Origin of the sequence: Streptococcus iniae, from assembly GCF_030732225.1 — a bacterium.
Classification (GTDB): Bacteria; Bacillota; Bacilli; order Lactobacillales; family Streptococcaceae; genus Streptococcus; species Streptococcus iniae.
Window position 1 is genome coordinate 2,028,014 of the sequence record NZ_CP132230.1, and the last position, 57,671, is coordinate 2,085,684.

Sequence of the window (57,671 nt, forward strand, 5' to 3'; positions counted from 1 at the left end):
GGGAAGTGGTGTTAATTGTCGCCAAAGTTTTTGATAAGAAGGCTTGTTCTTTATCATTTATCAAGTTTTCCTTCATTTTTGACGCCTTAAAGCCATCAACATTCTCATAAATGCCTTCTAGGCTGCCAAATTCATGAAGCAATTTTAAACCTGTTTTTTCACCAATCTTAGTAACACCAGGAATATTATCTGATTTGTCTCCCATAAGAGCTTTTAAATCAATAAATTGTGCTGGCGTTAAGCCCATTTTTTCCATCAAATAGGCGGGTGTGAACTCTTCAAATTCGGCTACGCCTTTTTTAGAAATTTCAACAACCGTATTTTCATCTGTTAGCTGGATCAAATCCTTATCACCGCTGACAATGGTAACGTCAAAGGGCACTTCTGTGCGTTCAGCCATCTTATCCAAAGTTCCGATAATGTCATCAGCTTCATAATTATCTAAGTCATAAAAGGGAACTCCAAGAGCCGTTAGCATTTCTCGGATGTAAGGGAATTGCTCCCGAAATTCCTCAGGAGTTTTAGCACGACCAGCCTTGTAATCAGCAAACATTTCTGTACGAAAAGTTGTTTTGCCTGCATCAAATGCCACTAAGATATGAGTGGGATCAACACGTTTCATCATATGGTCAAGCATCAAATGAAAACCATAGATGGCATTGGTGTGGAGACCTGCTTGATTTTTAAAGCGGTCAATTTGATTGTAAAGTGCAAAAAAAGCACGAAAAGCTACTGAAGAGCCATCAATTAATAATAATCTGTTCTTTTTATCCATAGCCCTATTATAGCACAAGCTATCAGCCTTTTAGGCTAGAAAGAATCTTTAATTACCGATAAAAAACCTTCTAAAGCCAAATAGCTTTAGAAGGTTTGGTTAAACATAGACTTAATGAGTCCATTTAGCAACTTTGTCTTGATTTTCTTTAATCCATTTTTTAGCAGCTGCTTCTGGTGTCATTCCTTTATTGATATCAAGCATGACTTTTTCCATATCTTCTTTCGTCCAGTTAAACTTATCAATGATTTTGTATAGTTCAGGTTTATCTTTTTTCAAGCCTTTACGTGCAATGGTATTGATATTTTCTGACGAACCATAGGATTTTTTGGGATCCTCAAGGTATTTCAAATCATACTTAGCAAACATCCAGTGAGGAGACCAGCCGGTAATGACAATCTCTTCTTTTTTCTTGATGGCCTGATCAAGGGCTGTTGTCATAGCACCTGTTGAAGCAGATGTCACTTCCCAATCCGACAAATTAGCGTAATCTTTTTGGGATTGCTTGGCGGCAGACATAATCCCTGCACCAGGCTCAATCCCTGTAATTTTTTGTTGTGCTTCTTTGCTTAAATCTTCAATGCTATTAACAGTTGTCATATAGCTTGGAACAACCAAACCTAATTTTGTTCCTTTTAAATTAGGTCCTAAATCATCAAGTTTAGATTTGTATTTTTCATATTGCTTACCATGGGTAACTGGCAACCATGCACTGGTTGAAAAATCAGCATTCCCATTAGCAACTGTTTGCCACATGATGGCATTGTCAAGGGGCGTCATTTCAACATCAAAGCCTTCTTGTTTTAAAACTTGGGCAATAACATGTGTTGAAGAGACTTCTGAATCCCACTGTACATAAGCAATTTTAACTTTTTCACCTTTTCCTGCACCAGACGAAGTCATTGTCACAATGGTTTTACCAAGAGCAGCAAAAATGATAATGATAAGCGTCGCTATACCAACCCATTTGGTCACTTTACCAGATTTAACTTTATCCTCAGCTGGAGTGTTAAAAATTTGTGTAATACGATCCAAAATAATAGCTAAAATAACCAAGGCTAAGCCCGATACAAAACCTGATCCGATATCAGCATGTTGCAGTGCAGACAAGACTTCACGTCCAAGACCAGGTGCACCGATCATTGACCCTGTTACAACCATAGATAAGGCTAGCATCATGGTTTGGTTAACACCAGCCATAATCGTATTTTTAGCCAGTGGCAATTCTACTTTAAAGAGTTTTTGTTTAGCCGTTGACCCAAAAGCATCAGAAGCTTCTACCAATTCTGTTGAAATCTCACGAATACCTAGATTGGTGAAACGAACAGTTGGAGGTAAGGCAAAGATTACAGAGGCAAAAACCCCAGGAACCATACCAATTCCAAAGAAAGCAACTGCTGGAATCAAGTAAACAAAAGCAGGCATGGTTTGCATAAAGTCCAAGATTGGATTTACAATCTGACGCACTTTAGCATTTTTAGCCATCCAAATTCCTAAAGGAATACCAATCACAATCGAAATCAGACTGGCTACTAAAACTAAGGTAAAAGTGTTTATTAATTGCTCCCAAAGACCTTGATTATAAATAAACAAGAGACCTAAGAAAGTAAAGACGGGTAAGGGCCATTTTCTCTTTGCTAAGAAAAAGATAGCTAGCGTCACTAATGCAATAAAAAGTAGTGGTGGAATAAAAAGCAAGGTGCTCGTCATCCAATCCATTAAGAAACTTCCGATGGTTTGCATGACATCAAACAAACCTGCAAAAGTTTTAGTTAGCCATTCCGTTATTTCCTCAACCAGCTTGGCTACTGGCAATTTATGTTGTAGTATATTCTCCAAAATCATATCTCCCTTTCGTTCCTATTACACTTGTTCTTTTTCCAGTGTATCTGCACTTGTTTGATCATCTTCTTGAATGTTAGCCAAAGCTTCAATAACACGTCCTCGGATAATAACCCCAAGTAAACGGTTATTTGCATCTGTTACTGCAATTGGTGTTGATGAATCATAGATTAGTGGCAAGATATCTGTAATAATAGTATCTTCTGTTACTGTGATAACATCACGGTCAATAACTTCTGAAAGTGCCAGCCCTTTTTTACGCGCCTCAATAGCAGCATCAGCTGTTAGGGTTCCAACTAATTGACGGCGACGATTTGTAGCCATTAACATGGACACTTCTTCTGTATGCATTCTATTTAATGCCACCTGTGGCCCATCAATTTCAACAGTTGTTGTAATGGGTTTAATCATAATATTTTGAGCTGTTAAGACCTTAGATCTGTCTACATCTTCAACGAACTCACGAACAAAGTCATTAGCAGGGTTGGTTAAAATTTCCTCTCCTGTGCCAATTTGCATGATTTGCCCATCTTTCATAAGAGCAATACGGTCACCAATTCTAAGAGCTTCATTTAAGTCATGACTGATAAAGATAATGGTTTGCCCCATGGTGCTTTGCAACTCAATCAATTCATCTTGCATTTCACGTCTAATCAAGGGGTCAAGTGCTGAGAAGGCCTCATCCATTAATAGAATTTTAGGACCATTAGCCAGTGCACGCGCCAAACCTACGCGTTGTTGCATCCCACCTGATAATTGGTTAGGGTATTGATCTTTAAAACTAAGTAGACCAGCATTATCCAAAGCTTTTTCAGCTAATGTTTGACGTTCAGCTTTTGGCACTCCACGCAACTCCAAACCAAATTCCGTATTTTCTAAAATGGTTTTATGTGGAAACAAGGCGAAACTTTGAAAAACCATGTTGATGTCATGACGACGGACATGACGCAAATTTTCCGTACTCATTTTAGAAATATCCTCACCAGCTAATTCAATACTTCCTGATGATGGTTCAATTAAACGGTTGAGCATTCGAACAAGTGTTGATTTACCACTTCCTGAAAGCCCCATAATAACGAAGATTTCTCCTTCTTTAACATCAAAATTAGCATCGTAGACACCAACTGTTGAGCCGGTTTTTTTCAATATCTCCGTTTTACTTTTTCCTTGCTTAACCATTTCTAGCGCAGCCTTTTGTTTTTTTCCAAAGACTTTTGTTAAGTGTTTAACTTCTAAAATATTTCCCATTATAAACCTTCCTTTTAACATGTTTTCGTATAAATAACTTGTGTCTTATCTGATTTTTAAAAACAGAACATTTTCATAATATCACGTGTGGTCACTTTTGTCAAAAAATAAACCTTTCAAAAACCCTTATTTTACAAGGAAATCGTTTACAGTTAAAGGAATTGAATACTCTAATTATTCTGACAAAATAAAAAAATCTACAAAGTGACCTCACAAAAAACCAACAGCAAAGGCTGTTGTTTTCTAATATTTATAAACCATCAAATGACTTGGTAAAACTTTTACGTTTAAAGGTAATTTTGGACCTGGATCTCCATCTAGATTACTTTCTAATTGACCACCCTCGACAGAAATGGTGACTTCTTTAACCTTTTGATAAGTAACAGCATCATTATTAGACATATTTTTACTTAAAAGTTTAGGTAGAGCCGTCATCGTTTCAATAGCTGACTTATCTTTTGTAAAGACTAAGTGAAGGTAACCGTCATTAACGCTTGCATCTGGGGTAATCCGATCAAAACCACCTATCGAATTTGTTAAAGCAAGCAATACCAATGAACTGATGAAGCTTGCTTCTTGCCCATCACTTGTAATAGTGAAGGTGTAGCTTTTGTTCTTCAGAATATTTTTAAGGCCCGATAAAAAATATGCCAGAGGTCCTAAGACTGTTTTTTCCTTATCATCAACATTATTGATGGATTCAGGAATACTACCAATAGCTAAAATATTAGTAAAGTAACGATCATTAACCTTTGCAATATCTAAAGTTTGTGTTTTGGTGAAATCTAATGCCTCAACTGCTTCTTCTGGATCCAAAGGCATTTGCAAAGCTCTAGCTAAGTCATTGACTGTTCCCAAGGGAAAAAAACCGAAAGTCGGACGATAGCTCTCTTCAGCTAATCCACTAACCCCTTCATTAACAGTTCCATCACCACCCATGACAAAAACACTTTCATAAGAAGCCCTTGCTGCAGTTTGAGCAAAGCGCTTCGCATCTCCTTCTTTTTCAGTATAGCGGACATCAACCTGATCAAAATAAGTAGCTAATTTTGATTTTGCAATCTTTTCAAAGGCTTTGGCCTTTTCACCACCCGAAGCAGGATTGACAATTAACATGACTTTTTTCATTTTATTTCCCCCTATATCTCTTTTTTATATTTTAACATAGCTTAGTGTCAATGAGCTTTTTTGAAACGCAAAGGGGCTGGGCAAAAAGTCGAAATCTCATTGATTTTTTCAAATTTCCGAAATAAGAAACCGCATGAAATCAACGTTTGTAAACGAAAGATTTCATGCGGTTTTGTTTATATTAGGCTTTTTGCCCAGCCCCTTAAAATAGAATATCTTATAGAAGTGCTTTGAATTGAATGTTTGAATCTTCTAAGAAGCAATCATCAAACCCACGTGGGTGATGGTATTCAATTCTGTCTTTGTCCATTGGGTAAGTGTATTGTCCACCAACTTCCCAAATGAAAGGATGGAAATCATATTGCAAACGTTCTTTGCGCATTTTCCATAGTTCAAGAATTTCATCTGTTGATGCCATAAAGTTTGACCAGATATCATAGTGAACAGGGATAATAACTTTGGCACGGAGATTTTCTGCCATTCTAAGCAAGTCAACCGATGTCATTTTATCTTGAATACCAAGTGGGTTTTCACCATAGTTATTCAATGCAACATCAATCTTAAAGTCACGACCATGTTTTGCAAAGTAGTTTGAGAAATGTGAATCTGCGCCATGATAGATTGTTCCACCAGGAGTTTCAAACACATAGTTAACAGCCTTGCGAGCCATTTCGTCATCTGTAACAGCAAGTCCAGCTAATTCACCGCCTTTAGCATCTGCACCCTCAACAGGTAAGGTTACAAGACACGTGCGGTCAAAAGATTCAACAGCTGTAACTTTCATGTCTTTAATTTCAAAGCTATCACCTGGTTTAACGATCATGATGCGTTCTTCAGGAACACCCCATTTTTTCCAGATTTCACCACATTCATAGGGTCCAACAAATTTAACATGGTCCAATTTAGGGTTATTAATAATAGCTGCCGCAGTGTTAATATCGATATGGTCACTATGGAAATGAGAAACTAAGTAGTAGTCTAGCTCATTGATTGCAAAAGGATCAATAACCATTGGTTGCACACGTAGGTTTGGTTGTAACTTACGCACACCAGCCATGTTAGCCATTTGGTGACCACGAACCATGTCTTTAACTTTTTTAGTTGATTTTCCACGGTTTGACCATAAATCCATTACAATATTTGCACCACCTGGTGTTTTAACCCAAATACCACAGTTGCCTAACCACCACATTGAAAAGTTATTTTCAGGAACAACTGCTTCTTCAATTTCTTCATTCAACCATGTGCCCCATTCTGGGAATGTGCTTAAAATCCATGATTCACGAGTAATGTCTTGTACTTTTGCCATTAATAGCTTCCTCCAATTATTATATCTACATTAAGTATAAGCTTCCTAAGGAACTTTAAAAAGACCAAGTCTCACACATCCTTGTGTTCAAAAATAGACGGTTACTTTTAACCAACCGTCACTGCTTTGTTTGATAAACTTCTTTAGCCCATTCGTATTTGGCTATCGCCTTTTTACGCTGAATATCATGACTTACTATAGGTAGGGGATAGTCTCTTTCAGGCTTAAAACCAAGGTCATCTTGTAAGTCAAGTGGTAACTTCCACGGCTCGTAAAGCCATTTGAGGGGTAATGCTTCTAGTTGAGGGACATAAGTTTTTATAAAATGCCCCTTGGGATCAAACCGTTTGGCCTGAGTGGTTGGGTTAAAAATGCGAAAATAAGGCACAGCATCAGTTCCTGTAGAAGCCGCCCATTGCCATCCCCCTATATTACTGGCACTATCATAATCCATTAAAGCTTCTTGAAAATACTCTTCTCCCCAACGCCAATCAATCAAAAGGTCTTTGACTAAAAATGATGCAACAATCATCCTTAAGCGATTATGCATCCAACCGGTTTGACTAAGTTGTCGCATGGCTGCATCCACCATCGGATAGCCAGTCGTTCCTGCCTTCCATTGTTCAAATAGTGCTTGATCATTCTCCCACTCAATTGCAGCAAATTGAGCTTGAAGCGGCTCTTGTTTTTGATGCGGATGGTTAACATAAATCATGTGGTAAAATTCCCGCCACACTAATTCTTTGATAAAAACAGCTTTGCCTTTACTTGCTTTAGCCTTACTAATAGCTGCATAAACTGTTCGAATATTGATTTCCCCAGTACGCAAATAAACAGAGAGTCTACTTGTGCCATCATATTCTGGGTAATCACGGCTGACATCATAAGCCTCTAACCCTTCTTCAATAAATAAATGGAGCTGCTCCAATGCAGCCTCTTCTCCAGGTTTATGATAAGGCAGTGGCCTAAACAATGTGTTAAGTTTACTGTCAACTGTTTTAGCATTAGGAACAAACAACCAATCCACTTGAGAATAATCTATGACAATCGGTGTCTCTTTAGGGAGTTGCAGCCATTTTTTATAATAAGGTGTGAATACTTTATAAGGTAAACTGGCTTGATTTATGACTTCTTGACTACCATGTAAGTAATGATCTTGATAAGCATGAATAGCAATCCCTTTCTCCCTAAAAAAATGAGCTGCCTCTTGATCACGCTTTCTACCAAAACCAGCATCATCATAATTAAAATAGACATCTGTCCAGTCTGGTAATGCTTGTTGCAAGTGTTCAAAACAGTACTGTAACTCACCAAAGATTACATGCAAAAAAATCCCCTTTTCGTCTAAAGTTCGTCTGAAATGTTGCAAACTTTGGATAAACGCAGACTGACTAACAGTCGCAACATCACGCAACTGCTTTGGATTCAAATGAAAAACTGCCAATAAGGGGCCTCCACTATCAATCGCGTGTTTTAAAGCTTTATTATCCTGAATTCTTAAATCACGGCGAAACCATATCACTGCAACCATGTTACTCTCCTTCACTCCTTAAGATTAATCTTGCCATTTTATTCTACCAGATTTTACCCCAAAAAACGAAAAAACCCCCAGCGTATCTTCTTACAATTAGAAGGGCCGAGGCTACTTATTATGAGTTTATGAATCAATGTGTTGGCTGTCCATAATGTCTTGAACCATTTCATGTCGAATGAGTTTTTCAATGCGTTGCCGCAATAAATACCGATCTGAATCATCAGAAACATATTGGGAAAGAGACTTGTCTAACTCATCTGAAAAATACAATTGTTCAGAAATCTTACCACGCCTTGAAAAACGAATCAAACTGACAATATTTTCATCCGTTAAGATAGGATTGACCACCAATGTTGCAAAGGGACTGTCTAAATCATCACTGGTTGTAATAACAAAGTCAATAGCCAGTAAATCCCTGACGCTTTGGAACTGTTCATTTGTGAAAACAGCTTCAATATGGCTATTAACCAAGTATTGTTGGCACTGCTTGTGCAATAATTTCTGAATACCAATTCCATCATCTGAGACAATAACCAGTTTGGTCTTTTCTGGCTCTGACGAGCTATTGCGGAGCTCTCCACCAAGGTGAATGGTCAAATAAGCGACATCGTCCTCAGACAAGGTAATTCCCCAGGCTTCCTCTAAAATAGGAGCACAAGTTTGTGTCATCTCAAAGAGACTATCATATTTAACTTTAATATGCTCCGTCAATGGGTTGACAGATGAAATGCCATAGGTTTTACGGTAAATCAATGCTTTACAATGGGTTATTAACTGCCTAATCAATTCACATTTGTGACTAAAATGGAGGTCAAATTGATCTTCTAGAGCATTCAGAAAATGCTTGAGACTAACACGCATATGGTCATAGTCTGCACTTTCCACATGGTTGTCCCTATCTTTTCGAAACGATAACATCAACATAGCCACCAAACTCATCTCAATGTCATCTAAGTGCAATTTAAACTGCTTGTAAAGCTCTTTTGCCAAATCCTTAGCAATAAAATACTCTTTACGTTTCCAGATGAGGTTAAAGTCTTGCTTTAAAGCTTCTTGGATTTCATTACTAAATTGCATGTTTCGATAACTCAGTAAAATAAAGGGCAAAATTTGAATCATAAACTGACTATCTTGACTGTTCATTCGTTTGCCCAAATTGGCCTGAGAAATCGGTAAATAATCATTTAAAAACTGCAAAACATCCTTAGAGAAATAAGTTGTGGAGGCGAGGGTTTTTGATAATTTGTGGTCAAAATAATCAATAAAAGTGCTATTGCCACCATGGTAAATATCATCTAGCAGTTTATAAAGAAATTGGATGTATGATAAAGGATGGCAATCAAAATAATAGCCCCTTGATTTTGTTGAGTGTAGGTGAATGGAATATTCTTTGCTAGCTAAAATCAAGCGTAATTCATTTAGATCATTAAGAACAGTGTTTCTAGAAACATCATTCATTTGCATTAGCTTATCAATAGTCACCCGATGCGTAGAGACTGCAATATAGATAGCAGACAACTTCATTCTCTCATCACTTTTCATGACATAATTGTAGTCATCAACATCTTCTAGCAGAACACGGCAAGCCGCTTTTTGCTCATCTGTTAAGTGAATACCTATTCGTGGTAGTGATTCTATTTTGGCAAGACCAGCTGGCAAAGATTCATTTATTTTATCCAAGTGATAATAAACCTTGCGGCGAGATTGTCCCAAATTCTGAGAAATCCCCATCACTGTTTCCGCTTTATCCAACTTTATCAAATATGAGAGCAAGTCATAACTTTTTTTATCTAAAAGCATTGCATTTATTCTCTCCTTTACATGGTTTGTCCATCTATTTTATCATGTTAAACAGCCTGATGACAAACTTTTTTAGGAAGTCTATTAAATTGTTTGCATTATTTATCTTTCTATCATCTTTCGTCTGTGATTTCCGCAATATCCATCAAAAGAGAAGCAGTATCTGTCGGATATTCTAAAGCTAAATAAGAGAGATTAGTAAATTCAGACAAGAGATGTTTAACCTTTATTTCCCCCTTAAAGAGTCCCTCACTAAGACCTGGTAAATGATTGCTCATCTCATAATTTTTACAGTGGAGGTAATCCGTACTTTCTTTCATAAGGCTGACTGCTTCTGTTAGAGACTCGCCTACAAAAATCCAGTTTGCCGTATCAAATACAAAGCTAATTGGCAGTCTTGCTTCTTTGATTCGTGTCATAAAATGATGGCAATTTTTCAAACTAGCCCCGATAGGATCTTGATTGTTTTCAACTTTGATTGGTAAAGTCTTATCCATCAACTGCCTTAATTGTTCAAGCTGATGAAAGCTGACTTTGGAGGCATCTCCTATGTTTAATTTGATAAAAGGTGCCCCTAAGACTATAGCTTCTTGCAACAATTGCTCAAGCTCTGGGTTCAACTGATGATGACACAAAAGATCTTCATTGACACTATAAAAGAGGGTGAGTTTAAGGGCATCTGCCATCTCTTTCATAGCCTTTAATTCTTCTTCACCATTGTGTAAAAATTCACGCCGAACTTCAAAACACCTTAAACCAATTTGAGCAATCTTCTTAAGCAAATCAAGCTGACTGACCCCTTGGTCTAATTCTTTTTTAAAAACAATACTATTAATAATGATTTTGTCTGGATTAACCATCACCTTTTTCCCCTTTTAGATTTTCTAAAGCTCGTAACCCTTTCCAAACAGGCTCCATTGCCACTAACACTTCTTGGTAAACATGGTACTTAGCACAATAGATCTTGTGCTCTGAAAGATTGGGTGTAAACCTTTCTTTTACCCTAACCATTTGTGCAACAGCTTCTTCTAAACTCAAGCCTTGAGTTGCTTGCAAGGCAATGATTGCCCCTCCTAAACCTCCTAATTCTGTTCCTTCAACAATCTCGATTGGAATGTTTAAAACATCTGCAAACAGCTGCATCCAAGCTTTTGAATTGCTAGCTCCACCAGATAAACGGATTTTATCAGGAACCCGCCCTCTTCCTGCTATTAATTGGTCAATATGTTGCTTATGAGCAAAACTGATTCCCTCATAAACAGCTCGAAGCATTTCTGACTTACTAGATGTGCTTATTAAGCCAAAAAAGCAAGCTTTGGCATCTGCTGAGGCATTACTACCATATAAAAATGGGAAAAAGAGCAGGTTTTGATAAGCAGCATCCGTCTCCTTTAAAAAGACCTCCAAGGTGTCGTAGATGCTTTCCTTACCTTCTTTTTTGACATTTTGCATTTCCTCAGACATTAACAATTTTAATATAATGTCGAGATTTCCAGCAGAAGTTGGACTGCTTGCTTCCACTAAAAAAGATTTGTCCAGAAAGTATGAATTCATCTGCCCACTCATTTGACTGGCTGCTTTTTTACTTGGGTAGGTGTTAATATTCCAAGTACCAGAAATGACACTAAAAGTCTTATCATCTAAAACTCCTGAACCAATTGCACAAGCATCAATATCAAAGAGACCTGCTACAACTGGTGTCCCTACAGCAAGTCCAGTTGCTTCAGCCGCCTGGGGTGTGACGCCTCCAACAAGCTCTCTACAATCCACTAATTCTGGAAGTGACGCTTTCATTTCCTCAATGCCAAAAAAACTTAGGAGGTCAGAGTCATATGTTCCCGTCTGAAAATTAATCCAATGATTCCCCGAAGCATCTCCGTATTCTTGATTGATTTTTCCTGTTAATTTGAAGCGCACATAATCTTTAGCAGATAAAACAAAACCAATTTCTTGGTAAATCGAGGGTTGATTGTCCTTTAACCACCTGAGCAATACTGGACTTTGAACGGCAAAAACATGTTGTTGCGTTAAGGGCCAAATCTGATCAATAGAGGCTTCAAACTGCTTAGCCAAGGTACTGGCACGAGCATCTGTTGATAAAATTCCATTAACAAATTCTTTGCCTTTTTTATCAAGCAAGTAAAGGCCTTTTCCATGACCAATACAAGAAACGGCTGCAATGTCCTTGGCGTCAATACGTGTCTTTGAAAGCACCTCTTTAATAGAAGAGCTTATAGCCTGCCATGTTTTTAATAAATCCACTTCACGGTAGCCTGATTGCTTCTCAATTCTTAAGGTTTCAAAGGAAGATACTCCCATTTGCTTCCCATAGGCATCAACTATTATTGCCTTGGTATTTGTTCCTCCATAATCAATGCTTAAAAAATATGTCATCATTTTTCCTAACTTTCTAACAAAACAAGGTACAAGATGCATCACAACTTGTACCTACTTTTTTAATAAAGATGTAAGTCTTTGGTTACAGAATCGCAGGCATTTGCATTTGCTGCCACAGCTTCTGGTTTAAAGTAGACACGTTCTGCATTATGATAAAGAACGTCTTCTAGCTCTTCTTTTGTAAAAATATCAACATGTTCTAACCAGCTCGCCAATTCTTCATAGGTGTTAAAGGTTGAAGACCACGGAGAATCAGTGCCCCAGATAATACGTTTTGCTCCTAAAACTTCTTTGGCAATGCGTACATTTTTCTCTGATTTAGGAAATGGGAATACATCTGGGCTATCAATATCTTGAATAGCTGAGATATCTGTATAAATATTGTCTAAATCTTTCCACATGTTCAATTCTGCACGTAGTCTATTTGGTGTGTCAGCATGTGGGAATGATAAATGGCAGACCACAAAATCTAAGCTTGTGTAGAGACGAGCCAATTGGGCAATAGCATCTGGCTGGTGACTAATTTGATCCCAGTTACCATAATCAACAGTCACGACAAAGCCTGGATAATCCAATAGGTAAGTCAAAATTCTGCTAATATGAGGATCTGCATCTAAGCGAAATGGTGTTTTTTGCCCACGGTAACCATGAATACCACCACCTTGACTAATTTCAAATTTAATAGCTCTAAAGCCTAATTCTTCAACATGGCGCTGCACAATTGTCATTGCATTTTCAGCAAATGGGTCAACTGAGAAAGCTCCTGTAAAACGTTCTGGGTATTTTTTAATGGCAAGATAGGTGTAATAATTCTGATAACCATTCAAATGGCCTTGTAAAATAACAGCTTTTTCCACATCATTAGCATCCATATAGCTCAAAAAAGCTTCTGCTGTAAAGTCTTTATCCCCAAAACCATCTGGAATCAGTTTAATCAAATCACCATCATCCCAAATAGCATAACCATTACCAATGGCGTTCAAGCGTCCTTTTCCATTAAATCCAGCAATTGTGTCTACAATATGAGCATGTCCATCAATTTTTTTCATCTGATTTATCCTCCAAAAAGATGAGATTAGTCTTCACTAATAAATATTTTTTCATTTGACCCTTCAAAACCACTATTTTTATCAGCCATAACTCGCAAATAGTGGTAAATGGCTTCGCGTTTTGTACGTAAGAAAAATAGTGATACCAAGTAAATAGCAACTGTTATCCCAATATAAAGGGGATTACCGGAAATCCAAGCAAAAAAGACAAGTGCTGTTAGGGGATGAGCAAGAAGATTAAAGCTCATAACGAGGGTAATACCTGCTGGCAAGGCTGTTCCAAATTGTTTCACAGCATCGGTATAAATGGGACCAAGAGCACTAGCAGCATAAAGTCCCAAAGAGAACCAAACAATACCACTTAAAATAGCTTTTAAAATATTACCTCTTGTGACAGCAATCATTGCTTCAATCATAAAGGGAATGGCAATTAAGTCAACCACTGGAAGAGCTTCATTGCCTGGTAACAGTAAGGAAATCACAACCATAATTGGAACTAAGATCAATCCTGCAATAATAGTAGCAGGCTCACCAAAGCCAACACCATCATCCACTGCAATAAACCAACGTTTTTTAGCTGAAAGACCTGTAGCTTCTTGATTTTCTTTTTTCTTATTGCGTTCAACAGCTTCTGCCAAGGGAGCAAAGGCCTGAGCAAAAACACCTGTAATAAGCGGGAAAATAGTCATAACTGCAGCTAAAGCTACTGAAAAGGTTAAAATACCTCCCCAAGTTTCAATGGATAAGAGATTTTTAACACTTCCTAAGACACCAATAATCAGACCAAGAATAAAGCCTAAGGTCATTGGTTCCCCAAAGATTCCCAATTTTGTTTTAAGAGACTCAGGATTTAATTTGACCTTATTAACACCCAACAAATTCCAAAGGGGATCTAAAACAAGAGCAGGAATTAAGGTTTCAATGTTATGAATAGAATTGATCGTAGCATTTTTAACACCATAATAGTCAGACCAACGATCAGCTAGGACTTCTGACATAACAAGTGAATAAAGAAGAACAAACACCATGAAAGCAAAGGATAGGACAAAGTTTCCAGTTGCTGCATAAGCCATGGTTCCCCAAATCATATAACCAAAGTTATTCCAAAGGTTAGATGGAACAAAAACCCGTGTGATTCCCGTCAAGAATAAGATTAATTCAATCACAAGACCAAAAACAAAGAAGGAAAGCCCAATTTCAGAAGAAAATGCTGTTAGGGAGCCTGCTTGCCAACCAATATCAACGATTGGTAGGTTCAAACCTGTCGTTTCAACCATTTGCTGAATGTATTTGGTTACCATGGGTGCAAAAGCTGAAATAATCCAACCAAATCCTGTTAAGCCAACACCTGCACGTAAAGCACTGAAGAAGGCCTTTTTGGGGTTTACTTTTAAACAAAGACTAACAATAAATATCATTGCTGGAACGACCGTTGCCGCACCAAAAACATCAAAGAACTTGTGTAAAGCTTCTAGCATATCATCACCTTTATATTTTATTAAGCGCTTACAATTACATGTAAGGAAAATCTTCTTCAAAAAGATTTTCTAGAGTATTATATTATGGGTTAACCACGTTAATTGGATTACCGTCAAAGAAGGAGATGATATTTTCAGCTGCTTCTTCTGCTAATACACGACGCCCCTCAATGGTACCTGTACCAGCATGAGGTGTCATGATAACATTATCCAATGCTCTTAATTCTGCTGCAACACTTGGCTCAAATTCAAAAACATCCAAACCAGCACCAGCAATGTCACCACTTGTTAAAGCTTCAATTAAGTCTTTCTCAGAGACAATTGGCCCACGCGCTGCATTGATCAGGTAGCTTCTGTTTTTCATTTTTTGGAAAGCTTCCTTATTAAACTTGTGAATCGTTGAGGGTAGAGCTGGAGCATGAATCGTAATCACATCTGACTGTGATAACAAGTCTTCAAAACTTAAATAAGTGGCTCCCAGCTCTTCTTCTTTTTCTTGACTTAAACGATAGGCATCATTATAGACAATTGTCATTCCAAGGGCCTTAGCATAGTTTGCGACGGTTAAACCAATACGACCCATTCCATAAATCCCCAAAGTTGCACCTTCTAAAGTAAGCCCTTGGTACTTTTGTTCACTGGGATCAATCCATGACCCTTGACGAACAACCTTGTCATAAAAAGCCAGGCGTTTCGTTGTGGCTAATAATAAGGCTAAAGTCATTTCTGCTGTTGGTACTCGAACCGCTTGAGGGGAGTTAGCCACTGTAATCCCTTTTTCTTTGGCATAAGCAATATCAACATGGTCATAACCAACCGCATTCAAAGAAATGATTTCCAAATGCTCAGCAGCATCAAGCACATCACGATCACCACGTTGTCCCATCAAAAGCCACGCATCATAATCCCCAATATGTTCTAAAACATAGTCTCGGGAAAAGGGTTCATTTTCTGAATAGGTTACATCGTACATTTCCATCAGTTTTGTCAAACCTTCTTTGGGAACAATCCCTGTCACAAGAACCTTTTTCTTGCCCATAAAAACCTCCTTATGTAAATAATATGAAATTAACTAAGTTGATAAAGGGCCACCTCGCCCCTTGCATTATTAGCTGAAAAGAGATAGGACTTCCCATCTTTTTCAAATGCCAAGGCATTACTTGCACCTGACATTTCATCAATCAATACTGACTCAATATGTCCTTGATGAGCGTAAAACAAGCGTAACTGTGCCTTGCCAGCTCTGAAGCCAAAAACAAATACCGCCTGTCCCATTAAGTTCCCAGCCCAAAGGGCATGCCCAAAAGGTGTTGGACTTGGGTAAGAATAAAGTTCTTGAGTAAAATCTTGAGATAAAAGGCGTAGCCTATCACCATGAAAGCCTTGAATAATAATATTTTCTGCTTGACCATCTTGATTGATATCAAGACAAACAATATCACTTGTTTCTTCGTTGAATAGGCATTCTAAGGTCCAATCACCACTATCAGAAAAATCAGGATAAGTTAACTTAACCACACCCTCAACAGCTGTAATCAGTGAGTAACCTTTATCATGCTGAGCATAATAGCCATGATTTTTTGTCAGACGAATTGGTAGCTCTCTAAGCTCTTTTAAAACAAGCTCTTTTCTATCAAAGTTTCCAACAATCACTTTGCCTTTATCTGACCAATCCTCGATTTCCCGTTTTGAGTTTGCAATCGTACAGCCGATAAACAGTAACTGGCCATTTTCTGATGCCATAACATCAAAACGGTGCAAATATGGAAAGTTGGCAATTTTTTCAATCTGCCAACCATCTTGAGCAAACTTGCCATAAACGATGTGACAAGCAGCTGCGTCAAACCCTGGATAAAACTTCTGTGTGGCTAAAAAATCCATTGTTCCAGGAATCTGTACAATTGACATACTGCCGCCAACATCTTGCCAGACGACTTGTTTTTTGAGACCATTATTGAGGTTGTAAGCATAACAAGCCCCTTCAACCTCTGAAGCCACTAACAAAAAATCATGCTGGTCAGCTTGGAGACGACAAAGACAGTAACAAGCCTCTAAGTCATCTGATAAGATTTTTTTTATTTGCATGTTTTTCTCCTTCTCGTCGTCGGTGAAACGGTTAACTAAACAGGTAAAAAAATATTAGAGAAGATCCTGTTTTGCAAGCAACCTTGCATTAAAAACAGCGTTTATGTTAAACGGTTAACCAACAACACACTCATTATACATCAGTTTCCATCTTTTGGCAAGCGTTTACAAAAAACTTTTTTCAAAATAGTAAAAAACTGACCCCATGGCCAGTTTTTAAAAGGATTTCCTTATAACCAGTTGGTTGACAACCTCTATTAATTGAGGTTTGTGAGGGCCTTCTGTGTCTTTCAACTTGTGAATTAAATGCTTGGCAGCAATACAACCAATCCTATATGAATCCTGCTTAATACAAGAAACGGTTGGGTTCAAAACTTCCATCCAGTCTAAATCTTCATAAGACCCCAAACCAAAATCAGCGGGATAATGATAAGAGCTTTGGTTGACTATTTTCATAAATGCCAAAAGGGTCGGCCCATTCATCATGAGAAAGGCTGGTTTTTCTTCTGCTTTTTCAATAATCTCTTTGATGCGGGTTACACTGCTTGGATCTGTGATATCAATGAGTTTTTCCTTATTAGCAGATACGACTTCTTTAAAGCCCTGATAACGCAATTCACGAGTCGAAATACCTGTAATAGGGTAGGTGACAAAATAGATATCTTGGTATCCAGCTTCTTGCATTTGACCTAAAAAATCACGTGTGGATTGTTTGTTATCAGATACAACTGTGTCAAAAATGAGATTTTCAGCCTGTCTATCCACCATAACAAGTTTTGTAGGGTCTAGTTTAAAGACAAAAGGATTGTTCGGATCAACTGAATCTAAGATGATTCCAGAAACATTTTGCTGCTGCAAACGGTGTAAATTTTCCAATTCAATTTGCAGGTCATTATCTGAGTTAGTGAAGTTAACCGAATAACCAAATTCTTTACAGGTATCATGAATTCCTTTCATGACTGATGAGATGAATGGGTTGGTGATATCAGCAATGACAACTCCAATGGTCTGTGTGTCTCGAGTAACAAGGCTCTGAGCAATTTTATTGGGTTGATAACCAGTAACCTCAATAGCTTGTTTAATTTTGTCTTTGGTCTCTAAAGACATCTTCTTATAATTACCATTAAGATAATAGGATACCGTCGCTTTTGAAACACCTACTAATTTTGCGATATCACTGATGGTTACCTTATCAAACATTTCCTACTCCTAGATTATACTGTCATCTCTTACGCGTATTATATCATTATTACTCCTATTTTTAAATACCAGTTACCTATAGAACTAAGAGCCCATTGCTCTTGTAAGGCAACTAAAAAGAGACAAGGGCATTTGTCTCTTTAGTGTTTATTAATGCTTGTCACCTTTTTGGCCATAATAAGCATTTGGTCCATGTTTTCTAAGATAGTGTTTGTCCATAATATAACTTGGTGCTGGTTCCACACGTGGGTTAATTTGCTCTGTGAAGCGATTCATTTTAGCAACTTCCTCCAAGACTACCGAATGGTAAACGGCTTGTTCTGGTGTTTTTCCCCAAGTAAATGGTCCATGGTTACGCACAACAATACCTGGCACGGCTATTGGATCTAAACCACGTTTGGTAAATTCTTCAATAATGACTGTACCCGTTTCTTTTTCATAAGCACTGTCAACTTCATCTTTTGTTAGCGAACGTGCGCAAGGCACTGGCCCATAGAAGTAATCTGCATGGGTTGTTCCATAAAATGGAATATCACGGCCTGCTTGCGCCCAACCAACTGCTTCTGTTGAGTGGGTATGTACAATACCACCAACTTCTGACCAGGCTTTATATAATTGAACATGGGTTGCTAGATCTGATGATGGGTTCAAATCTCCCTCAACAACATTGCCGTCAAGGTCTGTAACAACCATATTTTCAGGTGTCAACTGGTCATAGTCAACACCAGAAGGTTTAATCACAATCACACCAAGGTCACGGCAAATTTCTGAGACATTTCCCCAAGTGAATTTGACTAGTCCATGTTCTGGAAGTGATTTGTTTGCTGCACACACACGTTCACGCATTTCTTGTAATTTTTTTGCCATTATGCTAACCCCGCTTCTTCAATTAATGGGTATAAGAACTCTTGAGCCTCTTTGATAACTGCTCGCGTTTCTTCAACGGTTTCGCAGTTTTCTGACCACATTTCAATGAGGAAGGGCCCATTATAGTTTGTTTTCTTGATGACATCAAACATGTGTTTCCAATCAACACACCCTTGTCCAAAAGGCACATCACGAAACTGCCCTTTTGAGCTTTCTGTCACAGCATAGGTGTCTTTTAAGTGTAGGGCTGCAATTGAGCGATGCCCTAAATAAAACTCACTCCAAAGGTCATTATGCCAAGCCGACACATTACCTGTATCTGGATAAACAAAGAGATATGGAGAATCAATTTCTTTTTCAATGGCTAAATATTTTTCAATGGAATTAATGAAGGGATCATCCATTATTTCAATTGATAACATGACTTGAGCTTCTTCTGCCCAATCACATGATTTGCGTAAATTTTTGATAAAGCGTGCGCGGGTTTCTGGTGATTTTTCTTCATAATAGACATCATAACCCGCTAATTGAATAGTTCTAACACCTAAGTCTTGAGCCAATTCAATACATTTTTTCATTAACTCTAATGATTTTGCTTCAATTTCTGGATCATTTGAGCCTAATGGATAGCGGCGATGCCCAGAAAAACAGATTGTTGGAATGCGAACACCAGTCTCATAGACAGCTTTCACAATAGCCAAACGTTCTTCTTTTGTCCATTCCAGACGTGAAAGACGCAAATCTGATTCATCAACAGACATTTCAACAAAATCAAAACCAAGTTCTTTTGCAAAGCGCAAGCGTTCTAACCAAGTAAAATGCTTGGGCGTTGCTTTTTCATAAATACCAATAGGACGAGCCATATCGTTACCCCCAAATACGTTTAATTTCGTCTTTGAATGCACGAGCGGCGCTTGCAGGATCTTCTGCCTCAGTTATACCACGACCAGCAATAAATGTAAAGACATCAACACCTTCAAACAATTTCAAAGTATCCACATCAAGTCCACCTGTTACAGATACACGAAAGCCCATGTCAATTAATTTTTTAACTTTTGTAAGGTCTTTTTCACCCCAAGTTTCACCTGCAAGTAGGGCGTCACGAGATTGATGGTAAATAGCTTGTGAGATACCTGCATCTAGCCATAATTGAGCTTGTTCATAAGTCCAATCACCATAAAGTTCAATTTGGATTTCACCTTTGTCACCACGAACTTCTTTGATGGCTTTAAGAGCTGCTTCCATTGTTGGGATTGTAGCGCAACAAATACAAGTCATCCAGTCGGCACCGCGGCTTGCATTGTTTTTAGCAACAGTTCCACCTGCATCTGCACATTTGGTATCAGCAACAATGATTTTTTCTGGGAAAAGGCTGCGAAGAACCTCTACTAACTCACTACCAACTTGGAGTAGACACACTGTTCCTGCTTCAATAACATCAACTTCATGTCCTACAGATACAGCTGCTTTAATGGCACCTTGCATATCAGAGTGGTCTAGGGCTACTTGTAAATTTGGGATGTGTTTTGTCATCGTATTTCCTTTCTTCTTATCACGATTATTATATCTAATGAATTAAGCTTCTCTTTTTTATTAACTTTCTAAATCTAAACCTTCTAAATAAGGACTATCTTTGGACTCGTCAACCATTGCTAAAACGTCTTCCTTAGTTTGGCATGCTGCTAAACGTTCAATAGCATTTTCTAATTCAAACAAAGCAATGATTTGAGGAATTGCCACAGAAGCATGAATAGCAGAACTTGTTGCTGCCAATGCGAGTAAGACTTGGGCTTGTTTACCATCTGAGAAGGTTACTGGCTCTTTCAAAGTGATTAATGAAAAGGCATCTTTTTGAACACCTGCTTCAGGACGTGCATGAGGCATTGCCATACCAGGCATCAAAATATAATATGGGCCATATTCTTCTGTCGATTCAATAATAGCGTCGTAATATTCTTCCTTAACAGCTCCACTTTCAATCAATGGATCAACAGATAATTTAACGGCTTCTTGCCAAGTTGTTGCTGATAATCCGAGACGAATTGAATCATTATCGATAAATGCTTGTTTTAAATTCATAAGTTTCCTTTCCTATCAATGCACCGAAATGCCTCTTTTTGCTAAAGAGAAAGAGTTGGGAAAATGTTCACAACTCCTCTGTCTATTAGCAAAAACATTTTATAATACTTCTTGTAATTTAGCTTTGATTTCATTGTCATCCATCAAGTTATCAAGTCCAACAAGATGACCTTTTGTACGACCATCTAATTCGTGAATCAAATGGTTTGAAGCGACAACAATGTCGTAACCTGAAGCAAGACCTTTGGCCTCACCAACTGAACAAGAAGCTGATTGAATGTCTGTCACTCCAAGTTGACGAAGTGCATTTTCAACTTTCATTTTGATAACCATAGATGAACCCATGCCGTTTCCGCATGCTGTAAGAACTTTAACCATTTCATTCTCCTTCTAATCTTTCTTTGATAGATCAATCAATACACCATTGATTTTTTGATGTCATTACTGCTAAGTGTTTCTGATAAGTTAGTGAGCCAAAAGACTAGTCCAATACCCACTAACACAATCAGAATGTCAATTTCTTAATTATTGAGCCTCACCACGATAGTAAGCTTCTTTATCTTTAGCTTTTGCATATTGCAATTGAGGAATGGCTAAGAAGAAGAGACATACTAGAGCATATCCTGCAATACCTAGGTATTTGAAGGCGTAACCAAATGCTAACCACGGGAATTCAAAGTCGATGTTTCCATGGTAACCACCTGCAAGTCCTAGAAGACCTACAGCCACAGCTCCAAGCGCTACTTGAATAACACCTGATAGGAATGACAAGATAACTGCTGCTTTCCAACCACCACGTTTATCAGCAAAAACTGCGATAGCAGCATTATCAAAGAATACTGGAACGAATCCTGTGATGATTAGGATTGGGTTTTTAAAGACAACCAACAATGCGATGGTTACCAATTGCCCGATAAGACCAAATGCAAACCCTGAAAGTACACCGTTTGATGAACCAAATCCGTATGAAGCGGCAACGTCAACAGCTGGGAATGATCCAGGAAGTAATTTGTTTGAGATACCTTGGAAGGCATTTGTTAATTCTGCAACAAACATTCTAACACCTTGCATCAAGATGAAGAGATAAACTGAGAATGTTAGTGATGTTTGAAGAATGTACATGAAGAAGGCTTGTTTTACTGGGACATATGCTCCAGGACCGATTAATTTCACGTTAGACATGATTTCTGGACCAAGGAGAGCAAGAATACCACCAAAGAAAACTAACATTAATGTTGCGGATGCAACAACAGTATCGTGGAAGATGCTTAAGAATGTTGGTAATTTTAAGTTGTCAAGATTTTCTTCTTTTTTACCAAAGAATGGAGCTACTTTGTCAACAAACCAGATGGCAAATTGTTGTTGGTGACCAATAGCAAATCCGCCACCACCTGTTAAGCGTTGTGTTGCTTCAACAGTCATGTTTGAACTTACTGCCCAATATAGACCACAGATAATACCTACTGCCCAAGCGCCATAAGCATTTTGGAATTGAGGAATTAAAAGAAGTACAAATACTGAGATGGTTGCTGCTTGTTGCACCATGATATGCCCTGTAATGAAAAGTGTACGAACCTTTGTAACTTTACGAAGAGCTACAAGAAGTAAGTTTACTCCAAAACCAATTAATAGTGCTGTTGTTGCAACACTAATGAATCCCATACCTTCTAATTTAGCATTTGCTGCTGCAAGCCCAAAGTAAGGGTCAATAACAGCTGCTTCTAATTTGAATTTTGCAGCTAATGCAACAAGAATAGGACGGAAAGTATTAACAAGCCCACCTGCTCCGACGTTCAAAATCAGATACCCAACGGTTGCTTTTATAAAGCCTGCAAAAACTTCGTGTATCGGTTTATTAAGTAACAAATACCCAATAAGTACCAATAGACCTACGAAGAAGGCTGGATTCTGCAAAATGTTTTGTGAGAACCAGTTTAGGGGAGCTAGGAACATATCCATGACGACTACCTCTTTTCAAAGTTTTAATAATGTGTTTCTTTATAAATTTATTATATTTTGTGTAAGCGTTTTAAAAAAGACCAAGTATCACACATTTAAGTGTTCAAAATTAGACTTGATTCCATTTTTCTAACAACCACACAAAAAAGACCCTGGCCCTATTGGCTCACAGTCTCTTCATTTTTTTATAAATAACGGGTCTTCATAAGATTGCTAACCAAGGCTTTTAGATTAGACAAAGTAGTCTTGTTATCAAGAGCCTCCTTGAGGCTTAAACACTTGCGTTGAATAGCAAAAGTAGCTAAAAATTCCTCACTGACGTTTGAGTCATCCTCCACAGACCCACAAAGGGCTATGGTTGGACACTGGTATTTTTGTCCCATACGACTGATAGCCACAGGCACCTTACCCGCTTTACTTTGGCCATCAAGTTTCCCTTCTCCCGTTAGGATTAAATCAGCGTCAGCCATTTCTTTCTCCAAGCCCAATAGGGCTGCTATGGTGTCAAAACCCGGTAAAATCTCACCACCCAAAATAGCAATGGCTCCGCCCATTCCACCAGCAGCACCAGATCCAGCAACCTTCTGTAAGTTTAACCCCCTACAAGTTTTCACACGCTCAACAAAAGCCTGAGCTTCTTGGTCCATTGTTTCTATCTGTTTCGGGCTTCCACCTTTTTGAGGCCCGAAAATCTTGGCAAAGCCTGTTGAGCCAGCATAGGGATTTGTAACATCAGCTAAAGCATGTATCTTAGTTTTCTTCAGAATACCAGGCTCAGTCAGTTGACAAGTGGTCACATCAAAAGACAAACTCTCTAAAAATCCACGACCACCATCTGAACTGCCACTTCCTCCAAGACCAATAAATAGTTCTTGACACCCCTTATCAATAGCATCAAGGCATAAGGCACCCAGTCCAAAACTAGTGGCCTGACTAAAAGACTCCTGACTAGGGGTGATTTTATCAATACCAATAACTTTAGCCGATTCAATAAAAGCCCTGTCCCCCATTTTAAGGTAGGGTGCCATTATCGCACGCCCCATTAAATCAGTTGTTGAAACCTTCTCAATCTTAGCTTGACACTTATCAGCCAAGGCTTCCATAGTGCCTTCACCACCGTCAGCAATAGAAAAGGTCTCGACATCTGCATTTGGCAGAACCTCTAAAACAGCTTCTTTGGCTGCTAAATTCAACTGTTTTGAAGGAGCTGCCCCCTTAAAAGAATCAATTGCAATAATGATTTTCATACTTGTCATCCCACTTATTCTTGCCTAGCAAAAAAACACCGAAGTGTTTTTCTACTATAAATTGTCACATTTCTTATTTAACAACGATATTAACCAGTTTATTTGGAACAACAATGACTTTAACAATGTCTTTGCCTGCAATTTCAGCTTGCACTTTGTCGTGTGATAGGGCAATTCTTTCAAGTTCTTCTTTGGCTAGATCTTTAGCAACGACTAATTTAGCTTTGACTTTTCCTTTGATTTGAACAACAATTTCAACATCATTTTCCACTAGTTTTGCCTCATCCCAAACTGGCCAAGCCACATGTGAGATGGATTCTTGTGAGTCTGTAAGGATTTGCCATAATTCCTCACCCAAGTGTGGTGCAAATGGGGCAATTAATTGGACAAAGCCTTTGGCATAGTCTGCAAAAAGGCGGTCTTCCTTATTAGCTGCATTCACAAAGACCATGAGTTGTGCAATGGCTGTGTTGAACTTCATGGCTTCCACTTGTTCAGTAACAGCTTTAACCGTTTCATGGTAAACCTTATCTAAAGCACCACTATTTTCCGTAACAATTGTTTTACTTGTGATCAGACGGTAAACACGGTCTAGGAATTTACGAGAGCCCTCAAGGCCTTCTTCTGACCAAGCAATGGAAGCATCAAGTGGTCCCATGAACATTTCATAAACACGAAGGGTATCTGCACCGTAGGCTTCAACCACATCATCTGGATTAACAACATTCTTAAGGGATTTAGACATTTTAGCTGGTGCTTGTTCTAGCTCTTCACCAGTTTCCATATGGAAGAAGCTGCCGTCACGTTTTTCAACCTTATCAGTCGCAACAAGAGCCCCACGGCCATCACGATAGCTTGTCCCTAAAATCATTCCTTGGTTAAAGAGTTTTTGGAAGGGTTCTTTGGTTGGCACAACGCCCAAATCATAAAGGACTTTATGCCAGAAACGCGCGTAAAGCAAATGAAGAACAGCATGTTCTGCTCCGCCGACATAAATATCCACTGGCAACCATTGTTTCAGCAGTTCTGGATCTGCTAAAGCGTGATCGTTATGTGGGTCGATGTAACGAAGGTAGTACCAACTTGATCCTGCCCATTGTGGCATCGTGTTGGTTTCACGACGCCCCTTAACACCATCTTCACGGACAACTTCTAACCAGTCTGTTAAATTGGCAAGTGGTGATTCACCTGTCCCTGAAGGACGGATGTCTTTCGTTACTGGTAATACAAGTGGCAAGTCACCTTCAGGAACGGCTGTAGAAGTGCCATCCTCCCAGTGAATAATTGGAATTGGTTCTCCCCAATAACGTTGACGAGAAAAGAGCCAATCACGAAGTCTGTAGGTGATTTTTTCTTGACCAACACCATTTTCTTCTAGCCAAGCAATCATCTTAGCCATGGCTTGCGCCTTATCAAGGCCATTTAAGAATTCAGAATTGATGTGAACACCATCCTCAGTATATGGTGCTTCATCAACATTGCCACCTTCAAGAACAGCAATGATATCTAAGTTAAATTGTTTTGCAAAGTCCCAGTCACGGTCATCGTGAGCTGGCACAGCCATAATAGCCCCTGTTCCATAACTTGCAAGGACATAATCTGCAATCCAGATTGGCATTTCTTTACCATTAACTGGGTTGATGGCATAACTGCCTGTCCAAACACCTGTTTTTTCTTTTGCTAGGTCTGTACGAGCCAAATCTGATTTCAAGCTGGCTTGGCGTTTGTATTCTGCGACCGCTTCTGCTTGCTCTTTACTTGTAATAGCATCGACAAGCGCATGCTCAGGGGCAAGAACAGCATATGTTGCACCAAACAAAGTGTCAGGACGAGTGGTAAAGACAGTGAATTCTTGGTCAGAATCTTTGATTTTGAACGTCACATTGGCACCACTTGATTTTCCAATCCAGTTACGTTGCATGTCTTTAATAGATTCTGGCCAGTCCACTTCTTCTAAATCTTCTAAAAGACGTTCTGCATAGGCTGTGATTTTAAGCATCCATTGGCGCATAGGTTTACGAACTACTGGATAGCCGCCACGTTCTGAAGTCCCATCTGGCAAGACTTCTTCGTTGGCAATAGCTGTTCCAAGTTCTTCAACCCAGTTAACTGGAACTTCTGCTTCATAGGCTAAGCCTTTTTCATAGAGTTTTGTGAAAATCCATTGGGTCCATTTGTAGTAGTTAGGATCAGTCGTGTTGACTTCGCGGTCCCAGTCATATGAGAAGCCAAGAGCATTAATTTGACGTTTGAAGTTAGCGATGTTTTCTGCTGTGAAATCTGCAGGATCATTTCCTGTGTCCATTGCATATTGTTCAGCTGGAAGTCCAAAGGCATCCCATCCCATTGGATGAAGGACATTGTAGCCTTGTGCACGTTTGAAACGACTCAAAATATCAGTAGCTGTGTAGCCTTCTGGGTGTCCTACGTGTAGACCAGCTCCTGAAGGGTATGGAAACATGTCTAAGGCATAAAATTTAGGTTTACTGGTATCCATGCCAGTTTTAAAGGTATGTTTATCAGCCCAAAATGCTTGCCATTTGGGTTCAATGTCTTTGTGATTGTAAAATGTCATGTGAATTCTCCCATGTAAAAATGTCTAGTATCTTTTATTATAGCATGAAAACACACATTTGGGTAATGCGCTTTAGTTATTATCACTAGACAAATAGTAGGCAAAAATCTCCCCGCTAATTCAGTGAGGAGACCTTTCTTATTTGGTTGTTGTGTCATCTTCTTGTTTAACAATTTGGATGTACTTGTAAATGCTAACTTCTGACATTCGAAACGCTTCTGCTACTTTTGACACTGCGTCTTTTAGGTCAAAAAATCCCTTTTCATAAAGCGAGCGAACAATGGCAATTTTTTCACCACGGGTCAGATTATACTTGCGCAAATCCTTCCCTTGGGTTTCTCTGACAATGGCTGCTTCAATCAAGTTGTCAGCGGTAGAATAAAAGTTTTCAACAATGCCTTCATTGCTATTTGAATGATCCGAATCATGTGGATAGATCGCTTCGTTAATGGTTTCCAAACTAGACTCAAAAAGATGTTTTAAGCTCACCAATTTAGACCTGTCAGAATTAATACAAATCATCCCCAAGAGATTATTAGCATCATCTTTAATGAAAAAACTAGATGAGTACAAGTCACTTCCTTGGATGGTTTTAGTCCTGTAGTTCACTAGGTAGTCTTTTTCCTGATAAACTTTATTTTTGAGCACTTCAAAAACAAAATCTGTTGCAGGTGCACCAATTTCACGTCCTGATAAATTATTTTGGATATAAACTACCGAATGATCTAAACCTTCACTAAAATCCTGTAAAACAATTTCCGAATCTTTCCCTAAAACTTTAGCTAAAAAGTCCATCAAAGGAATATAAGACTTTAATTTTGAATGCATACTTACCTCCAATATAGTTGTATCATATCCCTCTCTAAATCACAATTGTTTATGCTCTAAAAGTAGCCATTTTTTTCGTTTTGAAGTAAAAACATGACCCTTAACACACCAAGTCAACAAATGCTCTGGCATACATTGCTGTTGCCTTTAGCAAATCCTCTACGACAATATGTTCATTTGCCTGATGCATGGTGTCAACAGCTTCTGGAAAAAGTGCTCCAAAAGCCACTCCTTCTGGCATAAGACGGGCATATGTTGCACCACCAATAACCCGTTCATAAGCTGGTAATTTTGTTTGCTCATGATAAATCTTAAGAAGGCTTTGAACCATAGGATGTTCTTCACTAACATAATGCGGCTTTTGTTTTTCCTCGATAAACACATTACAAAGACTAGTCGAGTAGCCTTTTACAAGCAAATCTCTTGCCACTGAAACATCAAAGCCTTTTGGATAACGGAGGTTAATTCTAATGTGTGCGACGTCTTGTGCTTTATAGGAAATGATCCCCGGGTTTAATGTCATCTGTCCCATTTGGGGATCACTGTAGGCAAGACCAAACCCTTGTCCAAAATAATCTAAATGCAAGTCTTTCCCTAACACAGTGAGAAATTCCTGAGCATAGGGTCCCCAAAAACTATAACCTGAAAGAAAGGCTGCTAAATAGGTTGCGGCATTGTGTCCTGCTTCTGGTTTTGAGCCATGGGCCGACTTGCCTTTAAGTTGAAGAATTAGTTTGTTTTGAGACCACGAAACCTGACCTTGCAAGAAGTCATAAGATGCCACAAAATCCTCAAAAGACCTAGCAATAGCAGCTAAACCTTGTCCTGAAATCTCAGCTTCAGCCCTGTCTGCAACCATATTTTCACGCTGCCCTGCTTCAAAACTTTCTAAGGTCACTGCAGCTTTTTCATCTTTTTGACACTGCCACTCAAAGACCACACTACCATTTCCTTTTTCACCATTGACAATCGGGAAATAAGCATCTGGAACAAAGCCAATTTTAGGAATTGGGCAAATGCTTTGGTAGTAATTCAAGCATTTCCAATCACTTTCTTCATCCGTCCCAACAATCAGACGCACTTTCTTTTTGGGAATAAAGCCTTTTTCTTTTAAAAGTTTCATGGCAAAAAAGGCTGCAACCAATGGTCCTTTATCATCTAAAGCCCCTCTAGCAAAGAGTTTTCCGTCTCTATATGTTGGTGTAAATGGGTCTGATTCCCAGCCATCACCGACAGGAACAACATCTAGATGCCCCATGACTCCAAATAAGTCTTCACCTTGCCCCCAATCCAGATGTGCAACAATATTCCCAAAAGATTCTTGGGCAAAACCTGCCTCTTCTGACATCTTTAAAAACTCATCTAAAGCCTGTTTAGGCCCTGGTCCTACTGGACACTCCTTACTGGCTAAGTGATCTTCTCTGACGGATGGAATTACTAGCAGGCGCTCAACATCTGCTAACAAGTCTTCTTTTCGTAGCAAAACTTCTTGATACCAATTTTCTGTCATATGTCCTTCAATTCTAAGTGGATTTTTTCTGTTTTTGATTACCTAATCCACACGATAATCTAAAGAGAAAAGCCCAGAGTCCTGCACTAACAGCAAGCATCTGGACTAGTCTTTAAAATGCTAAAGCTTGTTCAAAATCAGCCAATAAATCTTCACTATTTTCAATACCACATGACAAGCGTAGCAGACCATCAACAACTCCTTGTTCAAGACGTTCTTCTGGTGATAAGCAGGCATGTGACATGGTTGCAGGGTGAGAAATAATAGACTCTACCCCTCCCAAACTAACGGCTAAAATCGGTAATTTAATACGATGGGTAAAGGTCATTAAGTCTTCTTTAGAAGCAAGTTCAAAAGAAAGGACTGCCCCACCATTTGCTGCTTGTTGCATATGAACAGCATGATTTTTATGCGATGCCAAGCCAGGGTAATGCACCTTCTTGATTTTAGGGTGTTGCTCTAAAAATTCGGCTAAAATACCAGCATTTTTCACAGCTTCTTTCATTCGAATTCCCATGGTTTTCATGCCACGCAAAATCAACCAAGCATCCTCTACACCTAAAATGGCCCCAAAATTCTTTTGATACAATTTTAATTGCCCATAAATAGCTTCATGATTAGTAGCTACTAAACCTGCCACAACATCACTATGGCCGTTGATAAATTTAGTAACACTTTCAACCACAATATCAACACCCAAGGATAGGGTATCTTGATAAAGTGTTGTCATAAAGGTATTATCAGCCACTGTTAATAGGTTATTTTCTTTAGCCAATGCCACTAAAGCTTTAATGTCACAAACTTTTAAGAGTGGATTTGAAGGGGTTTCCAAATAAATCATTTTAGTGTTGGGACGAATAGCTCTCTTAACAGCTTCTATATCAGCCATATCCACAAAGCTTGTTGCAATGTCATAGTTTGGTAAGACAGCATTTGCAAATTGACAAGTCCCACCATAAACTTCAATTGGCAAAATCACATGGTCTCCTGTTTTAAGTAACATCAAGACATTTGAAATTGCTGCCATACCTGATGCATAGGCCAAAGCAAATTGAGCTTTTTCTAAACAAGCTAAGCCACCTTCTAAAGCATCTGTGGTTGGATTAGAAAAACGTGTGTAAAGGTATTTTTGATCCTCACAGTAAAGCTCTGAATTATTAAAGGTTGAGGTTTGGTAAATAGGTACCGAAGCTGCACCAGTGTATTCATCAATGACTGTGTAGCCATGAAGAAGCATGGTATTTTCTTTCATGCTTACACCTCCGCGATAGCTTCAATCTCAACAAGAGCTCCCATTGGTAATTTGCCCACTTCAAAAGCTGTTCTAGCTGGGAACCCTTCTGTGAAGAAGCCTTGGTAAACAGCATTAAAGGCAGCAAAATCTGCAATGTCGGCAAGATAGACTGTGGTTTTAACAACTGCCTGCATGGAAGAGCCATTGTCTTCTAAAATGTGTTTGATATTTGTTAAGGATTGGTTAACTTGCCATTCAATAGAATCTGGCTGATCAATTTTACCAGTTTCTGCATTAATAGGTAATTGACCTGATGTAAAGATAAGGTTACCTACTTTACTTGCTGCTGAATAGCTTCCTACTGCTGCTGGAGTCTTGTCACTTGTTAATCGTTGAATCATAATTGTCTTCTTTCTAATTTTTTGTCATTTCTATTATATGCTAATAGATGATTTTTGTGAACGTTTCCATACCATTAATACCAAAGGTAAAATCACATAACCAATAACCATAGCTACAATAGCAAAGGTATTAGGCACTACTTGGCCATTGTCAAGTGTGAGGGTAAATTGTTGTGCCCAGCTAAATTTATAAAGCAATACCACTGTTAAAACTAAAGCAATGCTTGGAATAACAACATCTACAAAAACATTTTTTCTAACATTTTGAAGAGCTTCCCCTTTTTCTTTACCAAAGTAGAAAGTCATCACCGCAAGTGGGACAATGATAAATTGAATAAAGCGTGAAATAGAACTTAAAACAATAATGCTTGTCATGTTAAAACGAAATGCCATTGGTAACAAAATAGCAATGCCAATTGTGGTAAAGAATGCAACCATCGGAAAGCCTTTATCTGTACGTTTAGCAAAATATTCTGGAATTTGTCCTTGTAAAGCCATAGCTTCTAGAACACGTGGCGTGTGGAATGATGCTGCTACATTAATACCAAACATCGAAATCAATGCCCCTAGGATAATTAGGTTACTGATGATTGGATTGGTAAAGACGTCAGCTAAGGCAACCACTTGACTAGAAGCAACAATAGCCCCTGGATTAATCATCATGGCAATTCCAACAATACCAATATAAATGGCTGCGATAATGGCAATGGCTAGTGGAATAGCACGAGGGAGATTTTTCTCAGGCTCTTCCATATCTTCTGAACCACTCGCAACACTTTCAAAGCCTGTAAAGGCATAAAAGGCTGCAATAACTGCCATTACCCAAGCAGACATGTCAAGATTAGAACCAACAGGATTTCCCATAGCATCTTTCAAGGTATGGATGGTTGAAAACTGGTTAACATGCCCAAAGATAACAATCCCACAACCAACAACAATGGTCATAATCAAAGCACCAAGTTTCCCTAATGTGGATAAGTTATTGATCAGTTCAAAGAGACGCGTTCCCATCAAGTTAATCACCAGAAGAATCCCCATCAAACACATAAAACCAATGGTAATGTTTGATATTTTTGTACTATCCAAGTGCATAATGTTCAAGACGGTTTTCACAACACCTGTTCCCATAACACCCCAGGCAATACTAGCTGCAATGTAGCGTGTGATCCCAACATAGAATCCAAGGTTATCACCAAAAGCGGCTTTAGTATAAGCGTAAGCTGCCCCACCCTTAGAGACGTATTTGGCTGCTGCTGCAAACGTAATGGCCAAGACTGCCGCAAAAATCGCCGCAAAAGCATAGACAAGCAGTGCTTTATCACCTGACATGGCAACCACCGACCCCGGAGATAAGAAAATTCCTGTTCCGATAATGGAATTAATGGTCAGCAAAACAATAGAATAAAAACCTAATTTCTTTTTCATGAGCTACTCCCTCTTTTAACTTACTTTTTCCGTTTGATGATGGCAATCAGTATTTTGTTTCCTTTTGGCTTGTGCAATTAATGCTTTAAACAATTGGTTCATTTCTGGCATGCTCTTATGTAGCATTTCGGGATGCCACTGGACACCAACCATAAAAGGATAAGAATGATGTTCAAGCGCTTCGACAACGCCATCCATAGCTCGCGCTGCCACAGTAAATGCTTCTGGCACATCTTTTACAATTTGGTGGTGGAAAGAATTCACCATCAGCTTGTCTTTTTTGAAAATACTATGAAGTAAGGTGCCTGCTTCTAACTCCACAGAATGGGTCGCTAAATCCGGCTGATGTTCCTGCCAATGTTTTAACAAGGGTTTATTGGTGTAGGATAAATCCTGCCATAAGGTCCCACCATGATAGACTGTAATGATTTGGTAGCCACGACAAATACCAAGTATCGGAATCTTTTTCTTTTTAGCCCTTTCAATCAAAGCAAAATCAAATTGATCGCGTGCTGGGAAGGTATCACCAAGTTTCTGACTTGGCTCTTCACCATAATTTAAAGGGGACACATCATGACCACCTGACAAGACCAGCCCATCAATAGTATCCAAGTAACCATCCAAAACCTGTTCATCACTTGAAATAGGCAGAATCATCGGAATACCACCATTTAACGAAATGGACGAGACATAGTCTTCATTGACGTAAGACCTGTGATAACCTGGAAACATCCCACCAGAATCAACAATAACGCTGGCAGAAATTCCTATAATGGGAATTTTAATATCACTCATAGCGAGCTCCTTTTATAGAATATTATTTTATTTATAAAATTTTATAAGCTTATTATACACTTTTTGGAAGGGTTTGCAATAGTTTTTTATATTTTTTATAAAATTTTATATAAATGTGCTTGCTAAAGCCAAAAAAATCCCACCTTCCAAAAGGAAGATAGGATTCTTATTTATAGTCTTAAATTGGAAAATAGTGTCCGGCTAGGTAAATATTAGTTTTCTTTACGTTTTCTGTCTACTGCCATCAAGCTTGCGCCTGCAACGATAGCCATAGCTGATGCTGTAAAGAATGGGTTATAGGAATCACCAGTTGATGGAAGTTGGTTTTTAACTTCTTTCTTAGCTTCTGGAGTTGCCATTGCTTTTTTAGCTTCTGCAACAGCTGGTTTAGAAGTAGCAGGTGCTTTTTCATCTTTCTTAGGAGCAGCTGGTTTTTCGTCAGCTTTAGGTGCTTCTTCTTTTGGTGCTTCTGGAGCAACTTCTGGTGTTTCAGGGGTTACTTCTGGTGTTACCTCTGGTGTTTCAGGCGTCACTTCTGGTGCCATTTCAGGAAGTTTTTCTGATTTCAAGAATTCAGTCAAACCTTCTGTAGCAGCAATCTTCAAGTTTTCTTCAAGTGTAGGCACAGTTGAAGCCATGAAGTCTTTAATCCCTTGAACAGATTTAGCAGACTCTACAATTTTCTTGATAAGACGGTTAGCGCCTAAACGATCAAGAGTAGCTAAAGCTTCTTTACGAACAGTTTCAAGCTCTTCATTAACAGGAGCTTCACCTGGTTTTTCGTCCTTAAGGAAGTCCGTTAAACCTTCTGTTGCTTCTGCAATAATATTTTTACGTTCTTTGTCAACTTTAATATCTTCAAGTTCTTTTTCAGTTTGCTTCTTAACTGCCTCAATTTCTTCAATTGATTTTGCAACTTCAACTCTAGCAATTGCTGTATAAAGACTTGCCTCATTTTCTGGAACATTTTTATCAAGTAGTTTAGTAAACTCTTCTTTTGCTTTTTCTTTTGCAACATTTAATGCAGCTAATACTTCTTTTTCTTTTGAGTCACTTAAAAGCTTCGCTCTCATTTCTAAACGAGTTGCTTTGTTTTCATTTTTACGAGCTGCTGCTGCTGCTTCTTGCATTTTTGCTTCTTCAAGCAAGCGCGTTCTCATTTCTGCACGGTCTTCTTTGGTTTCTGTAACTACATCATCCGCTGATACGCTTGCGCTTCCGATGATAAAGGCAGCTGATACTGATGCCAGTCCGTAAGCTGATTTACGCAAGAAATATTTCATTTTTTTTTCTTTTTCCATGTTTAACCTCTTATTTTCTTATTAAAATTAACACCATTTTTTAATTATCTAAAACGATAACCTTAATTACATTATAGTTATATTTTATCTTTAAGTCAATATGTGCTAATGTTATTATTTTATTTTCATTATATTGCAGTTCTATTTCAAATAATTATTAAAAAGACAGACAAAAAGCCACTAAACTCAAGGAATGAGCTCAGTGGCTTAGTTTTCTTATATTAAAAATGAGAAAGTTTTATGAGAGTTCTGCGATTTGGTAAAGTTCTACTTCTGCCACTGTTTCTGAACCAAACATGTTAAGCATTAATTTAACTTTATTATTTTCAATTTCGACAACGCGTCCCTCTTGACCCATAAAGGCACCGTCAATAATTTGAACAAGGTCACCTTCTTTAATATTAGTGTCAAAGACATCAATGGTTTGCCCCATTGATAACAAGATGGCACGAATTTCCTCTTCAAGTAATGGTGTTGGTTTTGAACGGTTTCCGTGAGAACCAACAAATCCTGTAACGTTTGGGGTGTTACGCACCACAAACCAAGCTTCATCAGTCATTACCATTTCAACCAAGACATAACCTGGGAAGCGGTTTTCTTCAATTTCTTTGCTTTGGCCGTTTTTTTCAACATTTACGGTTTGCGTTGGAATTTCAACACGCAAAATATTGTCTAGCATATCGTAGGTTTGTGCACGAAGCAAGAGGTTTTCTTTTACTTTATTTTCATATCCTGAGTAAGTTTGTAAAACAAACCACCCTTTATCAAAAGAATCTAACATTATATTTCCTTTCATCAGAAAAAAGCCTCTAGCGGCCTTTAGTATCTTTTCGTCACTTTCATTATAATAGAAGAAGACTTCTCTGTCAACGAATTCCCTCTTTCTGACACCATAAAAAGGCCAAGTCATTACACTTAGCCTTTTAGTATTTGTCTTAAAAATGATTAATTAAACTTAAAATTCCTTTTGACAAGACTTGGTCAAAGATATAGATAATGATCGTAAAGAAAGCCGTATACTCAAGTACAGAGATAAAATCTTTCCATCGTTGTTTTCTATTTGGCCAAGTTGTATCTTTTAAAACTTTAAAAATACCACCAATAAATCCCATCAATCTCTCCTCTAACGTGTCTCTTTATGTAAGGTATATTTCTTACAGTGTTTACAAAACTTATTTACTTCTAGTCGTGTTGGTTTTGGCGTGCTACTTACTGAAATAGAGTAGTTTCGGCTGCCACAATCCACACACGCTAGGCTTGCTTTTTTCTGTGCCATAACGCCTCCGTAGAGAATATTCTAACATGATTTGAACATTTGCGCAAGCTATCTGATATAGTCTACTATTCCTTGCCAGAGTTTTTGCGCTTTCTCTCTTAGGCCTGACTTATCAACGGCGTCTGAGATAGACTTAGAAGCTTCCTCGGCCGATTTTCGCAAACCGTCGATAATGTTCTGAGAATCTCTGGCTGTGTCAGTTGATGTCTCGTTAACGCCATAAACAGCTGAAATCCCATTAACTGCGTAAGCATTATCCACCTTAAAGGAAGTCCCTTTGGTGTAAGGCAAAATATAGGAGGCTTGACTGCTAAAAATGGCTGACGCTGTTCCAGCACTTGATCCTGTCAGGTAATGATTTTCATCAGTTTTATTAAAGCCAATCCACTGGCTAATGACCACGTCTGGCGTGTAACCAATAACCCATTGATCTCCTGATAAATCAGGGTTAAAATCCGTTTCTGTTGTCCCTGTTTTACCAGCCAAGGTGTAACCATAAACATTGGCATTAACTGCTGAACCATTAGAGAAAGTCCCAAGCATCATGCTGGTCATCTTATCAGCAACAGACTGGCTGATTACCCGTTTGGATTGGTCTGAGTGAGCCTTGACCACCTTACCACTTGCTGTTTCAATTTTGGTGATAAAATGAGCTGTATGCATCACTCCATTATTAGCAAAGGCTGAATAGGCCTGTGCCATCTCAAGCGGATTTGTCGTTACACTACCGCCAAGGGCTATACCAAGCTCTTTATTTGCAGCATCCATATTAAGACCAAAGCTCTTTCCATAGCTAACTGCCTTACCAATACCTAACTCCTTAACCGTTGCGACAGCAGGAATATTATAGGAATTGGCTAAGGCTTGATACATAGGAACGTCTTCTGATTCGTAGCCCCCATAGTTGTGAGGTTGGTAGCCCCCAAAATCTTGGAAAGTGTTTGGTAAGAGTTTATCAATAGACCAACCCGAAGCAACAGCCGGAGCATATACAATCAAAGGCTTAATCGTTGAGGCGGGACTTCGTTTAGACTGAGTCGCGTAGTTGAAACTTCTAAAGGTTACATTTTCAGTACTATTTACCCGGCCAACTAAGCCTCGAACCCCTCCAGTCTTAGGATCAAGAGCAACACTAGCGCCCTGAGCACTGGTACCATCAACTTCTGAAACTGGAAACAGACTTGGTGTGTTGAAGGTCGTCTGCATACCTGTTTGATAATTCTGGTCTAATTCAGTGTAAATCTTGTAGCCATTATTAACAATATCCTTTTCAGAGATGCCATAACTTGAGATTGCCTCATTAATAACAGCATCAAAATAAGAAGGGTATTTATAATCGTTGGATTTGCCCTTGTAGGTATCGGCTAATCGGTTGCCCATTCCAACCGTCTTGGCCTGATTGGCTTGATTCTGAGTGATTTTACCAGTCTCAAGCATAACAGATAAGACTGTATCTCTTCTGTTTGTCGCATTTTCAATAGAATATAGGGGATTATAAATCTCAGGCCCTTTTAGCATACCAGCAAGCGTTGCTGCTTCATCAAGCGTGAGATTAGCTGCGCTTGTCCCAAAATATTTCTGACTGGCGTCTTCAACGCCCCAAACCCCATTACCAAAGTAAGAATTATTAAGGTACATGGCCAAAATTTCTTTCTTGCTGTATTTTTTGGTTAATTCCAAGGCTAGAAAGAACTCACGCGCCTTACGCTTAATGGTCTGGTCTTGCGACAGATAAGCATTCTTGGCTAATTGCTGTGTAATGGTAGAACCACCACCAAAACGGCCACCTGTTAAGACAGCTAAGATGAAACGTTTGAGATTTATCCCTTTATTTTCATAGAAACTTCTATCTTCAGTTGCAATAACAGCATTTTCCAAGTCATCAGAAATAGCATCCAACTCAACATAGGTCCCTTTTTGGCCAGACAAACTTCCAGCATATGCTGCTTTTTTGTCGTAAATCACGGTAGTTGCCTTCAAAGCATTTTGCAGGTCAGAAACCTTAGCAGTTTTAGATAGGTAAAAGAGATAAGACCCTACCATTAAGACAAAACATCCAATTAAAATGAAAAGGATTTTACCAATATGGTAACGCCGCCAAAATCGTCTGATGGGATGCTGTGGTGACGGCAGAAAAGAAGCCAACTTCCTTAACCATTTGGGCTTCTTGCTTTTATCATCATAAAGGGCAGACTGACTCCGTTGAAAAGACGACTGACCAGATGAAGAAGGCCCATCACTGAAACCTTCTCCCTTGTCCTGATCTTGTTGACTTTGCAGTTTTTCCAGTTCTGCTTTTTTTTGAGCTTGTTTTTCCCTATATTGCTTTGGGAAAAACTTTTTTTGCAATAATTCTAAAAATGTCATAGGGATAGGATACCACTATGGGAAAACCTTAGCCTAGTCAAAGGTAACGGCCTTAGAATAAGCAATCGCATCCACTTGAAACAGTAGACCTTCTGCTCCGCCTTGATGTGCAAATTCCGTTTGAATGGATTTGCGGGCAGGGTATTTCCCATTAAATCTTTCTTTTATAACTTTTTCCAGTGTTGGAATATTCCACACATCTCTAAATAAACAATCCATTTTAACAACTGCATCTAAAGTGAGACCAACCAAGCCTAGTCGTCTTTCCATCTCATCAAATGCAGCGTTGATTTGTTCTTCAATTGGCTGACCAATTGCTCCGGCACAATAATTTAAAAAGAAGTAATCACCAGCTTCAACAAGACCTGTGTGTGCCCATTCTTCATTAACGTCATAACGCCTAATACTTTTCATTTATCTTCCCTCTAAATCTCTAAACTTGTCAACATATTATAACAATTTTTTAGGCAAAGCCCTACTAAAAAACATTTTCTAACACCATCTCATAACTGTTCAGAAAACAGCTCTATACCAAGCACAGCCATTTCCTCTGAAAAATGATATAATAATTGTATTACAAAAAGAAGATATTTCTTTAGAAAGTAGATGACAATATGAATAAATTTAACGCCTTTAAAGAAACCTTATCTGTCGAAAGCCTTAAAGCTATCTATGATGAAACTCGTCTCGAAGTGGCTAGCGATGAAAAAGAAGGTACTGAAGCTTTCTCAGCAACGCTTGCAACTCAGATGGCACTTAACCTTATTGAAAGATACCACGATTGGCTCAATGAAGATCAAAAATAAGCCCAACGGTTTTGAGGTTTCCTTTACAAGCCCCTACCCTCAAACCACTGTTAAAGAATTGCTTGAGGAATATCTCTTAATCCCACGCAAAATTCGGCATTTTTTGCGCACCAAAAAGCATCTACGCATCAACAATGAGCTGGTTAACTGGCAAAGTCCGGTTAAGACCGGAGATAACATTAGCCTCTTTTTTGACCAAGACGACTACCCTCTTAAGGACATCCCCAAAGGAGATGCTGCTCTTGTTGACTGTCTCTACGAGGATGACCATCTTATTGTGGTTAACAAAGTTGAAGGCATGAAAAGTCACGGCAATGCTCCTGGTGAGATAGCCTTATTGAATCACGTGTCTGCTTATATTGGACAAACTGCCTATATCATTCATCGCCTTGATATGGAAACAAGTGGTGCTATTGTCTTTGCTAAAAACCCATTTATTTTACCCATTATGAATCAACTTTTAGAAAAAAGACAGATTCATCGGGAATATTGGGCTTTGGTTGATGGGCATTTGGAGCAAAAAGACCTTACTTATCGGCAAGCTATCGGCAGACATCGGTCTGACCGTAGAAAACGGGTGGTAGACCTAAAAAATGGACAAAGGGCAATAACGCATGTTAGCCGTCTGAAATCTTATGCAAACAAGCAGACATTGATTAATTGTCAGCTAGATACAGGGCGTACCCATCAAATTAGGGTTCATCTCTCTTATAATGGGCACCCTATTGTAGGGGATCCTCTTTACCATAAATTTAGCAGCTCACGCCTTATGCTTCACGCCCATCGTCTCAGCTTCACCCACCCCTTAACCCTCAAAAAAATGAGTCTTGAGGCGACTTCACAAACATTTGAAAATGGACTTCCTTAGAAGCCCATTTCAGATTGAAGAAAAAGTCCATTTTGGGCAATTTTCTTCAATCTGTTTTCTTTTACTTGAAATTAAAAAAACACATGGAACCACTGTTATAACAGTATTTCTATGAGTTTGAATTATGTGGTAGTCAACCTTTAAACTAACAATTTTTCTATCAATAAGAGGGTTTGTCTACGTTCTGAAATGGACTTCCTTAGAAGCCCATTTTCTTATTGTTTTTTCATGCTAAATCCGGAAGCAGGTTTGTTAAAATCAAAGTCTGATTGACTACCTGTCTGCCAAATAACTGGGGTTAAACTATTACCATCAAGGTGAACACCTTGGGTATATTTAACGCCGCTACCGCCAACTCCACCACCAATAATCATGATTGAACCTGACACTTCTTGCTCAAAGAACAATTGGTAATTGTGATTGCCTCTATCTTCAAACTTGACGACTTTAGCGGTCATGGTTTCATCTTTACGCTTAGGGTCTTTGTAATCTGTCTTGCGAGTGACAGTGCCATCTTCTGAGATTGTAAGGGTATAGATGGTATTATCCTTATCCAATACCCAAGTTCCTACACTGCCTTCTGGAACAAGAGCAGGTGGTTTGACCTGATTAGTTTCACCAGTCACCGTAATATTTTTAGTTCCAGATTGGCTAACAAGATAATGGTTCCCTGATTTCTTAAGGGTCACTTTACCATTCAGGTCTTGTGTGATATTTCCAGCTGTTTTTTTATCAGGATCTGTTTCAGCGCTATAACCAAAAACATAAGTTGCCGAGAAGTCCAGAAGGTAACTTTCCTTACCAACTTGCGTCATATTATTAAGGACAATATTTGGAATAGCAAGACTTGAAGCCCTTCTTGAATCTGTTTCTAGTTTGGCCTTGATACTGTCTTTCAAGCCCTTGTAAAAGACATTGTCAACCCCATTTTCAAACACATCATTAAGCGTTGCAGGGTCCTTTCGACTACTTGTATAGGCCATCAGCTGATTAAAAGCAGCAATGAGGTATTCCCCAGCTTTTTGCTGTTCGAGTAAGTTGTCAACATTAAGCTCAACATTAGCCCCTTCTGCAACTTTTGATAGACGAGCCTTTTTGGACAGGAGGTCACCATCCATAAATTTCTTTTTAACATATACCTGCGAAGCATCCGTTATTGGGTAATCAACAACCTTGTATTCCCCTTCTCTTAACGTTCCTACACGGCTGTCGTCAAAATAGAGTTCCCCGTCTTTGAGGTTACTAGTCACAGTAAAATTCTTAAAAGTAACTGTTAAATCAATCACCTTACTCTGACCATCATATTTTCTACTAACTTCAATCTTACGGTCTTTATACATACCATCTAAACTTGCAGTATAATCCGAAATAGGGAGACGTTTAAGATCAGTTGTAAACTGTTCAGAAGTGCTAACAGTAACCTTCTTGCGATTCAATAAAATATCCACATCTGGCACATTGGTTTTAATGGTTAAGGCCATTGGCTTAACTGCAATACGATAGTCTGGGAAAATAAAAAATTTGCGTCCCACCGATTTGACATAGACATCATCATTAGCTGTTGCTTTTTTCAATTCTGTTGCTAATTCTTCACGCTGTGATTTGTCTAAAATATCGAAATTAGTGTACCTAGCTTCGTCATTTGTTATTTGTTCATTATTATCAGACCAAACAAGGTAGCCTTTTATATTTTCAAATGGTGTTGCTTTTTGGCTACTACGAGCTTTGACATAGCGATTAACCAAGCTAGCCTTAGAACAATAAATACCTGTAAAGACCAAGCTAATGATAAGTAATGCCGCACAAAAACCGCCTGCTCTTTTAACCCACTTTTGATGAAAAAAAGTTCTCATTTTCAACCTCTTTCTTGCAATTCTTTTATTTATTATATCAAATAATAGGCCTTTATTGCTTGTTTTTTGACATGAGTTAGGGAGAATTTTTACCCAAGAGGCCAGAAATTCTTCTAAAATTTAGATAATTTACAATATGAGAATGCATTGGAAATCACTTGAATTCAACTCATAACTATCCTATAATATTATTGGAAGCGCTAACACTATTAGGAGGTTCTTAAATGAACAAGAAACAATTTGCCTTAGGCACGATCACCCTCTTAGGAGCACTCGGCATCCAACAGACAGCTTTGGCTTGCACTGGTTTTATTATCGGAAAAAACTTAACTGCTGATGGAACTGCACTTTACGGTCGCACAGAAGACCTCGAACCCAACCACAACAAGACCTTCCTTGTCAGACCAGCTAAAGACAACAAGAAAGGGGATATGTGGAAAGACCAAGCTAATGGTTTTAAATATGAATTACCAGCTCACTCTTTCAAATACACTGCCGTTCCAGATGTTACCCCTAAAGCTGGTGTCTACGATGAAGCTGGCTTTAATGAACATGGCGTCTCTATGTCAGCAACGGTATCAGCTTCAGCTAATGATGCCATTCAAAAAGTTGATCCTTATGTTAAAGATGGTCTTGCTGAGTCATCAATGACCAGTGTCATTCTCCCTAGCATTAAGACAGCTCGTGAAGGGGTTGAACTCATTGCTAAAATTGTTACAGAAAAGGGATCTGCTGAAGGCAATATTGTTACTTTAGCTGATAAAGACGGCATTTGGTACATGGAAATCTTATCTGGCCACCAGTATGTAGCCATCAAATTCCCTGATGACAAATTTGCTGTTTTCCCAAATACCTTCTACCTTGGCCATGTTAACTTTGAAGATAAGGAAAACACCATTGCTTCAGAGGATGTTCAAGTTATCGCTAAGAAAGCCAAAACGTATAAGGAAGTTGATGGCCAATTCCATATTGCACAATCATATAATCCTAAAATGAGTGATGCCAATCGTTCTCGGGTATTTTCCGGAATCAAATCCATTGACCCTGATGCTAAAGTTACTTACAAGGATGATAATTATGAGTTACTTCAAAGCACTGACAAAAAATTGACTTTAGAAGACGCTATGGCCTTACAACGTAACCGATTTGAAGGTCTGGATTTAAAACCTTTAGACCAAATGGAGCTTGATGGCAAAGGGAAACCAAAATCCAAAGATGCTGTTAAAGGCTATGCCTACCCTATTTCAAACCAAAATGTCATGGAAGCTCACATCTTCCAGCTTAAAGAAGAAATGCCTGCTGAATTAGGTGGTGGTGTCATGTGGTTATCTATTGGTAGCCCACGAAATGCACCGTATTTGCCATACTTAGCTAATATTACAGACACTTACTCCGCTTACAAAGAAAAGAGTACTAAATACAATAAAGACTCTTGGTATTGGACAATTTCGCACATCAATGATATCCTTGCTGCCCATCCAAAAAAATATGGAAATCACATCATCGATGAGATTAAAGCGCTCGAAAAAACTTGGATGACCGAGCAAGATAAAAGCAATCAGGAATTAACCGAATTGGTTAAAACAGATCCTAAAGCTGCTGCTGAAAAAGCAACAAATTCCTCAAAAGAACGAGCAGAAAAAACATTTAAACGCCTTAAAGAAATTGAAGCAAAATTAGTAAAAGAAACTTCTAAAAAAGCTAAGAAAGCCAACTGAGGAACAAAACCAGAAGCACCTGACATCTATCAGGTGCTTCTTAGGAGGTTATGAGAAACTAAGCCAATAACTACTGGCTAAATTTCTGTTTTAGGGATAGATTAAGAATAAGGTCTAAGACTTAAAAAAAGCTTAACGAAAACATCTAATCTATCTTATAACTTAATTAAGCCTTTTTTAAGCTTTATAAGACATAATATAAGCATCCTAAAACTTTTCTTTTTCATAATCTCAAACCAAGCTCGGAGAATTCCAAGCTTGGTTTTTGACTGTCAGCACTAAAAAAATCAGACACTCGGTCTGATTTTTTTAGTTTTTTTCTTTTTTGAAAAAGCTAGCTGCCATTCCAAATAATAAACTACTTGTTACCAGCGTTAGCAATAATGAATCTTTTTCTCCTGCTACTGGAAGTTCTTGGTTTTTCACTGTTGGTGTCGCCATTTCTGCCACAGCTGCTAGTCTTACTTTAGGGGCTACTTGGTTTTTAGTTTCTGTAACGACTGTTTCCCCAGCTTCTTCTATGGCTTGAGGAGTCTCAACTTTTTCGGGTTCCACAACAAGTGGCAGCTCCTTAGTTCCCACCGCAATCACTGTATTTTGTGCTGCAATAACAAGAGGTTCCGAATATAAAATGGCTTCGAAATGACTGTCAGCACCTGCTTCAACAAAATGATAAGATACTAAAGCTTCCGTTGAACGCCCATCTTGACCTTCAAAAACGGTTACTTGCTTACCTTTATCAAGGCTAGCATCCTCTATATAATTAACGCCTTTTGCGATATGCGTGACACGGTCGCTTCCAATACGATAGTGTACAATCATCGGACGCATTTCAGCAAGGATTGTCTTTGTGGTTTGTGAAGTTATTTCTCCTGTTACAGAATCAACCTGATAACTTGTAACAGATTGCTCTAATCCATCAAGACCTTGATCAATCACTTTAACTTCCCATTGCGCTATACTATCATCCGAAACTTCTTGATAGACAACTGTTCTTACAAGCACTTTATCTGTCACTTGAGGTTTAGTGCCTTTTGTAATGATTTGGTTTTCAACAGGGATTGATAAGATAATAGTATCTGTTGCCACTAGCTGATTGTTACTGTCTAGTGAATAGGTTCTACGACTGGTTTCTTGACCATTAGTACCTGATTGAATCCTATCTGTTTGCCCACTTGGGTCATAGGCCATGGTTTCGTCTCCAACATAAATGGTCTTATAGACTGTTGTTTTTGTTGTTTCCTCTGGTTTAGCCCCATAAATAACTTGACCATTAACTGGCAGTTTTGTTTCTGTGAGGGTGCTATATGGCAAAACGGTTGCTGTTCTAGGATATTCAAAAAGTCTATTGTAGAGCCCTGCAAAGTAGTATTCACTCTGAGCAAATGGGCTATAGCCTCCACTTTGAACCGAGTAGGCATCTCCGTTTGAAGAAGCCTGATACATGGTATAGGGCTTGTTAAAGAAACGGTGCATAAGGTACTGACTAAAGCCCTCAGCAAAAGCTTCTTCTGAGTTATCACGATAATATGACCAAACATTTGGCTGATCAAAATAAGTGTGGTAAACGTCTAAAAATTCTTTAGTGTCTGAGAATCCCATAACACTCGTTAATTCATTGTCAGTATTATTATCAACGGCTTCTGTGTAAATGCCACTCTTATAATCAATGATATGGGTCAATTCATGAAGCACTGTTGCCAACAATTCTGTTGTATCTGCCGTATATTTCAGCTCAATACTACGGTCTGCTGAACTAGCAAGACCCAAGGTTGTCTCACCATATCCTGGAATAACACCATCATAAATAATAACTGTTGTTAAGACACGGCGAATCTCCTCAGGCAAAGTCTGTAGACGTGCTTCAAAGTCTGCTTTTTGTTCTTGAGGCATGCTTGTGTGACTATAATCAAAATCAGTTGCAACAGTGTCTTTGTAATTATTATAGCGTTGCGTCAAGGACTGAAATTGGCTCTCAATCATTTTCATATCATTGACTTGTTCGCTAGTCATAACACCTAATGCAGTCAGCTGCTTTTCTGCCTCTTTAGCCCTCAAGTAATCTGCTTTTATATCTGCATACATAGCATCTGTAATGACATTACTATTGTTATATCTCAAATAATCATCTGCCTCTGCTATCAAATCAATTGGAACAATAGTGTTAGCTGAATCTTCTGCTGAGGTTGTCCATAAATCTTCTTTTGAACTCTGAAGCAAACGTGAATAAAAAGCTGCATCATCTGACAAACCCAAAATACGACGAAGTTCAGTATTAGCAGGGTCCATCATCTCACTTGTTACTTTACGGATAACAGATTGCCTTGTTGTCGTACCATCTGGATTCGTTGTCGTAACAGTTTCTTGTAGAAGGTATTCGCTGAACTGATTCAATTCACGAATAGTTGATTCTGACAACTCATAATCAGCTGTCGCCTTTGGCATAGCAACAAATAAATCATTAATAACCAGACGGTCACTTGGCAAAGCCTTGGTCTGATCAATGTGGTAAAAATTGCTATCACTCCACTTGTAGTCCTCTGAAGTCACCGCATCACTAACCGGCGCTGTCGATTTTGTCTCAATGTGATAGGTTGTCTTTGTTACTGTGGAACCGTCCACAGGGTTAATCACGAGATTATCACCATAAGCTTTACTCGTATCAAGACTGTAAACTGTTTCTGCCTTTATTGTTTCCGTTACAACAGTCGTTTCCTTTGTTCCTAAAACAATAACCGTTTCAGTAGGCTCAATCCGTTGAACTGTCGTCTTTCCATCTGCTGTAGTTGTGTATGTGTTTGAACAGCGCTATAACCAACCTCTTGGGCAGGCTCATCAACATAGCGAATTGGACTCTTGATAACCGTCTCAGTCACAAGAGGTTGTGCCACAGCAGGATCACTTGCAACCACTAGCCCCGAGTCAGCAACAGAAGAACCTTGAATTTCCTCAGCACTAACAAAACCTGTTGTTAATAGAACTCCCAATAAGACACTACCAACCCCTAATACCGTTTTTCGAATACTAAAAATGTGCTTTCTTTCTTTAAACATATCCCTCAACATCCCCTCTTCATAACTCCATTTATTAGTTAGTTTATTGATTGTATCATATCAATTCCTAATCTCAAAGCATTTTGTCAGAATTTTCTTTTTTTATGATAAAAAATCGAGCCTCCCAAAAGGGAAGCTCGATTAGCTTTAATTCACTTTTTAAGTGTTTATTACATCATCCCACCCATCATGCTTGGGTCCATTCCACCTGGCATGGCTGGTGCTTCTGGTGCAGGTTTGTTTGCAACCACTGCTTCAGTTGTTAGAATTAAACTGGCCACTGAGGCTGCATTTTGTAAAGCTGAACGGCTTACTTTAACAGGATCAATAATACCTGTTGCAATCATGTCAACCCACTCTCCATTAGCTGCATTAAAACCTGTTCCTGCTGGACTATTTTTAAGTTTGTCAATAATAACAGATCCCTCAAAACCTGCATTGTAAGCAATTTGACGAACTGGCTCTTCTAAAGCACGCAGAACAATATTTCGTCCAGTTGCATCATCACCTTCAAGTTCCAAGTCAGCCACTTTATCAATAACAGTTACAAAAGCAGTTCCTCCGCCTGTAACAATACCTTCTTCAACAGCCGCACGAGTTGCATTTAAAGCATCCTCAATACGAAGTTTCATCTCTTTCAATTCCGTTTCAGTTGCGGCACCAACTTTAATCACTGCAACACCGCCAGCTAATTTAGCAAGGCGCTCTTGCAATTTCTCACGATCAAATTCAGAAGTGGTTGTTTCAAGTTGTGATTTAATTAAACCAATGCGGTTTTTAATAGCATCTAAACTGCCTGCCCCTTCAACAATAACTGTTGAATCTTTGTCAACTGTCACTTTAGCAGCTTGACCTAAAGCAGCAAGTGTTGCATCTTTTAAGTCTAACCCTAAATCTTCTGTAATAACTGTACCGCCAGTTAGAATGGCAATATCTTCCAACATAGCTTTGCGGCGATCGCCAAAACCTGGTGCTTTAACGGCCACAACATTGAATGTGCCACGAATTTTATTAAGCACAAGTGTTGGCAAAGCTTCACCATCAACATCGTCAGCAATAATTAAAAGTGGACGGTTAGTTTTAAGCACTTCTTCTAACAAAGGTAAAATTTCTTGGATGTTAGAAACTTTTTTATCCGTGATTAAGAGATAGGGATTTTCTAAATCAGCAACCATTTTTTCATTGTCTGTAACCATATATTGCGATAGGTAACCACGATCAAATTGCATCCCTTCAACCACTTCAAGTTCTGTTTCCATACCACGTGATTCTTCGATGGTAATAACACCATCATTACCAACACGTTCCATAGCTTCAGAAATGTATTCCCCAACTTTTTCAGAGCGAGATGATACTGCAGCAACTTGTGCAATAGCTGCTTTATCAGTTACAGGTTGCGCAATAGCTTTTAATTCTTCGACAGCTGTTTTAGTCGCTAATTCAATACCGCGGCGAATTCCAATTGGATTTGCACCAGCTGTAACGTTTTTTAAACCTTCACGCACAATAGCTTGTGTTAAAACAGTTGCTGTTGTTGTCCCATCACCTGCAATGTCATTTGTTTTTGACGCCACTTCTGAAACAAGTTTAGCACCCATATTTTCAAAGTGATCTTCAAGTTCAATTTCTTTTGCGATGGTTACACCATCATTTGTAATCAATGGTGAACCAAAGGCTTTTTCAAGAACCACATTGCGCCCCTTTGGCCCAAGCGTTACCTTAACAGTGTCAGCCAACATATCAACACCACGCACCATTGCTGCACGCGCATCTGCTGAAAATTTAATATCTTTTGCCATATGATTTCCTACTTTCTTTTACCGATCTATTTTATTTTGAGATAATTGCTAGAATATCAGATTCACGAACCAATGTAACATTTTCATCATCAACAGTAAGGGCAAGGCCATGACCATTTTCAATCAAAACACGGTCTCCTACTTGAACTGATGAAGGCACAACTTCTCCTGTAATAGTACGCATACCTGTTTCACTGACGGCTAAAACAGTTGCTTGTCTTGTTGCTTCATGGTGTCCGCTGGCAAGGACAAAACCACCAACCGTTTGTTCTTTATCTTGATCAACTTTAACGAGAACACGGTCTCCTAAGGGTTTTAACATGATTACTACCTCCATTAAATGAAATTTTAAGTTATTTTTAGCACTCGCTATTAAAGAGTGCTAAATCTGTTTACTATTTTATCACTCGTTTAAAAATAGTCAAGAAAAAAGAGCTTAGTTTTTCACTAAACTCTTTGATTGTTATGAAGAGATATCGTATTTTAATTTCCCTTGCGACATACCAATTTTCAAGGCATGACCAGCTGAGAGCTGACCTGATAAAATGAGCTCTGACAATTTATCTTCAATTTCTGTCTGGAGGGTACGTCTAAGAGGACGAGCACCCATTTCCACATCATATCCTTTTTCTGAAAGGTACTTAAGGGCCGATGGTTGAAGTTTGAGGGAGATCCTTTTTTCTGCTAAGGTATTTATCAATGGCTGCACCATAATCATAACCACTTGACGCATGTCTTCTTGACTCAAGCTATGGAAGACCACTTTTTCATCAATTCTATTGATAAATTCTGGTTTATAGGCTTTTTTAAGTTCTTCTAAAATGCGTTTTTCCATGGCAGTATGGTCATGGCTAATGGCTTTGGCTCCAAAACCAACCGTCTTGTCATCACGCAAGGCTGTTGCACCAAGGTTACTTGTCATGATAATAATGGTATTTGAGAAATCAACACGACGACCACGACTATCTGTCAACATCCCATCATCTAAAACTTGCAACAAAACATTAAAGATATCTGGATGGGCTTTTTCAACTTCATCAAAGAGTAAAACCGAATAAGGTTTGTTGCGCACTTTTTCGGTCAATTCTCCACCTTCATCATAGCCAACATAGCCTGGAGGAGCACCATTTAAACGGCTTGCCGCAAATTTTTCCATGTATTCAGACATGTCAAAACGAATTAAGGCAGACTCATCATCAAATAAGACTTCAGCTAAGGCTTTGGCAAGTTCTGTCTTACCAACACCTGTTGGCCCAAGGAACATGAAGGAACCAATTGGGCGCTTGCCTGTTCTAATTCCTGATTGATTACGACGAATAGCCCTTGAAATAGCTGATACTGCATCTTCTTGACCAATAACACGCTTATGCAACTCTTTTTCCAAATTCAAATATTTTTTACTGTCTGCTTGACTTAATTTTTCAACTGGAATACCTGATAATTGACTTAAGGTTTTTAGAATATGAGCCTCTGTAACAGGAGTTGGCTTTAATTTAGGACTAGGCTTATCTTGCTTAAGCAATTTCGAAACTGCCTTAAAATCACCTTCTATGATTGCCTTATCAATAGCATTTAAAGGTGATGGGGGGTCTTTTTTTACCATTCCTTGAACAGTAGCACTAGCTTCATCTAATAAATCAATAGCCGAATCTGGAAGCTGCTTGCTGGTTAAATAGCGATGGGCTAACTTAACACTAGCGCGAGCCGCCTCGTCAGAAATAAGCACATTATGAAATTGCTCATAAGATGATTTAAGCCCTGAAATAATAGCATAAGCATCTTCTAAATTGGGTTCTTCAATTAAAACTTTAGCAAAACGTCTTGAGAGAGCTGCATCTTTTTCAATGTGTTTTTGATATTCTTCTTGGGTTGTTGCGCCAACCATATGAAGCGTCCCACGTGATAGGGCTGGTTTTAAGATATTGGCTGCATCTAATGTACTGTCAATGCCACTTCCTGAACCCATTATTGTGTGTAGTTCATCCACAAACAAAATGATATGGCCATCCTCTTCAATATCAGCAATGATTTGATTCATACGTTCTTCAAAGTCACCTCTAAAACGCGTCCCAGCCACCACGCTCATCATATCAAGTTCCAAAACACGCATTTCTTGCAACTCATACGGAATAGCACCTGTTGCAATGCGTTGTGCTAGCCCATAGGCAAGAGCTGTTTTACCAACCCCAGCATCTCCAACAAGAACAGGATTATTCTTAGTTTTACGGCTAAGTACTTGGACCATGCGAGAAATCTCTTTTTCACGTCCAATAACTGGCTCAAGCAAGCCTTGATGAGCAAGTTCTGTTAAATCGCGCGTAAAATCTGATAAGTCTCCCGCAGTGCTAGGCGGCTTCATCATCTCTGAGAAGCTTCCACCTGCCTTAGCTTTTTTAGGTTTACGCAATTCATAAATGGCTTTAATGGTCTCTTTACTATAAGCTGCATGAATTTCAATAGCCTTACGAAGATCCACTAAACGTGGCTCACCGCTGCCATCATCTTTCATTTTATAACCTGCTAGTTCCAAGACGCGACTAGCCATAATGTCAGGATTTAATAAAATTGCAAACAAAACATGCTCAGAACCAACTTCTTTTTCATTGGTTACCTGACTAATAGCATTAGCAAAGTTTAGGATGTGTTCCAAACTCTTTGACTGTAATTTTAGTTCAAATCCTCTGACAGATTCCTTAGGGCTTTTGCCCATTGCTAAAATAGCTGCCGCTTCATATTCTTCAACAGCAATTTTTGATTCAAACTCACTGAAAACAAGGCCTGCCAAAGAATTTTCAACAGCTACCATAGCTAATAATATATGCCAAGTTTCTAAATAATGACTTTCAAAACGTGCTGCTTGAAATTGAGCATGTTTAAAAATCTCCTGCATTTTATTGGAATAATTGATCATCCTTAACTTTCCTTTCTATCAATACGCTGGAGTAGCCTGCACAACATGCGTGAACGAATGTGTGACGCTTCAAGACCTAAAACTGAGTCCGAAGCCATTGCTAAGATAAGATTGCCTTCTCGGTCTGAAATAAGACCTTCATCACACAATATTTGAAGGGCATCTATAAACTCTTGCTGGCAAATCCCACCTTGAGTTGTCGCCCTCAAACTACCAATTAAATGATGTTTATCTGAGAACTGAACCTTAGCAATCCTAATATAACCACCGCCACCACGTTTGCTTTCAACTTCATAGCCTTTACTTTCTGTAAAACGGGTTTTGATGACATAGTTAATTTGACTTGGGACAACCTGAAAGGAATCTGCTAGAAGAGACCTTTTTATCTCTGCAATACCAGATTGCGCTAGTAATTCCTTAATATACTCTTCAATGCTGTCTGAGGTATTTTTCTGAGACATTTACTCACTCCCTTTTACAACCAAGAATAGGAATTACTCTTGGCATTCTTGACTAAAACTGACTTTTATTATAGCAGAATGCGCTTGTTAAAAGCAAATCATATTCTTCATCAGGAAATGACAAAAAGCAAATCCGAAGATTTGCTCTTTTTTATCTATTCAAATTCTGATTAAGATAATTTAGTGATATTGACTGCTTGAGGACCACGTTGACCTTCTTCAACATCAAATTCAACTTTTTGTCCTTCATCTAAAGATTTAAAACCATTAGATTGGATTGCTGAAAAATGTGCAAAAACGTCTTGACCGCTCTCAGTTGAAATAAAACCGAAACCTTTTTCAGCGTTAAACCATTTAACTGTACCTTGTGCCATATTCATTTACTTCCTTTCCATTTAGTATAGATTTGTAAAAATAGAGAGAAATGAAAATGTTAAACACAACTATTACTCAATTACTAATTTACTCGTTAAGTATAGCAAATACAGGTTTTATTGTCAAGATGTCAATTATATGAAACCTTTTTAAAACAAGCGAGTAAGCGCTTAATCATTTTTGTAATGTTATTAGTTGAGTTTATCCCTATTCTAGGCTAAAATGTGATATATTCAAGTCAATTATTAGACTTTAAAAAATAGACAAAACCTAGGAGAGACAATGACTGACACAAACCTTATCAGCCGTATTCAAAACATGCGAGATAAATATTTGGAAGCTGACAAAATCTCACATTTTCCTGACACTTATAACTGTCAGGATCTTCGTAAAGCTAAAAAAATCAAAAAGAAACTCATTACTTTAGAAAAAGAACGCTGCCATTATCTGATGGAAAATCAAGATGTTTCACTGATTGACCAACAAATTGCACGCTTAAAAGATGATTTTATTAAGCATTCTACAACAGAAAATAGTCAGGACACGTAGTCAATGCCAATTTCAGTACTCGTTATTGCTTTTTTACTTTCTTTAATTGCATCCAATGTTATTAATAGAATATTCCCTCAGTTGCCACTTCCTGCCATTCAACTCTTTTTCGGCATTCTTTTTGGTATTTTCTCAAAAGACCATCAACTCATCCTAAACCCTGAGCTCTTCTTAGCCTTTGTTATTGCACCACTTAACTTTAGAGAAGGCCAAGAAAGCGATGTTAAGAGTTTCCTACGCTCGCGTGGTCTGGTCATTTACTTAATCTTACCAACGGTTATGCTAACAACTGTGCTCATGGGATATAGTATCAATAGTTTATTACCTATAGAAATTCCACTTGCCATGTGTTTTGCGATGGGGGCAGCACTCGCTCCCACTGATGCTGTAGCTTTCTTATCACTTGCCAAACGTTTCAAATTTCCAAAACAAATCAAAAACACATTAACATCAGAAGGATTGCTTAATGATGCCAGTGGTTTGGTAGCCTTTCAATTTGCTTTAACGGCATTAGCAACCGGCTATTTCTCCCTGTCAAAAGCTGGCTTACACCTCTTAATTGCTATTTTTGGCGGTATGGCCATAGGCCTTATTTTTGCTTTGTTAAATCGCATCTTCTTGTCCATTCTTGAGAAATTTAATGCTGCTGACGTTACCGGAGCTTTATTTTTAGAACTCACACTCCCATTTGTGGTCTATTTCCTTGCCCATATGCTTGATGTGTCAGCCATTATTGCTGTTGTTATCGCAGGGGTTATGCAGGCCAACCGTATTAAAAAAGTGACCCTTTTTGATGCTCAGGTCGATCGTGTCACCAATGTGATTTGGGAAACCATTAATTTCATGCTCAACGGTCTTGTCTTTATCATCTTTGGTATCGAGCTTGCTCATTTCACAGGTCCTGTTCTAACCAGTCCAACTTATAGCAATCTTTACCTCCTCATCCTAGTGCTAACCTTAACAACTCTACTCTTTTTGATACGCTACCTCTGCATCTTCATTTTCTACTTTTTCAGGAGCCGTCGCTATAAAAAATCCGTTAAAAAATACTTAAGAGAGATCAACCTATTAACCTTCTCAGGTGTCAAAGGAAGTGTCTCGATTGCCATTGTACTCTTGTTACCGCAAATTGATAGCTTCACCAATAGTTTTATACTTTTCACTGTTGGTGGGGTAACATTGCTGAGCTTTCTAACAGGTTTAGTGATCTTACCAAGACTAGCACCTTTAGCCAATCAGCCTCAAAATTACCTGACAAAAATCGGCATTTTAGCCAGTGTTTTAAAGAAATTAGAAAGAGAAAGTTTAGCATCCAACCATAACCAAGCTGAGCTCTACTATGTCTTAGATACCTATAATCAACGGCTGGAACATCTTATCCTTGAACAAGAACCTAATCACGTCAAAGAGGAATTAGCAGAACTACAATTGTTAATTTTATCAATCGAAAGTGATGGTTTAGAACATGCCTTCAAATATAAGGACATTACAATCTTTGAATACCGACTCTATCAAAATTACCTTAAACACTTAGAAAGACAGGTCAACCGCAATTTCATCTCTAGCTTTGCCTACTCTTTGAGCATTTTCTTGCGGGTCGTCCGACATGTTTTCAGAGAATTTCTATCACTGAGAAGTCTTCTGACCCAACAATTAGCATCTCTGCAGGCTAGAGCCAAACTAACCGATGCCAACCGTGAGCGTCTGACGGAACTGTATCTAAACAATACAGAATTGGTTTTAGAAACCTTAGAAGACCTAGAAGGTTTCTATAATTCCTCACTGGTTAACTTCATCCAAAACCAAAGGCTCCAAAGTGCTGAGCTTATAAAATCAGGACTCTTTGTTGAGCGTGTTATTGCTAATGTCATCCCTGATACAAGTGGCGAAAGACTTTTTGGTTACTATCTGGAACGACAAACTATTCATGAATTTGAAGTTCAAGGACAACTAACAGCACAAGAAGCGCAAACTCTACGTGATGAAGTCAATGAACTTGAAAGCTACTCCCTTAGAGATGATTCATCAAATCTTATTAATGATTACATTAATTATAAACACAACTAAAATCTAGAAATGCTCTAGCTTTTAATCACTACTGTACATTCTTTCAATATTTAGGCAATAACTTTTAGCAAAAAAATAAACCCCTTGAAAATTCAAGGGGTTTATTCTATGTAAAAATTTTTAAAGGTTATTTAAAGGCGGTAGACGGATTTGAACCGACGATCAAGCTTTTGCAGAGCCGTGCCTTACCACTTGGCTATACCGCCACAACATAAATTATTTTACCTTAATTTCTCGAAAAGGTCAATATGCATTTCATCATTTAAGTAAGTAAAATTCAGAAGATATTTTTTTAAAAATTTTTTTCTCATTTTTCTCCTAATCTACTACTAGTCCTAAATCTTTAAATGCTTTCACTACGCTTTTTAGAATGATTCCAATTATCAAACCAGCATTCAAATCCGGTTATTGTCAGAAAAATGACGGAATTATTAAGCGCTTTCCTTTGGACATTACACCTTATTTTTCCTATAATACACATAATAAAATAAAGGAGGACATCATATGTCATTAATCGGAAAAGAAATTGCTGAATTTTCAGCAGATGCTTATTTAAACGGTGAATTTATAAAAGTCACAAGTGAAGATATCAAGGGAAAATGGTCTATTTTCTGTTTTTACCCTGCTGACTTCTCATTTGTCTGCCCAACCGAACTTGGGGACTTGCAAGAACAATATGAAACCCTAAAATCACTCGGAGTAGAAGTTTACTCCGTTTCAACAGATACACACTTCGTTCATAAGGCTTGGCACGATGACTCTGATGTCGTTGGAACACTAACATATACCATGATTGGTGACCCATCTCATACTATTTCTACAGCTTTTGACGTTCTTGATGAAGAGAGCGGCCTTGCACAACGTGGAACCTTTATCGTTGACCCAGATGGTATCATCCAGATGATGGAAATTAACGCTGATGGTATCGGTAGAGATGCAAGTACGTTAATTGATAAAATCCGTGCTGCCCAATATGTCCGTAAACATCCAGGTGAAGTTTGCCCTGCTAAATGGAAAGAAGGCGAAGAAACTTTAACACCAAGCTTAGACCTCGTTGGTAAAATATAAGCAAGAAGAAAGGAGGCTACTATGGCCCTAAGTTCAGACATTAAAAAACAATTAGAGCAATACCTAGCCCTTTTGGAATCAGACATTGTTTTACAAGTTGCTCTTGGTCATGATGCTAATTCTGAGAAAGTAAAGGATTTTGTTGACGAAATAGCTGCAATGTCTACTCGTATCTCAGTCGAAGAAACACAGTTGCCACGCAAACCATCCTTTAAAATCGCACAAAAAGGCAAAGAAAGTGGCGTAACATTTTCTGGGATTCCCTTAGGGCATGAATTCACTTCATTTATCCTAGCTCTCTTGCAGGTTTCAGGCCGTGCTCCAAAAATTGACGATGAGTTAGTTACAAGAATTAAAGCAATTGACAAGCCTTTTCACTTTGAAACCTACGTCAGCTTGTCCTGCCATAATTGCCCAGATGTAGTACAGGCTTTCAATATCATGGCTGTCTTAAACCCTAATATCAGCCACACCATGATTGAAGGTGGAATGTTCCAAGACGAGGTTACCCAAAAAGGCATTATGTCCGTTCCTACAGTTTTTCTTGGCCAAGAAATTTTCCATTCTGGCCGTGCAACTATTGAGGAACTTGTTGAAAAAATTGCAGGTCCTATCTCTGCAGATGCCTTTGCCAACAAGGAAATCTATGACGTCCTTGTCATTGGCGGAGGTCCTGCTGGTAATAGTGCCGCTATCTACGCAGCAAGAAAAGGTCTTAAAACAGGACTTTTGGCCGAAACTTTCGGTGGCCAAGTTATGGAAACTGTTGGCATTGAAAATATGATTGGTACCTTATATACAGAAGGCCCAAAATTAATGGCACAAATTGAAGAACACACCAAATCTTACAAGGTTGATATTATTAGAGCTCAACTTGCTACCAAAATTGAGAAAAAAGAATTGGTGGAAGTAACACTGGCAAACGGCGCTGTTCTAAAAGCTAAAACAGCTATCTTAGCACTAGGAGCTAAGTGGCGAAATATGAATGTTCCTGGCGAAGAGGAATTCCGAAATAAAGGAGTTACTTACTGTCCACATTGTGACGGTCCTCTATTTGAAGGAAAAAATGTAGCCGTTATTGGTGGGGGCAACTCAGGAATGGAGGCTGCCCTAGACTTAGCAGGACTCTGTAAACATGTTACCGTTTTAGAATTTTTACCAGAACCTAAAGCTGATAAAGTTTTACAAGATCGTGCTGCCAAAACTGAAAACGTAACTGTTCTTACAAATGTAGCCACTAAAGACATTATTGGGGACGACCATGTTACTGGTCTTAACTACAGTGACCGTCAAACTAACGAAGAAAAACGCCTTGATTTAGAAGGAGTCTTTGTTCAAATAGGTCTTGTACCAAACACTGCTTGGCTCAAAGATAGTGGCATTGCGCTGACAGAACGCGGTGAAATTATTGTGGATGGCCATGGTGCAACTAATATTCCAGGAATTTTTGCTGCAGGTGACTGCACAAATTCTGTTTACAAACAAATCATTATCTCGATGGGTTCAGGTGCAACAGCTGCAATTGGTGCATTTGATTACCTCATTAGACAATAAGATACAAAAGCCAATCTATTGCTTTCAAAAGCATCATAGATTGGTTTTTGTTTGTCCAAAATAGATAGATTTCACTTGCAAATCAACACATTTTCTGTTAAACTTATAAAGTCGCTTATGTCGACAAATACTCATCTTGAACCAATTGTGAACTGGTTGCCCTTTGGGGTTGGTTTGCAAGTTGAAGTTTGAGAGAGGAAAAAACATTATAAAGGAGAAACTACTCATGGCAGTAATTTCAATGAAACAACTTCTTGAGGCTGGTGTTCACTTTGGTCACCAAACTCGTCGCTGGAACCCTAAGATGGCTAAATACATCTTTACAGAACGTAACGGAATCCACGTTATCGACCTACAACAAACTGTTAAATTAGCTGACCAAGCTTACGAATTCGTTCGTGATGCTGCTGCTAACGACGCTGTGATCTTGTTCGTTGGTACTAAAAAACAAGCTGCTGAAGCTGTTGCTGATGAAGCTACACGTGCTGGTCAATACTTCATTAACCACCGTTGGTTAGGTGGAACTCTTACTAACTGGGGAACTATCCAAAAACGTATCGCTCGTTTGAAAGAAATCAAACGTATGGAAGAAGAAGGAACTTTTGAAGTTCTTCCTAAAAAAGAAGTTGCACTTCTTAACAAACAACGCGCTCGTCTTGAAAAATTCTTGGGCGGTATCGAAGATATGCCTCGTATCCCAGACGTAATGTACGTTGTTGACCCACATAAAGAACAAATCGCTGTTAAAGAAGCTAAAAAACTTGGTATCCCAGTTGTAGCTATGGTTGATACAAACGCTGATCCAGATGATATCGATGTTATCATCCCAGCTAACGATGACGCTATCCGCGCCGTTAAATTAATCACTGCTAAATTAGCT

50 protein-coding genes and 1 tRNA gene (2 of these 51 running past the window's edge) are annotated in these 57,671 nt (G+C 38.6%); 8 read left to right on the forward strand and 43 right to left on the reverse strand.

What is annotated here, in order from left to right:
* From polA to Q9317_RS10030, 34 genes are all read right to left on the reverse strand, one after another.
* On the reverse strand, positions 1-775 hold the beginning of the coding sequence (gene polA / locus Q9317_RS09865) for a DNA polymerase I (RefSeq protein WP_003100281.1). It extends 1,868 nt beyond the left edge of the window; the window shows 775 of its 2,643 coding nt (coding positions 1-775); the start codon lies at positions 773-775; its stop codon lies off the left edge, out of view.
* A gap of 111 nt (positions 776-886) precedes the next feature.
* A complete protein-coding gene (locus Q9317_RS09870) occupies positions 887-2,614 on the reverse strand; it encodes an ABC transporter permease/substrate binding protein (RefSeq protein WP_031239062.1) in 1,728 nt (575 codons plus the stop codon).
* A 24-nt stretch (positions 2,615-2,638) separates the two neighbouring features.
* Positions 2,639-3,865 (reverse strand): quaternary amine ABC transporter ATP-binding protein, encoded by a 1,227-nt coding sequence (locus Q9317_RS09875; protein ID WP_121791552.1) that lies wholly within the window; start codon positions 3,863-3,865, stop codon positions 2,639-2,641.
* Between the two features lie 243 nt (positions 3,866-4,108).
* The gene (locus Q9317_RS09880; protein WP_003100293.1) at positions 4,109-4,993 is read right to left on the reverse strand and encodes a diacylglycerol/lipid kinase family protein; all 885 of its coding nucleotides are present in this window, start codon (positions 4,991-4,993) and stop codon (positions 4,109-4,111) included.
* Positions 4,994-5,210: 217 nt separating this feature from the next.
* The gene (ulaG, locus tag Q9317_RS09885) at positions 5,211-6,302 is read right to left on the reverse strand and encodes an L-ascorbate 6-phosphate lactonase (RefSeq protein ID WP_003100295.1); all 1,092 of its coding nucleotides are present in this window, start codon (positions 6,300-6,302) and stop codon (positions 5,211-5,213) included.
* Between the two features lie 118 nt (positions 6,303-6,420).
* Positions 6,421-7,833, reverse strand: a complete 1,413-nt coding sequence (locus tag Q9317_RS09890; protein ID WP_003100296.1) for a cryptochrome/photolyase family protein — start codon at positions 7,831-7,833, stop codon at positions 6,421-6,423.
* 126 nt (positions 7,834-7,959) lie between these two features.
* The gene (locus Q9317_RS09895; protein WP_003100298.1) at positions 7,960-9,636 is read right to left on the reverse strand and encodes a BglG family transcription antiterminator; all 1,677 of its coding nucleotides are present in this window, start codon (positions 9,634-9,636) and stop codon (positions 7,960-7,962) included.
* A 113-nt stretch (positions 9,637-9,749) separates the two neighbouring features.
* Positions 9,750-10,496, reverse strand: coding sequence for a sugar phosphate isomerase/epimerase family protein (locus tag Q9317_RS09900; RefSeq protein ID WP_003100300.1), 747 nt, complete (start codon positions 10,494-10,496; stop codon positions 9,750-9,752).
* Positions 10,489-12,030, reverse strand: a complete 1,542-nt coding sequence (locus tag Q9317_RS09905; RefSeq protein ID WP_121791553.1) for an FGGY-family carbohydrate kinase — start codon at positions 12,028-12,030, stop codon at positions 10,489-10,491. Before Q9317_RS09905 ends, Q9317_RS09900 begins: the two co-directional genes overlap by 8 nt.
* Positions 12,031-12,092: 62 nt before the next feature.
* Positions 12,093-13,082: an amidohydrolase family protein gene (locus tag Q9317_RS09910; RefSeq protein WP_016356197.1), complete on the reverse strand. Its 990-nt coding sequence runs from the start codon at positions 13,080-13,082 to the stop codon at positions 12,093-12,095.
* Between the two features lie 26 nt (positions 13,083-13,108).
* Positions 13,109-14,560, reverse strand: coding sequence for a PTS galactitol transporter subunit IIC (locus Q9317_RS09915; protein WP_305981557.1), 1,452 nt, complete (start codon positions 14,558-14,560; stop codon positions 13,109-13,111).
* An 82-nt stretch (positions 14,561-14,642) separates the two neighbouring features.
* Entirely contained in the window at positions 14,643-15,599 is a 957-nt protein-coding gene (locus Q9317_RS09920) for an NAD(P)-dependent oxidoreductase (protein WP_003100308.1), read from the reverse strand.
* A gap of 29 nt (positions 15,600-15,628) precedes the next feature.
* Positions 15,629-16,645: a hypothetical protein gene (locus tag Q9317_RS09925; protein WP_003100312.1), complete on the reverse strand. Its 1,017-nt coding sequence runs from the start codon at positions 16,643-16,645 to the stop codon at positions 15,629-15,631.
* A gap of 216 nt (positions 16,646-16,861) precedes the next feature.
* On the reverse strand, positions 16,862-17,845 hold the full coding sequence (locus tag Q9317_RS09930) for a LacI family DNA-binding transcriptional regulator (protein WP_003100313.1): 984 nt from the start codon (positions 17,843-17,845) through the stop codon (positions 16,862-16,864).
* Between the two features lie 150 nt (positions 17,846-17,995).
* Entirely contained in the window at positions 17,996-18,712 is a 717-nt protein-coding gene (locus Q9317_RS09935) for an L-ribulose-5-phosphate 4-epimerase (RefSeq protein WP_003100316.1), read from the reverse strand.
* Positions 18,712-19,575 (reverse strand): L-ribulose-5-phosphate 3-epimerase, encoded by an 864-nt coding sequence (locus Q9317_RS09940; protein ID WP_003100317.1) that lies wholly within the window; start codon positions 19,573-19,575, stop codon positions 18,712-18,714. The genes Q9317_RS09935 and Q9317_RS09940 overlap by 1 nt, the downstream gene beginning before the upstream one ends.
* 4 nt (positions 19,576-19,579) lie before the next feature.
* On the reverse strand, positions 19,580-20,245 hold the full coding sequence (locus Q9317_RS09945) for a 3-keto-L-gulonate-6-phosphate decarboxylase UlaD (RefSeq protein WP_003100319.1): 666 nt from the start codon (positions 20,243-20,245) through the stop codon (positions 19,580-19,582).
* A gap of 60 nt (positions 20,246-20,305) precedes the next feature.
* The gene (locus tag Q9317_RS09950; RefSeq protein WP_003100321.1) at positions 20,306-20,791 is read right to left on the reverse strand and encodes a PTS sugar transporter subunit IIA; all 486 of its coding nucleotides are present in this window, start codon (positions 20,789-20,791) and stop codon (positions 20,306-20,308) included.
* Positions 20,792-20,890: 99 nt separating this feature from the next.
* Entirely contained in the window at positions 20,891-21,169 is a 279-nt protein-coding gene (locus tag Q9317_RS09955; RefSeq protein ID WP_003045594.1) for a PTS sugar transporter subunit IIB, read from the reverse strand.
* A 147-nt stretch (positions 21,170-21,316) separates the two neighbouring features.
* A complete protein-coding gene (locus tag Q9317_RS09960) occupies positions 21,317-22,750 on the reverse strand; it encodes a PTS sugar transporter subunit IIC (protein ID WP_003100323.1) in 1,434 nt (477 codons plus the stop codon).
* A 185-nt stretch (positions 22,751-22,935) separates the two neighbouring features.
* The gene (locus Q9317_RS09965; protein ID WP_003100325.1) at positions 22,936-23,997 is read right to left on the reverse strand and encodes a glycerate kinase family protein; all 1,062 of its coding nucleotides are present in this window, start codon (positions 23,995-23,997) and stop codon (positions 22,936-22,938) included.
* Between the two features lie 73 nt (positions 23,998-24,070).
* Positions 24,071-26,572, reverse strand: coding sequence for a leucine--tRNA ligase (gene leuS / locus Q9317_RS09970; RefSeq protein ID WP_003100327.1), 2,502 nt, complete (start codon positions 26,570-26,572; stop codon positions 24,071-24,073).
* A gap of 138 nt (positions 26,573-26,710) precedes the next feature.
* A complete protein-coding gene (locus tag Q9317_RS09975) occupies positions 26,711-27,400 on the reverse strand; it encodes a helix-turn-helix transcriptional regulator (RefSeq protein WP_003100329.1) in 690 nt (229 codons plus the stop codon).
* 100 nt (positions 27,401-27,500) lie between these two features.
* Positions 27,501-28,910, reverse strand: coding sequence for a dipeptidase PepV (gene pepV / locus Q9317_RS09980; RefSeq protein ID WP_003100331.1), 1,410 nt, complete (start codon positions 28,908-28,910; stop codon positions 27,501-27,503).
* 112 nt (positions 28,911-29,022) lie between these two features.
* Entirely contained in the window at positions 29,023-30,162 is a 1,140-nt protein-coding gene (locus tag Q9317_RS09985; RefSeq protein WP_003100332.1) for a trans-sulfuration enzyme family protein, read from the reverse strand.
* A 2-nt stretch (positions 30,163-30,164) separates the two neighbouring features.
* Positions 30,165-30,545 (reverse strand): RidA family protein, encoded by a 381-nt coding sequence (locus tag Q9317_RS09990; RefSeq protein WP_003100334.1) that lies wholly within the window; start codon positions 30,543-30,545, stop codon positions 30,165-30,167.
* A 33-nt stretch (positions 30,546-30,578) separates the two neighbouring features.
* Positions 30,579-31,970 carry an APC family permease gene (locus tag Q9317_RS09995; RefSeq protein WP_003100336.1) on the reverse strand — a complete coding sequence of 464 codons (1,392 nt, stop codon included), beginning with the start codon at positions 31,968-31,970 and terminating at the stop codon, positions 30,579-30,581.
* 15 nt (positions 31,971-31,985) lie between these two features.
* Positions 31,986-32,765 carry a gamma-glutamyl-gamma-aminobutyrate hydrolase family protein gene (locus Q9317_RS10000; RefSeq protein WP_003100337.1) on the reverse strand — a complete coding sequence of 260 codons (780 nt, stop codon included), beginning with the start codon at positions 32,763-32,765 and terminating at the stop codon, positions 31,986-31,988.
* A 212-nt stretch (positions 32,766-32,977) separates the two neighbouring features.
* Positions 32,978-34,066: a YSIRK-type signal peptide-containing protein gene (locus Q9317_RS10005; RefSeq protein WP_121791554.1), complete on the reverse strand. Its 1,089-nt coding sequence runs from the start codon at positions 34,064-34,066 to the stop codon at positions 32,978-32,980.
* A gap of 238 nt (positions 34,067-34,304) precedes the next feature.
* Positions 34,305-34,847, reverse strand: coding sequence for a transcription termination/antitermination protein NusG (nusG, locus tag Q9317_RS10010; protein WP_003100341.1), 543 nt, complete (start codon positions 34,845-34,847; stop codon positions 34,305-34,307).
* A gap of 154 nt (positions 34,848-35,001) precedes the next feature.
* Entirely contained in the window at positions 35,002-35,178 is a 177-nt protein-coding gene (gene secE, locus Q9317_RS10015) for a preprotein translocase subunit SecE (protein WP_003100345.1), read from the reverse strand.
* 11 nt (positions 35,179-35,189) lie between these two features.
* The gene (gene rpmG / locus Q9317_RS10020) at positions 35,190-35,342 is read right to left on the reverse strand and encodes a 50S ribosomal protein L33 (protein ID WP_003100347.1); all 153 of its coding nucleotides are present in this window, start codon (positions 35,340-35,342) and stop codon (positions 35,190-35,192) included.
* Between the two features lie 48 nt (positions 35,343-35,390).
* A complete protein-coding gene (gene pbp2a, locus Q9317_RS10025; RefSeq protein WP_003100349.1) occupies positions 35,391-37,709 on the reverse strand; it encodes a penicillin-binding protein PBP2A in 2,319 nt (772 codons plus the stop codon).
* Positions 37,710-37,742: 33 nt separating this feature from the next.
* Entirely contained in the window at positions 37,743-38,123 is a 381-nt protein-coding gene (locus Q9317_RS10030; protein WP_003100351.1) for a RidA family protein, read from the reverse strand.
* A gap of 200 nt (positions 38,124-38,323) precedes the next feature.
* On the opposite strand from Q9317_RS10030, the gene Q9317_RS10035 reads away from it, so the two are divergent.
* Both Q9317_RS10035 and Q9317_RS10040 read left to right on the forward strand, forming a co-directional pair.
* Entirely contained in the window at positions 38,324-38,515 is a 192-nt protein-coding gene (locus tag Q9317_RS10035) for a hypothetical protein (RefSeq protein ID WP_003100353.1), read from the forward strand.
* Entirely contained in the window at positions 38,499-39,383 is an 885-nt protein-coding gene (locus Q9317_RS10040) for an RluA family pseudouridine synthase (protein ID WP_016356199.1), read from the forward strand. Before Q9317_RS10035 ends, Q9317_RS10040 begins: the two co-directional genes overlap by 17 nt.
* Before the next feature lie 215 nt (positions 39,384-39,598).
* Here Q9317_RS10040 and Q9317_RS10045 read toward each other — a convergent pair whose 3' ends face one another.
* Positions 39,599-41,236, reverse strand: a complete 1,638-nt coding sequence (locus Q9317_RS10045) for a zinc ribbon domain-containing protein (RefSeq protein ID WP_016356200.1) — start codon at positions 41,234-41,236, stop codon at positions 39,599-39,601.
* 224 nt (positions 41,237-41,460) lie between these two features.
* On the opposite strand from Q9317_RS10045, the gene Q9317_RS10050 reads away from it, so the two are divergent.
* Positions 41,461-42,954, forward strand: a complete 1,494-nt coding sequence (locus tag Q9317_RS10050; protein WP_003100362.1) for a C69 family dipeptidase — start codon at positions 41,461-41,463, stop codon at positions 42,952-42,954.
* 309 nt (positions 42,955-43,263) lie between these two features.
* Here the strand turns inward: Q9317_RS10050 and Q9317_RS10055 are convergent, their stop codons facing one another.
* The 7 genes from Q9317_RS10055 to Q9317_RS10085 form a co-directional block, all read right to left on the reverse strand.
* Positions 43,264-45,588 carry a hypothetical protein gene (locus Q9317_RS10055; protein ID WP_003100364.1) on the reverse strand — a complete coding sequence of 775 codons (2,325 nt, stop codon included), beginning with the start codon at positions 45,586-45,588 and terminating at the stop codon, positions 43,264-43,266.
* Positions 45,589-45,677: 89 nt separating this feature from the next.
* Positions 45,678-46,007: a YSIRK-type signal peptide-containing protein gene (locus Q9317_RS10060; RefSeq protein ID WP_003100365.1), complete on the reverse strand. Its 330-nt coding sequence runs from the start codon at positions 46,005-46,007 to the stop codon at positions 45,678-45,680.
* A gap of 170 nt (positions 46,008-46,177) precedes the next feature.
* Complete coding sequence (gene groL / locus Q9317_RS10065) at positions 46,178-47,806, reverse strand: chaperonin GroEL (RefSeq protein WP_003100367.1); 1,629 nt, start codon at positions 47,804-47,806, stop codon at positions 46,178-46,180.
* 31 nt (positions 47,807-47,837) lie between these two features.
* Complete coding sequence (gene groES, locus Q9317_RS10070; RefSeq protein WP_003100369.1) at positions 47,838-48,128, reverse strand: co-chaperone GroES; 291 nt, start codon at positions 48,126-48,128, stop codon at positions 47,838-47,840.
* Positions 48,129-48,269: 141 nt separating this feature from the next.
* Complete coding sequence (locus Q9317_RS10075; protein WP_003100371.1) at positions 48,270-50,717, reverse strand: ATP-dependent Clp protease ATP-binding subunit; 2,448 nt, start codon at positions 50,715-50,717, stop codon at positions 48,270-48,272.
* Between the two features lie 2 nt (positions 50,718-50,719).
* Positions 50,720-51,178: a CtsR family transcriptional regulator gene (locus Q9317_RS10080; protein ID WP_003100373.1), complete on the reverse strand. Its 459-nt coding sequence runs from the start codon at positions 51,176-51,178 to the stop codon at positions 50,720-50,722.
* A gap of 170 nt (positions 51,179-51,348) precedes the next feature.
* Positions 51,349-51,552 carry a cold-shock protein gene (locus Q9317_RS10085; RefSeq protein WP_016356203.1) on the reverse strand — a complete coding sequence of 68 codons (204 nt, stop codon included), beginning with the start codon at positions 51,550-51,552 and terminating at the stop codon, positions 51,349-51,351.
* A gap of 283 nt (positions 51,553-51,835) precedes the next feature.
* Here Q9317_RS10085 and Q9317_RS10090 point away from each other — a divergent pair, with 283 nt between their 5' ends.
* Positions 51,836-52,102: a hypothetical protein gene (locus Q9317_RS10090; protein WP_003100378.1), complete on the forward strand. Its 267-nt coding sequence runs from the start codon at positions 51,836-51,838 to the stop codon at positions 52,100-52,102.
* Positions 52,103-52,105: 3 nt separating this feature from the next.
* Positions 52,106-54,169 carry a cation:proton antiporter gene (locus tag Q9317_RS10095; RefSeq protein WP_003100380.1) on the forward strand — a complete coding sequence of 688 codons (2,064 nt, stop codon included), beginning with the start codon at positions 52,106-52,108 and terminating at the stop codon, positions 54,167-54,169.
* A 135-nt stretch (positions 54,170-54,304) separates the two neighbouring features.
* Here Q9317_RS10095 and Q9317_RS10100 read toward each other — a convergent pair.
* Positions 54,305-54,375: transfer RNA gene (locus tag Q9317_RS10100), tRNA-Cys, on the reverse strand.
* Positions 54,376-54,673: 298 nt separating this feature from the next.
* On the opposite strand from Q9317_RS10100, the gene ahpC reads away from it, so the two are divergent.
* The 3 genes from ahpC to rpsB form a co-directional block, all read left to right on the forward strand.
* The gene (gene ahpC, locus Q9317_RS10105) at positions 54,674-55,237 is read left to right on the forward strand and encodes an alkyl hydroperoxide reductase subunit C (protein ID WP_003100382.1); all 564 of its coding nucleotides are present in this window, start codon (positions 54,674-54,676) and stop codon (positions 55,235-55,237) included.
* Positions 55,238-55,258: 21 nt separating this feature from the next.
* Positions 55,259-56,791, forward strand: coding sequence for an alkyl hydroperoxide reductase subunit F (ahpF, locus tag Q9317_RS10110; protein WP_003100384.1), 1,533 nt, complete (start codon positions 55,259-55,261; stop codon positions 56,789-56,791).
* A 226-nt stretch (positions 56,792-57,017) separates the two neighbouring features.
* Positions 57,018-57,671: the 5' portion of a 30S ribosomal protein S2 gene (rpsB, locus tag Q9317_RS10115; RefSeq protein WP_003100386.1), read on the forward strand. Its footprint extends 114 nt past the window's final position; only the first 654 of its 768 coding nucleotides appear in the window; its start codon is at positions 57,018-57,020; its stop codon lies beyond the right edge, outside the window.

Excerpts from the sequence above, each read along its gene's own strand:
- Q9317_RS09925 (WP_003100312.1), bottom strand. The coding sequence starts at position 16,645 with ATGCAAATAAAAAAAATCTTATCAGATGACTTAGAGGCTTGTTACTGT.
- Q9317_RS09955 (WP_003045594.1), bottom strand. The coding sequence starts at position 21,169 with ATGGTTAAAGTTCTTACAGCATGCGGAAACGGCATGGGTTCATCTATG.
- ahpC (WP_003100382.1), top strand. The coding sequence starts at position 54,674 with ATGTCATTAATCGGAAAAGAAATTGCTGAATTTTCAGCAGATGCTTAT.
- Q9317_RS09985 (WP_003100332.1), bottom strand. The coding sequence starts at position 30,162 with ATGAAAGAAAATACCATGCTTCTTCATGGCTACACAGTCATTGATGAA.
- leuS (WP_003100327.1), bottom strand. The coding sequence starts at position 26,572 with ATGACATTTTACAATCACAAAGACATTGAACCCAAATGGCAAGCATTT.
- Q9317_RS09935 (WP_003100316.1), bottom strand. The coding sequence starts at position 18,712 with ATGGCAAAAAAATTACAAGAAATGCGTGAACGTGTGTGTGCAGCAAAC.
- Q9317_RS09880 (WP_003100293.1), bottom strand. The coding sequence starts at position 4,993 with ATGAAAAAAGTCATGTTAATTGTCAATCCTGCTTCGGGTGGTGAAAAG.
- Q9317_RS10060 (WP_003100365.1), bottom strand. The coding sequence starts at position 46,007 with ATGTTTAAAGAAAGAAAGCACATTTTTAGTATTCGAAAAACGGTATTA.
- pbp2a (WP_003100349.1), bottom strand. The coding sequence starts at position 37,709 with ATGACATTTTTAGAATTATTGCAAAAAAAGTTTTTCCCAAAGCAATAT.
- ahpF (WP_003100384.1), top strand. The coding sequence starts at position 55,259 with ATGGCCCTAAGTTCAGACATTAAAAAACAATTAGAGCAATACCTAGCC.
- Q9317_RS09890 (WP_003100296.1), bottom strand. The coding sequence starts at position 7,833 with ATGGTTGCAGTGATATGGTTTCGCCGTGATTTAAGAATTCAGGATAAT.
- Q9317_RS09960 (WP_003100323.1), bottom strand. The coding sequence starts at position 22,750 with ATGGATATGTTCCTAGCTCCCCTAAACTGGTTCTCACAAAACATTTTG.
- Q9317_RS09920 (WP_003100308.1), bottom strand. The coding sequence starts at position 15,599 with ATGGGCAAGAAAAAGGTTCTTGTGACAGGGATTGTTCCCAAAGAAGGT.
- Q9317_RS10040 (WP_016356199.1), top strand. The coding sequence starts at position 38,499 with ATGAAGATCAAAAATAAGCCCAACGGTTTTGAGGTTTCCTTTACAAGC.
- Q9317_RS09945 (WP_003100319.1), bottom strand. The coding sequence starts at position 20,245 with ATGACAAAACACATCCCAAATTTACAAGTAGCCCTAGACCACTCTGAT.
- Q9317_RS09975 (WP_003100329.1), bottom strand. The coding sequence starts at position 27,400 with ATGCATTCAAAATTAAAGTCTTATATTCCTTTGATGGACTTTTTAGCT.
- Q9317_RS10090 (WP_003100378.1), top strand. The coding sequence starts at position 51,836 with ATGACTGACACAAACCTTATCAGCCGTATTCAAAACATGCGAGATAAA.
- Q9317_RS09940 (WP_003100317.1), bottom strand. The coding sequence starts at position 19,575 with ATGGCTCGTCCTATTGGTATTTATGAAAAAGCAACGCCCAAGCATTTT.
- Q9317_RS10005 (WP_121791554.1), bottom strand. The coding sequence starts at position 34,066 with ATGGAAAAAGAAAAAAAAATGAAATATTTCTTGCGTAAATCAGCTTAC.
- Q9317_RS10035 (WP_003100353.1), top strand. The coding sequence starts at position 38,324 with ATGAATAAATTTAACGCCTTTAAAGAAACCTTATCTGTCGAAAGCCTT.
- Q9317_RS09900 (WP_003100300.1), bottom strand. The coding sequence starts at position 10,496 with ATGGTTAATCCAGACAAAATCATTATTAATAGTATTGTTTTTAAAAAA.
- groL (WP_003100367.1), bottom strand. The coding sequence starts at position 47,806 with ATGGCAAAAGATATTAAATTTTCAGCAGATGCGCGTGCAGCAATGGTG.
- secE (WP_003100345.1), bottom strand. The coding sequence starts at position 35,178 with ATGGGATTTATTGGTGGTATTTTTAAAGTTTTAAAAGATACAACTTGG.
- Q9317_RS09930 (WP_003100313.1), bottom strand. The coding sequence starts at position 17,845 with ATGTTTGATAAGGTAACCATCAGTGATATCGCAAAATTAGTAGGTGTT.
- Q9317_RS09895 (WP_003100298.1), bottom strand. The coding sequence starts at position 9,636 with ATGCTTTTAGATAAAAAAAGTTATGACTTGCTCTCATATTTGATAAAG.
- Q9317_RS10045 (WP_016356200.1), bottom strand. The coding sequence starts at position 41,236 with ATGAGAACTTTTTTTCATCAAAAGTGGGTTAAAAGAGCAGGCGGTTTT.
- Q9317_RS10050 (WP_003100362.1), top strand. The coding sequence starts at position 41,461 with ATGAACAAGAAACAATTTGCCTTAGGCACGATCACCCTCTTAGGAGCA.
- Q9317_RS10095 (WP_003100380.1), top strand. The coding sequence starts at position 52,106 with ATGCCAATTTCAGTACTCGTTATTGCTTTTTTACTTTCTTTAATTGCA.
- pepV (WP_003100331.1), bottom strand. The coding sequence starts at position 28,910 with ATGACAGAAAATTGGTATCAAGAAGTTTTGCTACGAAAAGAAGACTTG.
- Q9317_RS10000 (WP_003100337.1), bottom strand. The coding sequence starts at position 32,765 with ATGAGTGATATTAAAATTCCCATTATAGGAATTTCTGCCAGCGTTATT.
- Q9317_RS10080 (WP_003100373.1), bottom strand. The coding sequence starts at position 51,178 with ATGTCTCAGAAAAATACCTCAGACAGCATTGAAGAGTATATTAAGGAA.
- Q9317_RS09905 (WP_121791553.1), bottom strand. The coding sequence starts at position 12,030 with ATGACATATTTTTTAAGCATTGATTATGGAGGAACAAATACCAAGGCA.
- ulaG (WP_003100295.1), bottom strand. The coding sequence starts at position 6,302 with ATGGCAAAAGTACAAGACATTACTCGTGAATCATGGATTTTAAGCACA.
- Q9317_RS10075 (WP_003100371.1), bottom strand. The coding sequence starts at position 50,717 with ATGATCAATTATTCCAATAAAATGCAGGAGATTTTTAAACATGCTCAA.
- nusG (WP_003100341.1), bottom strand. The coding sequence starts at position 34,847 with ATGTTAGATTCTTTTGATAAAGGGTGGTTTGTTTTACAAACTTACTCA.
- Q9317_RS09875 (WP_121791552.1), bottom strand. The coding sequence starts at position 3,865 with ATGGGAAATATTTTAGAAGTTAAACACTTAACAAAAGTCTTTGGAAAA.
- Q9317_RS09910 (WP_016356197.1), bottom strand. The coding sequence starts at position 13,082 with ATGAAAAAAATTGATGGACATGCTCATATTGTAGACACAATTGCTGGA.
- Q9317_RS09995 (WP_003100336.1), bottom strand. The coding sequence starts at position 31,970 with ATGAAAAAGAAATTAGGTTTTTATTCTATTGTTTTGCTGACCATTAAT.
- Q9317_RS09965 (WP_003100325.1), bottom strand. The coding sequence starts at position 23,997 with ATGAAAATCATTATTGCAATTGATTCTTTTAAGGGGGCAGCTCCTTCA.
- Q9317_RS10085 (WP_016356203.1), bottom strand. The coding sequence starts at position 51,552 with ATGGCACAAGGTACAGTTAAATGGTTTAACGCTGAAAAAGGTTTCGGT.
- Q9317_RS09915 (WP_305981557.1), bottom strand. The coding sequence starts at position 14,560 with ATGCTAGAAGCTTTACACAAGTTCTTTGATGTTTTTGGTGCGGCAACG.
- Q9317_RS09990 (WP_003100334.1), bottom strand. The coding sequence starts at position 30,545 with ATGATTCAACGATTAACAAGTGACAAGACTCCAGCAGCAGTAGGAAGC.
- groES (WP_003100369.1), bottom strand. The coding sequence starts at position 48,128 with ATGTTAAAACCCTTAGGAGACCGTGTTCTCGTTAAAGTTGATCAAGAT.
- rpmG (WP_003100347.1), bottom strand. The coding sequence starts at position 35,342 with ATGGCACAGAAAAAAGCAAGCCTAGCGTGTGTGGATTGTGGCAGCCGA.
- Q9317_RS10030 (WP_003100351.1), bottom strand. The coding sequence starts at position 38,123 with ATGAAAAGTATTAGGCGTTATGACGTTAATGAAGAATGGGCACACACA.
- Q9317_RS09950 (WP_003100321.1), bottom strand. The coding sequence starts at position 20,791 with ATGAATTTAAAACAAGCATTTATCGATAATGATTCAATTCGTCTCGGA.